Origin of the sequence: Pseudomonas abyssi, from assembly GCF_002307495.1 — a bacterium.
GTDB classification, from domain to species: domain Bacteria; phylum Pseudomonadota; class Gammaproteobacteria; order Pseudomonadales; family Pseudomonadaceae; genus Halopseudomonas; species Halopseudomonas abyssi.
In genome coordinates, this window is sequence record NZ_NTMR01000020.1 from 1 (window position 1) to 56,734 (window position 56,734).

General features: G+C 60.5%; 52 protein-coding genes, 4 tRNA genes and 1 pseudogene (1 of these 57 cut by a window edge). 27 read left to right on the forward strand and 30 right to left on the reverse strand.

Translation table 11 applies throughout. The features are described from left to right. The first annotated feature begins 199 nt into the window (after positions 1–199). The gene (locus tag CNQ84_RS14860; protein WP_083727840.1) at positions 200–418 is read left to right on the forward strand and encodes a MerR family transcriptional regulator; all 219 of its coding nucleotides are present in this window, start codon (positions 200–202) and stop codon (positions 416–418) included. Positions 419–944: 526 nt separating this feature from the next. On the opposite strand, the gene CNQ84_RS14865 is transcribed toward CNQ84_RS14860, so the two are convergent. The 6 genes from CNQ84_RS14865 to gacA all read right to left on the reverse strand — a co-directional run bounded on the left by CNQ84_RS14865 (position 945) and on the right by gacA (position 4,479). After that, positions 945–1,031, reverse strand: a tRNA-Leu gene (locus tag CNQ84_RS14865). A gap of 11 nt (positions 1,032–1,042) precedes the next feature. Beyond that, positions 1,043–1,116, reverse strand: a tRNA-Cys gene (locus CNQ84_RS14870). A gap of 49 nt (positions 1,117–1,165) precedes the next feature. Continuing rightward, positions 1,166–1,241: transfer RNA gene (locus tag CNQ84_RS14875), tRNA-Gly, on the reverse strand. Positions 1,242–1,405: 164 nt separating this feature from the next. After that, positions 1,406–1,975: a CDP-diacylglycerol--glycerol-3-phosphate 3-phosphatidyltransferase gene (pgsA, locus tag CNQ84_RS14880; protein WP_096005723.1), complete on the reverse strand. Its 570-nt coding sequence runs from the start codon at positions 1,973–1,975 to the stop codon at positions 1,406–1,408. Between the two features lie 30 nt (positions 1,976–2,005). Next, positions 2,006–3,820, reverse strand: a complete 1,815-nt coding sequence (gene uvrC / locus CNQ84_RS14885) for an excinuclease ABC subunit UvrC (protein WP_174704266.1) — start codon at positions 3,818–3,820, stop codon at positions 2,006–2,008. A 14-nt stretch (positions 3,821–3,834) separates the two neighbouring features. Then, positions 3,835–4,479, reverse strand: coding sequence for a response regulator transcription factor GacA (gacA, locus tag CNQ84_RS14890; RefSeq protein WP_065335747.1), 645 nt, complete (start codon positions 4,477–4,479; stop codon positions 3,835–3,837). A gap of 266 nt (positions 4,480–4,745) precedes the next feature. On the opposite strand from gacA, the gene CNQ84_RS14895 reads away from it, so the two are divergent. From CNQ84_RS14895 to CNQ84_RS14905, 3 genes are all read left to right on the forward strand, one after another. After that, positions 4,746–6,680, forward strand: a complete 1,935-nt coding sequence (locus CNQ84_RS14895) for a putative nucleotidyltransferase substrate binding domain-containing protein (RefSeq protein ID WP_096005635.1) — start codon at positions 4,746–4,748, stop codon at positions 6,678–6,680. Next, the gene (locus CNQ84_RS14900; RefSeq protein ID WP_245841432.1) at positions 6,677–7,387 is read left to right on the forward strand and encodes a 3'-5' exonuclease; all 711 of its coding nucleotides are present in this window, start codon (positions 6,677–6,679) and stop codon (positions 7,385–7,387) included. Before CNQ84_RS14895 ends, CNQ84_RS14900 begins: the two co-directional genes overlap by 4 nt. Before the next feature lie 258 nt (positions 7,388–7,645). Continuing rightward, positions 7,646–8,890: an OmpP1/FadL family transporter gene (locus CNQ84_RS14905; protein WP_096005636.1), complete on the forward strand. Its 1,245-nt coding sequence runs from the start codon at positions 7,646–7,648 to the stop codon at positions 8,888–8,890. 59 nt (positions 8,891–8,949) lie between these two features. On the opposite strand, the gene CNQ84_RS14910 is transcribed toward CNQ84_RS14905, so the two are convergent. Both CNQ84_RS14910 and CNQ84_RS14915 read right to left on the reverse strand, forming a co-directional pair. Next, positions 8,950–10,716, reverse strand: coding sequence for a sodium:solute symporter family protein (locus tag CNQ84_RS14910; RefSeq protein ID WP_096005637.1), 1,767 nt, complete (start codon positions 10,714–10,716; stop codon positions 8,950–8,952). Between the two features lie 16 nt (positions 10,717–10,732). Then, positions 10,733–10,999, reverse strand: a complete 267-nt coding sequence (locus tag CNQ84_RS14915; protein WP_083727833.1) for a DUF4212 domain-containing protein — start codon at positions 10,997–10,999, stop codon at positions 10,733–10,735. Positions 11,000–11,624: 625 nt separating this feature from the next. Here CNQ84_RS14915 and CNQ84_RS14920 point away from each other — a divergent pair. Further along, a complete protein-coding gene (locus CNQ84_RS14920; protein ID WP_096005725.1) occupies positions 11,625–13,091 on the forward strand; it encodes a spinster family MFS transporter in 1,467 nt (488 codons plus the stop codon). A 132-nt stretch (positions 13,092–13,223) separates the two neighbouring features. Beyond that, positions 13,224–13,901, forward strand: a complete 678-nt coding sequence (locus CNQ84_RS14925; protein WP_096005638.1) for a DUF4197 domain-containing protein — start codon at positions 13,224–13,226, stop codon at positions 13,899–13,901. A 3-nt stretch (positions 13,902–13,904) separates the two neighbouring features. On the opposite strand, the gene CNQ84_RS14930 is transcribed toward CNQ84_RS14925, so the two are convergent. Continuing rightward, positions 13,905–14,486: a CheB methylesterase domain-containing protein gene (locus tag CNQ84_RS14930; RefSeq protein WP_217350109.1), complete on the reverse strand. Its 582-nt coding sequence runs from the start codon at positions 14,484–14,486 to the stop codon at positions 13,905–13,907. 93 nt (positions 14,487–14,579) lie between these two features. Beyond that, on the reverse strand, positions 14,580–15,878 hold the full coding sequence (locus tag CNQ84_RS14935) for a serine hydrolase domain-containing protein (RefSeq protein ID WP_096005640.1): 1,299 nt from the start codon (positions 15,876–15,878) through the stop codon (positions 14,580–14,582). A 187-nt stretch (positions 15,879–16,065) separates the two neighbouring features. On the opposite strand from CNQ84_RS14935, the gene CNQ84_RS14940 reads away from it, so the two are divergent. The 9 genes and pseudogenes from CNQ84_RS14940 (at position 16,066) to CNQ84_RS14975 (ending at position 28,764) form a co-directional block, all read left to right on the forward strand. Beyond that, positions 16,066–17,709, forward strand: a complete 1,644-nt coding sequence (locus CNQ84_RS14940) for a VRR-NUC domain-containing protein (RefSeq protein ID WP_096005641.1) — start codon at positions 16,066–16,068, stop codon at positions 17,707–17,709. Continuing rightward, positions 17,706–19,988 (forward strand): ATP-dependent DNA helicase, encoded by a 2,283-nt coding sequence (locus tag CNQ84_RS14945; RefSeq protein WP_096005642.1) that lies wholly within the window; start codon positions 17,706–17,708, stop codon positions 19,986–19,988. Before CNQ84_RS14940 ends, CNQ84_RS14945 begins: the two co-directional genes overlap by 4 nt. Positions 19,989–20,075: 87 nt before the next feature. Then, positions 20,076–20,585 (forward strand): sigma-70 family RNA polymerase sigma factor, encoded by a 510-nt coding sequence (locus CNQ84_RS14950; RefSeq protein WP_096005643.1) that lies wholly within the window; start codon positions 20,076–20,078, stop codon positions 20,583–20,585. Between the two features lies 1 nt (position 20,586). Then, entirely contained in the window at positions 20,587–21,561 is a 975-nt protein-coding gene (locus CNQ84_RS14955) for a FecR domain-containing protein (RefSeq protein ID WP_096005644.1), read from the forward strand. A gap of 107 nt (positions 21,562–21,668) precedes the next feature. Beyond that, on the forward strand, positions 21,669–24,410 hold the full coding sequence (locus CNQ84_RS14960) for a TonB-dependent receptor (RefSeq protein ID WP_165771306.1): 2,742 nt from the start codon (positions 21,669–21,671) through the stop codon (positions 24,408–24,410). Continuing rightward, entirely contained in the window at positions 24,410–25,519 is a 1,110-nt protein-coding gene (locus tag CNQ84_RS14965; protein WP_096005646.1) for a cytochrome-c peroxidase, read from the forward strand. Before CNQ84_RS14960 ends, CNQ84_RS14965 begins: the two co-directional genes overlap by 1 nt. A 93-nt stretch (positions 25,520–25,612) precedes the next feature. Further along, a pseudogene (locus tag CNQ84_RS21140) lies at positions 25,613–26,674 on the forward strand (Cache 3/Cache 2 fusion domain-containing protein); the annotation flags it as partial. Between the two features lie 144 nt (positions 26,675–26,818). Continuing rightward, a complete protein-coding gene (locus CNQ84_RS21145; RefSeq protein WP_425439975.1) occupies positions 26,819–27,532 on the forward strand; it encodes a methyl-accepting chemotaxis protein in 714 nt (237 codons plus the stop codon). 146 nt (positions 27,533–27,678) lie between these two features. Then, entirely contained in the window at positions 27,679–28,764 is a 1,086-nt protein-coding gene (locus tag CNQ84_RS14975) for an AI-2E family transporter (RefSeq protein ID WP_096005648.1), read from the forward strand. A gap of 21 nt (positions 28,765–28,785) precedes the next feature. On the opposite strand, the gene CNQ84_RS14980 is transcribed toward CNQ84_RS14975, so the two are convergent. Together CNQ84_RS14980 and fabF are read right to left on the reverse strand one after the other, a co-directional pair. Beyond that, positions 28,786–30,402, reverse strand: a complete 1,617-nt coding sequence (locus tag CNQ84_RS14980) for a sensor domain-containing diguanylate cyclase (RefSeq protein ID WP_096005649.1) — start codon at positions 30,400–30,402, stop codon at positions 28,786–28,788. 217 nt (positions 30,403–30,619) lie between these two features. Continuing rightward, entirely contained in the window at positions 30,620–31,888 is a 1,269-nt protein-coding gene (fabF, locus tag CNQ84_RS14985) for a beta-ketoacyl-ACP synthase II (protein ID WP_096005650.1), read from the reverse strand. 109 nt (positions 31,889–31,997) lie between these two features. Here fabF and CNQ84_RS14990 point away from each other — a divergent pair, with 109 nt between their 5' ends. Both CNQ84_RS14990 and CNQ84_RS14995 read left to right on the forward strand, forming a co-directional pair. Continuing rightward, positions 31,998–32,486: a winged helix-turn-helix transcriptional regulator gene (locus CNQ84_RS14990; RefSeq protein ID WP_096005651.1), complete on the forward strand. Its 489-nt coding sequence runs from the start codon at positions 31,998–32,000 to the stop codon at positions 32,484–32,486. A 222-nt stretch (positions 32,487–32,708) separates the two neighbouring features. After that, positions 32,709–33,233, forward strand: a complete 525-nt coding sequence (locus CNQ84_RS14995) for a DUF3833 domain-containing protein (RefSeq protein ID WP_096005652.1) — start codon at positions 32,709–32,711, stop codon at positions 33,231–33,233. Between the two features lie 91 nt (positions 33,234–33,324). On the opposite strand, the gene CNQ84_RS15000 is transcribed toward CNQ84_RS14995, so the two are convergent. From CNQ84_RS15000 to CNQ84_RS15010, 3 genes are all read right to left on the reverse strand, one after another. Next, positions 33,325–34,335, reverse strand: coding sequence for an MBL fold metallo-hydrolase (locus CNQ84_RS15000; protein WP_165771307.1), 1,011 nt, complete (start codon positions 34,333–34,335; stop codon positions 33,325–33,327). A 71-nt stretch (positions 34,336–34,406) separates the two neighbouring features. Next, a complete protein-coding gene (locus CNQ84_RS15005) occupies positions 34,407–35,270 on the reverse strand; it encodes a phytanoyl-CoA dioxygenase family protein (protein WP_096005654.1) in 864 nt (287 codons plus the stop codon). Positions 35,271–35,456: 186 nt separating this feature from the next. Beyond that, entirely contained in the window at positions 35,457–36,338 is an 882-nt protein-coding gene (locus CNQ84_RS15010; RefSeq protein ID WP_096005655.1) for a LysR family transcriptional regulator, read from the reverse strand. 104 nt (positions 36,339–36,442) lie between these two features. On the opposite strand from CNQ84_RS15010, the gene CNQ84_RS15015 reads away from it, so the two are divergent. Beyond that, complete coding sequence (locus CNQ84_RS15015) at positions 36,443–37,345, forward strand: DMT family transporter (protein WP_096005656.1); 903 nt, start codon at positions 36,443–36,445, stop codon at positions 37,343–37,345. Positions 37,346–37,383: 38 nt separating this feature from the next. Here CNQ84_RS15015 and uraH read toward each other — a convergent pair whose 3' ends face one another. Beyond that, positions 37,384–37,794 carry a hydroxyisourate hydrolase gene (gene uraH, locus CNQ84_RS15020; protein WP_096005657.1) on the reverse strand — a complete coding sequence of 137 codons (411 nt, stop codon included), beginning with the start codon at positions 37,792–37,794 and terminating at the stop codon, positions 37,384–37,386. Positions 37,795–37,823: 29 nt separating this feature from the next. Next, positions 37,824–38,318, reverse strand: a complete 495-nt coding sequence (locus CNQ84_RS15025; protein WP_096005658.1) for a GlcG/HbpS family heme-binding protein — start codon at positions 38,316–38,318, stop codon at positions 37,824–37,826. A 141-nt stretch (positions 38,319–38,459) separates the two neighbouring features. On the opposite strand from CNQ84_RS15025, the gene CNQ84_RS15030 reads away from it, so the two are divergent. Together CNQ84_RS15030 and CNQ84_RS15035 are read left to right on the forward strand one after the other, a co-directional pair. Further along, on the forward strand, positions 38,460–39,131 hold the full coding sequence (locus CNQ84_RS15030; protein ID WP_096005659.1) for a heavy metal response regulator transcription factor: 672 nt from the start codon (positions 38,460–38,462) through the stop codon (positions 39,129–39,131). Continuing rightward, entirely contained in the window at positions 39,128–40,510 is a 1,383-nt protein-coding gene (locus tag CNQ84_RS15035; protein WP_096005660.1) for a heavy metal sensor histidine kinase, read from the forward strand. Before CNQ84_RS15030 ends, CNQ84_RS15035 begins: the two co-directional genes overlap by 4 nt. A 220-nt stretch (positions 40,511–40,730) precedes the next feature. On the opposite strand, the gene CNQ84_RS15040 is transcribed toward CNQ84_RS15035, so the two are convergent. From CNQ84_RS15040 to CNQ84_RS15055, 4 genes are all read right to left on the reverse strand, one after another. Next, entirely contained in the window at positions 40,731–41,807 is a 1,077-nt protein-coding gene (locus tag CNQ84_RS15040; protein WP_096005726.1) for an MBL fold metallo-hydrolase, read from the reverse strand. A gap of 125 nt (positions 41,808–41,932) precedes the next feature. After that, positions 41,933–42,190 carry a hypothetical protein gene (locus CNQ84_RS20810; RefSeq protein WP_133065908.1) on the reverse strand — a complete coding sequence of 86 codons (258 nt, stop codon included), beginning with the start codon at positions 42,188–42,190 and terminating at the stop codon, positions 41,933–41,935. A 50-nt stretch (positions 42,191–42,240) separates the two neighbouring features. After that, positions 42,241–42,471: a hypothetical protein gene (locus CNQ84_RS15050; RefSeq protein WP_065335933.1), complete on the reverse strand. Its 231-nt coding sequence runs from the start codon at positions 42,469–42,471 to the stop codon at positions 42,241–42,243. Between the two features lie 300 nt (positions 42,472–42,771). Then, positions 42,772–42,861 (reverse strand) — tRNA-Ser (locus tag CNQ84_RS15055). 199 nt (positions 42,862–43,060) lie between these two features. On the opposite strand from CNQ84_RS15055, the gene CNQ84_RS15060 reads away from it, so the two are divergent. From CNQ84_RS15060 to CNQ84_RS15080, 5 genes are all read left to right on the forward strand, one after another. Further along, positions 43,061–43,726: a Bax inhibitor-1/YccA family protein gene (locus tag CNQ84_RS15060; RefSeq protein ID WP_096005727.1), complete on the forward strand. Its 666-nt coding sequence runs from the start codon at positions 43,061–43,063 to the stop codon at positions 43,724–43,726. Positions 43,727–43,795: 69 nt separating this feature from the next. Continuing rightward, positions 43,796–44,185: a sulfurtransferase complex subunit TusD gene (tusD, locus tag CNQ84_RS15065; RefSeq protein ID WP_096005662.1), complete on the forward strand. Its 390-nt coding sequence runs from the start codon at positions 43,796–43,798 to the stop codon at positions 44,183–44,185. A 16-nt stretch (positions 44,186–44,201) separates the two neighbouring features. After that, positions 44,202–44,540 (forward strand): sulfurtransferase complex subunit TusC, encoded by a 339-nt coding sequence (gene tusC, locus CNQ84_RS15070; protein ID WP_245841437.1) that lies wholly within the window; start codon positions 44,202–44,204, stop codon positions 44,538–44,540. After that, a complete protein-coding gene (gene tusB / locus CNQ84_RS15075; RefSeq protein WP_235827238.1) occupies positions 44,537–44,848 on the forward strand; it encodes a sulfurtransferase complex subunit TusB in 312 nt (103 codons plus the stop codon). Before tusC ends, tusB begins: the two co-directional genes overlap by 4 nt. Before the next feature lie 8 nt (positions 44,849–44,856). Next, the gene (locus tag CNQ84_RS15080; protein WP_096005729.1) at positions 44,857–45,183 is read left to right on the forward strand and encodes a TusE/DsrC/DsvC family sulfur relay protein; all 327 of its coding nucleotides are present in this window, start codon (positions 44,857–44,859) and stop codon (positions 45,181–45,183) included. A 7-nt stretch (positions 45,184–45,190) separates the two neighbouring features. On the opposite strand, the gene CNQ84_RS15085 is transcribed toward CNQ84_RS15080, so the two are convergent. After that, positions 45,191–47,140 carry a CASTOR/POLLUX-related putative ion channel gene (locus tag CNQ84_RS15085; RefSeq protein ID WP_096005664.1) on the reverse strand — a complete coding sequence of 650 codons (1,950 nt, stop codon included), beginning with the start codon at positions 47,138–47,140 and terminating at the stop codon, positions 45,191–45,193. A 90-nt stretch (positions 47,141–47,230) separates the two neighbouring features. Here CNQ84_RS15085 and cls point away from each other — a divergent pair, with 90 nt between their 5' ends. Together cls and CNQ84_RS15095 are read left to right on the forward strand one after the other, a co-directional pair. Then, positions 47,231–48,673 carry a cardiolipin synthase gene (gene cls / locus CNQ84_RS15090; protein ID WP_096005665.1) on the forward strand — a complete coding sequence of 481 codons (1,443 nt, stop codon included), beginning with the start codon at positions 47,231–47,233 and terminating at the stop codon, positions 48,671–48,673. 115 nt (positions 48,674–48,788) lie between these two features. Then, on the forward strand, positions 48,789–49,160 hold the full coding sequence (locus CNQ84_RS15095) for a DUF6746 family protein (RefSeq protein WP_096005666.1): 372 nt from the start codon (positions 48,789–48,791) through the stop codon (positions 49,158–49,160). Between the two features lie 97 nt (positions 49,161–49,257). Here the strand turns inward: CNQ84_RS15095 and CNQ84_RS15100 are convergent, their stop codons facing one another. From CNQ84_RS15100 to CNQ84_RS15135, 8 genes are all read right to left on the reverse strand, one after another. Continuing rightward, the gene (locus CNQ84_RS15100) at positions 49,258–50,784 is read right to left on the reverse strand and encodes a phospholipase D family protein (protein WP_096005667.1); all 1,527 of its coding nucleotides are present in this window, start codon (positions 50,782–50,784) and stop codon (positions 49,258–49,260) included. Between the two features lie 57 nt (positions 50,785–50,841). Beyond that, entirely contained in the window at positions 50,842–53,451 is a 2,610-nt protein-coding gene (locus CNQ84_RS15105; RefSeq protein WP_096005668.1) for an ankyrin repeat domain-containing protein, read from the reverse strand. A gap of 15 nt (positions 53,452–53,466) precedes the next feature. After that, complete coding sequence (locus tag CNQ84_RS20605) at positions 53,467–54,168, reverse strand: TonB family protein (RefSeq protein ID WP_174704264.1); 702 nt, start codon at positions 54,166–54,168, stop codon at positions 53,467–53,469. Continuing rightward, on the reverse strand, positions 54,168–54,602 hold the full coding sequence (gene exbD / locus CNQ84_RS15115; RefSeq protein WP_096005670.1) for a TonB system transport protein ExbD: 435 nt from the start codon (positions 54,600–54,602) through the stop codon (positions 54,168–54,170). Before exbD ends, CNQ84_RS20605 begins: the two co-directional genes overlap by 1 nt. Before the next feature lies 1 nt (position 54,603). Next, positions 54,604–55,524, reverse strand: coding sequence for a MotA/TolQ/ExbB proton channel family protein (locus CNQ84_RS15120; RefSeq protein WP_096005671.1), 921 nt, complete (start codon positions 55,522–55,524; stop codon positions 54,604–54,606). Positions 55,525–55,576: 52 nt separating this feature from the next. After that, the gene (locus CNQ84_RS15125; RefSeq protein WP_096005672.1) at positions 55,577–55,882 is read right to left on the reverse strand and encodes a winged helix-turn-helix domain-containing protein; all 306 of its coding nucleotides are present in this window, start codon (positions 55,880–55,882) and stop codon (positions 55,577–55,579) included. Next, positions 55,882–56,427, reverse strand: a complete 546-nt coding sequence (locus CNQ84_RS15130) for a hypothetical protein (protein ID WP_065335750.1) — start codon at positions 56,425–56,427, stop codon at positions 55,882–55,884. Before CNQ84_RS15130 ends, CNQ84_RS15125 begins: the two co-directional genes overlap by 1 nt. 106 nt (positions 56,428–56,533) lie before the next feature. Continuing rightward, positions 56,534–56,734 carry the 3' portion of a GGDEF domain-containing protein gene (locus tag CNQ84_RS15135; protein ID WP_096005673.1) on the reverse strand. 960 nt of this gene lie beyond the right edge of the window, so only the last 201 of its 1,161 coding nucleotides appear in the window; its start codon lies beyond the right edge, outside the window — the gene reads right to left on this strand; the stop codon is at positions 56,534–56,536.

Consider the following 56,734-nt stretch of genomic DNA (forward strand, 5'->3'; position numbering starts at 1 on the left):
CTCAGTTTTTGCGGCCGCCCTTACTGAATGAGGTAGTGAGTATAGGAATCCTATACTGTTGCAAAATTTAAAAAGTCAATTATGGATTACAAAAAAATACAATTCATGGCTTTGCGCAATTATGGCTGGCGATTAACGTATATATTGACAACTGAGAGAGGGTTGTCGGCATGTCAATTTATCAAATAAAGGTTAATAGATGAGTACTGCTGTTTTAAGTCGTAATGAAGATTCTTGTGTTTACATTAGCGCTAAAGAGGCATCTATGCGGTTGGGTGTTTCTCAGAACACACTGAGGCACTGGCGGTATACGGGGCTACGTGATGATCTGTTGCCGTATAAATCGCGTATTGATCGCCGAGTTGTTTACAAAGAAGATGACGTAGAGAACTTCAAGAAGCACTATTTGTTCCAGTAATTTTTTGTTCACTGCCCGCTGGGCAGCTTAGTTCTCTTCCCCCCTTGGGAAGCTTGGCTCACTGTTTGAGCTCAAACTCGCACTACCCCGCCCCTGAGCTTGTGCTACACAACTGTTTCGGCAGATAGAGGTAGCACAATGACACTCGCCCCATCAGAGCTGAACGAACACGCTCGACAAGAGATCCAGGCTTACTCACGTGGCGAACAGTCTGCTGAAGCTACTGGATACAATCTCAGGAACCGCAAGCTGACACTGCCAGGCGAACCCAACCGGCGAGCTGGTGACGTGATACCTGAACCTTCAGACGAGGTCGTTCAGGCAGAGCTCAAGGCGCTGGATGAGCACAGAGAAAGGTATGGTCTTCCGCGTCCAGGCTTGGACTGAATAGCTGCGGTCAGCTGGGAAAAGATTCCAGGAGCTGCTGAAAATCAGGTCGAAAGTTTCCAAAAAGTTTCCAAGCAGCTTGGCGGCGCGATGAGAAAAAAATTTTTCGCCGTAACTTACTGATTTTGATGGAGAAATTTGGTGCCCGGAGCCGGGGTCGAACCGGCACGGATTGCAATCCGAGGGATTTTAAGTCCCTTGCGTCTACCAATTTCGCCATCCGGGCGAAAGTAAAGATGGAGGCCGAGGTCGGAATCGAACCGGCGTACACGGATTTGCAATCCGCTGCATGACCACTCTGCCACCCGGCCTCTAAAGGGCGACTACTCTGTTGTGGATGACGTCAACAGAATATAAAACTGGAGCGGGAAACGAGACTCGAACTCGCGACCCCGACCTTGGCAAGGTCGTGCTCTACCAACTGAGCTATTCCCGCGTAAAACTAGTATTACCTGACCCTAAGGTCGAGCTCTACTTAATAGAGCTTTTCTTGCTTGAGCCGAGCGACACTTGAATGCGCCGTATTGAGCGGTCATCGCATCGGACGGCGCTCATTCTATCCTTCTGCGCCGACCTGTCAAGTCATTGATTCAAAAAAACTTATTTGGCGGAATTTTGATCACTGTCGGGACGCAGGTGCGGCCAGGCGGCAATCAGGTAGACCACCATGGACCAGAGCGTCAGCACGGCAGACAAGGCCAACAGTACATAGCCCAGCATCACCCACAACGTGAACTCAGGCGGGTTGGCGAGCAGGACCACCAGTGCCACCATCTGCAGCGCGGTTTTGTATTTGCCGAGCTGCGATACGGCGACCTGGGCTCGTGCGCCCATCTCGGCCATCCACTCGCGCAGTGCGGAGATGACGATTTCGCGACCGATGATGATGGCGGCTGGCGCGGTGATCCAGAAGTTGGCGTGATGCTGTACCAGCAGCACCAGCGCAATCACCACCATCAGCTTGTCGGCTACCGGGTCGAGAAAGGCGCCAAAAGGTGTGCTCTGCTGCAGCTTGCGGGCCAGGTACCCGTCGAGCCAGTCGGTCACGCTTGCCAGCGTGAACACCACCGCAGCCGCCATGTAGCTCCAGTGGAACGGCATGTAGAACAGCAGGATGAAAATCGGAATCAGGGCAACCCGGATGAGGGTCAGGATATTTGGGATGTTCATGGTCTCGGCCATTGTTAGCAACAGAGCATTCTAATCGCTATGCAGGGCGGCATAAATCTGTTCTGCAAGTTTTTTACTGATACCCGGTGCTTTGGCGATTTCTGCGGCGCTGGCCCGCTTCAGCTCCTGCAGGCCACCAAAATGGCGCAGCAGTTCACGGCGGCGCTTGGGTCCAACACCGGCAATGCCCTCGAGGCTGGAACTGGTGCGTGCCTTGCCGCGCCGTTGGCGATGTCCGGTGATGGCAAAGCGGTGCGCTTCATCACGTATATGCTGGATCAAATGCAAGGCAGGCGAATGGCCGGGCAGCACCAGCTCATTGTGCGGGTCGTTGAGGTACAGGGTTTCCATGCCAGCCTTGCGGGTGACGCCCTTGGCTACGCCTAGCAGCGTCAGGTCATGAATGGCCAGCTCCTGCAGAACCTCGATCGCCATGTTCATCTGGCCTTTGCCGCCGTCAACCAAGAGTACATCGGGCATCTTGCCCTCCCCCTCTTTCAGACGGCTGAAGCGGCGGTGCAGTGCCTGACGCATGGCGGCGTAATCGTCGCCGGCCGTAACGCCCTCGATGTTGAAGCGGCGATAGTCGCTTTTCAGCGGCCCTTCCGGCCCAAACACCACGCAGGAGGCGACGGTCGCTTCACCACTGGAGTGACTGATGTCGTAGCACTCCAGGCGAGTGGGCAGCTCGTCCAGCTGCAATGCCTGCTGCAACGCCTCGAAGCGCTGATGAACATGTTGACGATTGCTCAACAGGCTGGTCAGAGACTGCTCGGCGTTACCCGCAGCCAGGTCAAGCCAGCGTTTTCGGTTGCCGCGCACTCGGCTGGTAATGCTGAGGTTGTACCCGCGCGCTTGAGCAAGGGCTTCGGCGATGACGGCGAAATCGGGGTGCTCGGCATTGACGATCAGCTCGGGGGGCAGCTCGCGTTCGGCGGTACCCAGATAGTATTGCGGCAGGAAGGCTGCCAGTACCTCGCCGGGCTGTTGCTCAATGGGCACTCGGGGAAAGTGGTTTTTGCTGCCTAGCACCCTGCCATTGCGGACCATGACGACATGCACACAGGCGCCGCCGGGCGCCACCGCCGCGGCGATGATATCCACGTTGCCCTGCTCGGTGTCCATGCTTTGCTGGTCCTGCACCCGTCGCAGCAGGGCAATCTGGTCGCGTAACTCGGCGGCCCGTTCAAAGTCCAGGTTCATGGACGCCTGTTCCATGGCGCTGGTCAGCTCCGTGTTCAGGGCGTTGCTGCGCCCTTCCAGAAACATGACCGAATGGCGCACGTCTTCCGCATACTCGTCGGCGTCTACCAGGCCGACACAGGGAGCCTTGCAGCGCTTGATCTGGTACTGCAGGCAAGGCCGGGTGCGGTTACGGTAATAGCTGTCTTCACACTGGCGCACCAGAAAGGTCTTTTGCAGCAGGCTGAGGCTTTCGCGAATCGCACCGGCACTTGGATAGGGGCCGAAGTAGCGCCCCTTGGCGCGCTTGGTTCCGCGGTGTAAACCCAGGCGCGGAAAGTCGTCATTACTGGACAAAAATACGTAGGGGTACGATTTGTCGTCGCGCAGCAGGATGTTATACGGCGGCCGGTTGGCCTTGATCAGACTTTGTTCCAGCAGCAGCGCCTCGGTCTCGTTGGCGGTGATGGTGGTGTCAATCTGCTGGATGCGGCTGACCAGCGCCTCGGTCTTGGGGCTCAGGCCGGTTTTGCGGAAGTAGCTGGACAGGCGCTTTTTTAGGTTGCTTGCCTTGCCGACGTACAGCAAGGCACCGTCGGCATCGAACATGCGATAGACCCCGGGCTTGCTGCTGGCCGAGGCGAGAAAGGCTTTGCTGTCCAGGGGCGTTGACTGACTCACTGCTGGCTGGCGTCGACCATGCCGTGCCGTACCGCCAGCAAGGTCAGCTCGACATCACTGGTGATGCCCAGTTTCTCGAAAATGCGGTAGCGATAGGTGTTGACGGTTTTCGGGCTGAGACACAACTTATCGGAGATGCTCTGCACTTTTTCGCAACCGACGATCATCAAAGCGATCTGGATTTCGCGCTCGGAAAGGCAGTCGAACGGCGAGTCGCCGCCTGGGTTGAAACGTTTCAGTGCCAGCTGTTGGGCGACGTTGGGGCTGATGTAGCGTTGTCCGGCGTGAACCTGGCGAATGGCTGACACCATTTCATCAAGAGCAGCACCCTTGGTGACGTAACCCGCAGCGCCGGCTTGCATCAGGCGGGTGGGGAACGGCTCTTCATCACAGACCGTGACGGCGATGACCTTGAGGTTGCGATCATGCTGGACCAGTTTGCGGGTGGCCTCCAGACCGCCAATGCCGGGCATGCGCACGTCCATCAGGACGACGTCAGGCTTGAGCTCGCGCGCCCGGGTCACGGCGTTTTCACCGCAATCGGCCTCGCCCACCACGGACAGGCCAGGGACATCGCCCAGCATACGACTGATGCCCATGCGAACCAGGTCATGGTCATCAACCACCAGCACTTTGATCAAGCACTACCCCTTGAACACACCGAACATTGTTATTCCTCCCCAACGGGAGGCGGCATCCCAGCACGCTGCCTTTCTTCTATACTCAAATCGGCCCGGTCAATTGCTCAACGTGCCGTTTGCGTCACAATACCAAAACGGCCTGCCAGATGAAATGACTTGTCTGTGCCTGACGCGCCAACTCGTTGGCCGACCGGGGGCGACATAGGTCGAATAGTGGGTTATGTGGTTGCGGCAGACAATCCCCGGAAAACAACAGCTGTAGCGCCATGAACAAAGACGACAAATTCGCCGAGGCGGGCAAAACCGCCGTGATGCAGAACGTTCAGGGGCTGATCGGCTTCCTGCAGAGCTACCCGCCTTTCAACCTGATGGAACCCGCGCACCTCGCCTGGCTGGTTGAGCAGGCTCAGCTGCGCTTCTTTGCCGCGGGCGAGCCCATCCTGCAGCCGCAGGATGGCCCGGTTCAGCGCTTTTTTATCGTCAAGCAAGGGCTGATTCGCGGCGAGCGGGTGGTCGCCGATGCCGACCGGCCGGATACCACGTTCGAGATTGGCACCGGAGAGTGCTTTCCGCTGGCTGCCCTGCTGGGCGAGCGTGCTACCCGCACCCTGCACCGCGCAGCGCAGGACAGCTTCTGCCTGACCATTGAGCGCGACGCCTTTGTCACCCTGTTCAGCCGGTCCCTGCCGTTTCGTGATTTTGCCTTGCGCGGGGTCAGCAGCCTGCTGGACCAGGTCAATCAGCAGGCGCAAAAGCAGGCCAGCGAGACCCTCGGTGCCCATTACTCGCTGGATGCCAGGCTCGACGAGCTGGTTGGCCACTCGCCCGTGCACTGCCTTCCGGACACCCCGATACGCAGCGCCGTGCGGCAGATGCATGAGGCGAGTATCGGCAGTATTGTGATCACCGATGAGGCGCTGGCGCCGCTGGGTATCTTTACCCTGCGTGACCTGCGGGCGTTGATTGCCAGCGACGAGGTTGATCTGACCCGTCCGCTCAGCAGCGTGATGACGCCGGACCCCGCCGCCCTGCCCTCCAGCGCCAGCGCCTTTGATGCGGCCATCGCCATGACGCGGCGCCATATCGCCCATATTTGTCTGGTCGATGATGGTCGCCTGACGGGCGTGGTGTCGGAGCGAGATCTGTTTTCCCTGCAGCGGGTAAACCTGGTGCACCTGGCACGCACCCTGCGGCAGGCCGAGAGCGTGGAGCGCCTGGCTGCGCTGCGCAGCCACATTCATCAACTGGTCGACAGCATGCTGGCCCACGGTGCATCGTCCGGGCAGATCACTCGTATCATTACCCTGTTCAATGATCATACGGTGTGCCGCGTGATCGAGTTATCTATTGCCGAGCACGGTGATCCGGGCGTGCCCTTCAGTTGGCTGTGTTTTGGTAGCGAAGGGCGCCAGGAGCAGACGCTGCACACGGACCAGGACAACGGCATGATGTTCTCTGCCGCCTCCCCCGAGCAAGCCGAGGAGCGACGCACCCTGCTGCTGCCGCTGGCCGACAAGATCAACCAGGCGTTGGCGCAATGTGGTTTTACCCTGTGCAAGGGCAATATCATGGCCAGCAACCCGGAGCTATGCCTGTCGGCAAGAGAATGGCAGGCGCGCTTTGACCGCATCATTGCCAGCACGACGCCCGCCAACCTGCTCAAGTCAGCAATCTACTTTGACTTTCGGGTGGTCTGGGGCGACCGGCGGGCAGCCGACCAGGTGTTCTCGGGCGTGCTGCGCAAGATCGGCAGCAATACGCTGTTTCAGCAGCAGATGGCGCAGAATGCGCTGCAGCATCGCCCGCCGATTGGCCGGCTGCGCGATTTTGTGGTTGCGCGCAGTGGCGCTGAAAAGGACACGCTGGATATCAAGGTACAAGGTCTGGGGCCCTTCGTTGATGGTGCCCGACTGCTCGCCTTGGCCAATGGCATCGCCGTGAGCAATACGCTGGAGCGCTTGCAGCAGTTGCGTCAACGCGGTGTGCTTGATCCGTTGGATGCCGACGCCTATATCGAGGGCTATCAGTTCATCCAGTTGGTACGCATGCAGCAGCATCAGCAGCAGGAGCGTGAGCAGCGCCCCTTCAGCAATCGACTGGACCCGGATAGCCTGAACCAGCTGGATCGGCGCATCCTGCGCGAGTCCTTTCGCCAGGCCAAGCGTCTGCAGGGTAGTCTGGCACTGAGGTACAACCTGTGAACCCGTTGAGCTGGCTGGGCACCCGGCGTCAGGCGATGGACAGCGAGCAGCAGGCTCGCCTGGCGCGCTTACCGACGCCCCAGGCGCTGGATGACACCTTGCTGGAGCGCTGTCGTCTCGTCGTGGTGGACCTGGAAACCAGCGGCCTCAACGTCAATCGCGACCGGATCCTGTCCGTGGGTGCCGTGGTGGTTGAGAACGGCAGCATTGATCTGGGCAGCCAGTATGAGTGCACGTTGTTCCAGGAAAATCACCGAGTGACCGAGTCGGTGCTGATCCACGGTATCGCGCCGAGTGAGGTTGCCCGCGGCGTAGCACCGGCTGATGCGCTACTGGACTTCATGGCCTTTGCCGACAATGGCGTGTTTGTTGCCTTCCATGCGGCCTTTGATCAGCGCATGTTGCAGCGCGGGCTGCGGCAGACGCTGAACACCCGTTTACGGCATGTCTTCCTTGACGTGGCGGAGTTGGCTCCGATGCTGTACCCGGAGGTAACTGGCAGGAAAACGCTGGATGACTGGCAAGATTATTTTCAGCTGCGCAACAGCCAACGCCATCACGCAGCCGCCGATGCCTTGGCGACGGCGGAGATCCTGCTGATTCTGCTTAGCCGAGCTCGCGCCCAGGGCATCGCGACCTTGGCGGAGCTGAACAGCCGTCTGCGGCATTGGCGACGTCTGCGCCAGGCGAGGATCGGCAGTCTGTAGTTGAGCTCAAAATCGCCGGAGATTAGAGCTTTTGCTCTATTTTTGTTGGTTTATTTCCCCAAACTGTACTGGATGATCGGCGCAGATGCTGTTAGCTTGCGCTCTCGTTTCATCATGGTCGAGTCATTGCCTCTTTTTGTATCAAACTGCGGCGCTGATCAAGTCCGACCTCCCTGACAGCTTCAGTGCAACCTATTCCATGAAGCGACTGTCGACTGCATGAGACGTTTTCCCAAGACAGACACCCCGGAGCATTCCATGAACAGACACGCCTGGCTGAAGTCATCCGTTGCCTTGGCCGTCACCCTCGCCGCTTCTGGCGTCAACGCCAACGGCCTAAGCATCAACGAGCAAAGCGCTAGCGGTATGGGGACTGGATTTGCAGGACGCTCATCCTCCGCCGAGGACGCCAGCACCTTGTTTGGCAACCCCGCCGGTATGTCCAGGCTGGACAGAACTGAAATTAGCGGTGGTTTTGCCACCATCTTCGCTTCCACCGACATCGACAATGCGCAAGGTGCTATCCCCGGTAGCAACGACGGTGACATGGTGCCGAACGCGGTAGTACCTTTTGGCTACCTCGTGACGCCGCTGAACGATCGCTGGCACGCCGGCATCGGCATGTATGCGCCCTTTGGTGTGATCAGCGATTATGAAGACGCGTTTCAAGGCCGTGCGCACGGCCTATACAGCAAGGTACAGGTTGTCACGCTGCAGCCTACCCTGAGCTACCAGATCAACGACCGCGTGTCGGTCGGGTTTGGCCCCACCATCAACCGCATCAGCGGCAAGCTGACCAGCCAGCCCTTGGCGGCGCTGGGCAGTAACGCCGAGGTCAATATCAAGGGCGATGACACCGGCTATGGCTTCAATGCCGGTGTGCTGGTGCAGGTCACTGACCAGGTTCGCTGGGGCCTGACCTATCATTCGGCGATCGACTTCGGCCTTGAGGGCCGCACCCGCTTCAGTGGTTTCGGTAGCTTCCCGGGGCTGGACGGCAGCTACGATGCTGCGCTGGACATCACCATGCCCGAATCCGTCGATACCTCGGTGACCTGGGAAATGGATGACCGCTGGACGCTGTATGCCGGTGGCACCTGGACGCGCTGGAGCCGTCTGGATGGTATCGAGGTAGAGAACAGCGGCCTGTTGGCGCCCTATCAGCCGAGCTTTGGCACGGTTGAGGAGGACATGCAGTGGGATGACGTGATCTCCTGGGCGGTTGGTGCGGCCTATCAGCTGAACCCGCAATGGGTGCTGCGTGCAGGCTTTACCGTTGACCCGTCGCCGACCAATGACACCCACCGTACCGTGCGTATCCCGGTATCGGACCGCAAGGTCTTCTCTCTGGGCGCAGGCTGGGATGTTACGCCGGATCTGACACTGGACTTTGCCTACTCTTACCTGCGCGAATCCGAAGGGGAAGTCGGTTATGCCGACTACTCGGCTGACTTCCGCAATTCAGCCCACGGTCTGGCTACCCAGGCAACCTGGCGCTTCTGATCTGGTGCTGCAATAAAAAACGCCCCGCATATGCGGGGCGTTTTTATTTGGGCAGGTGCTTAGTGATCTACTGCTGCACCGGCGCCACGCGGGATACGAATATCCTCAATCAGGTGCTGGATCTTCTCCGGCGGCGCTTTGGTAACGGAAGCTACCAGAATCGCGGCGATGAAGTTGAAGATCATACCCAGGGTGCCAATACCTTCCGGCGAGATACCAAACCACCAGTCATCAGCCGTTGCTGCCGGGTTGATGAACTTGTAGTAGACGATGTAACCGAAGGTGAAGGTCAGGCCCACGACCATCCCGGCGATCGCCCCTTCCTTGTTCATCTTCTTGGAGAAGATCCCCATGACGATGACCGGGAAGAACGAGGCCGCCGCCAAGCCAAAGGCAAAGGCGACCACCTGCGCCACGAAAGCGGGTGGGTAAATCCCGAACAAACCGGCAATGGCAATGGCGACGCCCGCAGCCACCCGCGCCGCCAGCAGCTCCTGTTTCTCGGTGATATTCGGTGCCATGTTGCTCTTCAGCAGGTCATGGGAGACCGATGTCGAGATAACCAGTAGCAAGCCAGCTGCGGTCGACAAGGCGGCAGCCAGGCCACCGGCGGCGATCAAGGCGACTACCCAGCCCGGCAGTTGGGCAATTTCCGGGTTTGCCAGAACCATGATGTCGCGGTCAACGTACAGCTCGGTGGCGGCTGCGGTCGGCTCATTGCTCAGCAGACGTTCGCCATTGGCACCACGCTCATCAGTGAACTTGGGCGCACCGACAAAGGGAGTACCAGGGCCGTACTGGATGACGCCGTCATTGTTCTTGTCCTGCCAAGCGATCAGGCCCGCGTTTTCCCAAGTAGTCAGCCAGGCAGGTACTTCCTGATAGGCGGTGTTGGGCACCGAGGTCAGCAGGTTGGTGCGTGCAAAGGCGGCTACCGCCGGCGCTGTGGTGTACAGAATCGCGATGAACAGCAGCGCATAACCTGCTGATTTACGTGCATCTCGTACAGTCGGCGTGGTGAAGAAGCGAACAATAACGTGCGGCAGACCGGCGGTGCCGACCATCAGGGCCATGGTGATGAAGAACACGTCGATGGTGGACTTGGACCCGTCGGTATAGGCGCCAAAGCCCAGTTCCGCCCCCAACCCGTTCAGTCGTTCCAGCACGGACTGACCTGTGCCTATTACCTCGCTACCAAAGCCCAGTTGCGGAATCGGGTTGCCGGTAATCAGGATGGAGATGTAGATGGCCGGAACCATGTAGGCGAAGATCATCACGCAGTACTGCGCCACCTGGGTGTAGGTGATGCCCTTCATGCCGCCGAGTACGGCGTAGAAGAACACGATGGCCATGCCGATGACCACGCCGGTGTTGATGTCCACTTCCAGGTAACGTGAGAACACGATGCCGACACCGCGCATCTGGCCCGCTACGTAGGTAAAGGAAATGAAGATCACGCAGATCACCGCCACCACCCGGGCAGTCTGTGAGTAGTAACGCTCACCGACAAACTCCGGCACAGTGAACTTGCCGAATTTGCGCAGGTACGGAGCCAGGCACATTGCCAGCAGCACGTAGCCGCCGGTCCAGCCCATCAGATAGACAGAGCCATCGTAGCCGGTGAAGGAGATGATACCGGCCATGGAGATGAAGGATGCGGCAGACATCCAGTCAGCACCAGTGGCCATGCCGTTGGCGATCGGGTGAACGCCTTTGCTGGCCACGTAATACTCGCTGGTGCTACCAGCTCGCGACCAGATGGCGATACCGATGTACAGGGCAAACGTCGCCCCGACGAACAGATAGATCAGAGTTTGGGTATCCATCGCTGGACTCCTGTTCTTATTCTTCGTGGAAGTCGTATTTGCGATCGAGCTGATTCATCTTCCAGACGTACACGAAGATGAGCACCACGAAGGCATAGATGGAGCCCTGCTGGGCGAACCAGAACCCCAACGGGAATCCGAAGAAGGTGATGGCATTGAGTTGGTCGACAAACAGCACACCGGCACCGAATGAGACCACAAACCAGACGACCAGCAGCATCATCATGAGTTTGAGGTTTTCACGCCAGTAGCCGCGCGCCGCCTCTTCTTTTGACATGGACATTAGCGTCTCCATTGTTGTTGTTATTACGCTGATAACGGTAGCACCGCGAATGGGGGCTGAAGAGTAAGACTTTGGTAGAACGCGGCGCTTGTACTGTCGTTCAATGCCTTTAAATAACATCAATAAATAAAAGTAAGATTTTGTTTTTTATGCTTTTTTATCGCGATGGCAGGTTTGCTCTGACGGCTCATTAGACTAAGGACGTACACCGCTTTGCAGCAGGCCATAGTGGCGTGAAGAAAACGCCAGGCCCATGATTTAGCCAGCAGGTGTACACCGCAACGGCATAGTCACAAGCAACGCCACCTTGACGTTGACTCCCTCCCCCCTTGAATGACCTGGGAGCCGCAGTTGTGCGCAGCATTTTGCTGATACCGTGCTATTTGCAAGATGGATTAGGAGCTGCCGGCAAACCGAGCCAGGTGGCTTGCAGGCCACGCGGTGCCACTGCTGCGCTGTAATGTTACAGAAGCTGGTCGTTTGGCAGGCCGGACAAGGCTCAACAATTGGGGCGACACCCTGTTCAAGATGTCGATATGCTGACGGGGATAGTGGGCGAACCATAGCCAAGCCTCACTACAGCCCGCATCGACTTATAACAATGTACTCAGCACGGGGGATGTTCATGAAAGCCAGCATTGGCGCAGCAAGCGGAGTCCAGGGCCACTTGGCCGGCTACGGCTCCAAGGCCTACCGCAATTATGTACTTTTGGCGTTAACCCTCATCTACATCCTGAATTTCGTCGACCGCGCGCTGCTCGCGGTGGTCGGCCCCGATCTGGTGCCGGATCTCGGCATTACCGACACACAGTTTGGGCTGCTGACCGGTTTTGGCTTCGCCCTGCTCTACACGGCCGTGGGTATTCCGCTAGCTCGTTTTGCTGATGTCGGCCATCGTGTCTGGATTATGACCGTCTGCGTGGCGCTGTGGTCGCTGATGACCGCAGCCTGCGGTCTGGCGACGGAAGTGACCATTGGTTCGCTAACCATAGGCGCGTTCTGGATTCTGCTGATATGCCGGGTTGGTGTCGGTATTGGCGAGGCGGGCTGTACGCCGCCGGCCAACTCGCTGATCGCGGACTACTTCATTCCGCGGGAACGCTCCCAGGCACTGGGCTTCTACGCCATGGGCGTGACACTCGGCACCATGGTCGCCAACCTGGTTGGCGGCTGGGTTACCGACATGTTCGACTGGCGCACCGCGTTTTTCGTCGTCGGTTTACCGGGCTTGCTGGTTGCCCTTGTCTTCAAATTGACGGTCAAGGAGCCGCCGCGCGGCTACACCGATCCGCCGGAAACCGAGAAAAAGGAACGAGCCAATCTGAGTGAGGCTATCCAGGAGCTGATGGGCAAGCCTGCGTTCTGGCTGATGACAGCGGGTGCCACCATTGCCGCATTTTGTGGCTACGGTATCTCCTCGTTCCAGTCGCTGTTTCTGGTCCGCACTTATGAAATTACTGCCGGTCAGGCGGCTATCTGGATCAACACGCCGGTGGCGCTGTCTGCGGCCATTGGTACCTTCGCTACCGGTTGGCTGGCGACCCGCATTTACCAGAAGCATCCGGGCGCGATCGCCTGGGTACCGGCGGCAGGCCTGGCCTTGTCGGTGCCGTTCTACATCTTCGCGTTCACCACTAACAACTTGCTTTACGCCGCCATCGGCCTGGTTATCGGCGGCTTTGTAAAGTACGGCTATCTGGCAGCGCAATACACCATTGGCCAGGGTGTGGTCAGCATGCGGGTGCGCGCCATGGCCACGGCCGTGATGCTGCTGCTGGTCAACCTGCTTGGCTACGGCTTCGGCCCGCTGTTTATTGGCGCCGTCTCCGACATTTTCTTCAAGTCGGGCATTGCCGAGCTTGGGGTCGCGGCGGGCGAACTGACGCGCAACCAATGCCATCCTGCGGTGGTCGGTCAGTTGAGTGAGAACCTGCAGGAGGTGTGTGGGCAAGTCTATGCGCAAAGCCTGCAGACCTCCATGGTGATCATGGCCTGCCTGTACCTCGCCAGCGCGCTGTGCTTCCTGTTGACCTGGCGCCGCCTCGGCAACGACATGGTGGACAGGCAGGGGGATAAGCCGGTTACGGCTTGAGTGGGGAGAAATCGACGTCAGATCAGACGGGTCGCCTGATCTGACGCCACACCCTCACTGTGATTCTGCTCGGCTGCCTTGCCCTGCATGGTCTAGAGTCTAGGAAAGCCCATCACGAGCCTGGAGCTCTCCATGAAACGCGCTGCCCTGATGCTCTGCACTGTTCTGCTGTCGTTTAACGTAGCCGCCCTTTCACTCTCGGACCTGACTCAGCAGGACACCGCGACGGGGCTGAAAGATGCCCTGAGCCAAGGGGCCAGGGTCGCCGTCCGCGAGCTGGGGCAGCCCGGTGGTTTCAGCGATAACCCGGATGTGCGCATCGAGTTGCCCGGCAAACTGGGCAGCGCAGCCCGGACGCTGAAAATGATGGGCATGGGCAGTCAGATTACCGCCCTGGAGAACAGCATGAATCAGGCAGCCGAGGCCGCGGTCCCGCAGGCTGAGACGATCCTGATCAACGCCATCAGCTCAATGAGTCTGTCCGACGCCAAGGGTATTCTGACCGGCGGTGAGGACGCGGCGACGCGCTATCTTGAGAGCACCAGCCGAGACGACATACGCGCGCTGTTTCTGCCCGCCGTCAAACAGGCCACCGACCAAGTGGGGGTTGCCCAGCAATACAACGCGCTTGCTACGCAGGCCGCCGGTTTCGGCGTGGTGGACTCCAGCGCCAGCAGCGTCGAAAGCTACGTCACCGAGCAGGCGCTGGATGGTCTGTTTGAAATGATTGCCCGGCAAGAGGCGACCATTCGCAGCGATCCGGCAGCCGCAGCGAGCAGCCTGGCGCAGAAGGTTTTTGACGCGCTTTGAGCCTTATACCCGGTTGCCGCGTCCCACCTGTTTCAGGTGCGAGACCAGCCGCGCGGCCACCTCATCCAGTGGCAGTACCTCTACGACGCCGCCCAGCCGAATGGCTTCCTTGGGCATGCCAAAGACCACGCAGCTGGCTTCATCCTGGGCTATGGTCAGGGCGCCGTGTTGTTGCATGGTCAGCATGCCCTGCCCGCCATCCTTGCCCATACCCGTCAGCAGTACACCCGTCGCGCTGGCACCGCAGGTGTGCGCCACCGAATCAAACATGACATCGACCGCTGGCTTGTGCCTGTTCACAGGCTCGGCATCGGATAGCTTGCAGACCAGATCGGCACCGTAGCGCTCGACCAGCAAGTGCTTGTCACCCGGCGCCACATAGGCGTGACCAGGCAGTATCCGCTCTCCGCCCTTGACCTCCTGCACGCGCAGCCGAGACAGCCGGTCCAACCTGGCTGCATAGGAGGTGGTGAAGCCCGGTGGCATATGTTGGGTCATGACGATACCAGGCATCCCCACCGGCAGCGATTCAAGTACCACTCTGATGGCTTCAGTGCCTCCGGTGGATGCGCCGATGGCAATCACATGCTCGGTGCCCTGATAGCTTACCTGGTCGGTGACAATGGGGCTGCCGGCTGCTTTGGGAGCGGGGCAGCTCGGGCGCTGCCCGCTTGAGGATTAGTGCGAGAGGTGTCTGGCTAGCGCTTCCAGCGCGGCGCGGGTCATTTCGTAGGTGAAGTCGTTGCTGGCAATCGGGTGGGAGGCGGTACGCACGACGGTCAGCTCGGCGGCCGGGTTGATATGAATCAGTTGCCCGTGTACGCCCATGGCCTCATACACGCCGTCGGGGTTGTGACTGATCCACCATTGGTTGTGATAGGAATACCCTTCCATGCCGCGCCGGCCAAAGTCGGCAAAGGCTGTCTTGTCGGCACCACCACGAATGTCGTCAATGATCGCCTCGGGGATGATTTGCTCACCGTTCCAGCGTCCGCCGCGGCGCAGCATCTCGGCAAAGCGCGCCAGGTCGCGCAGGGTCGCGTTCAGACCTGCGCCAGCCCACTCGGTACCCGTCGGGTCCAGCAGCATCAGCGCATCCTCCTCGGCCCCGAGCTTGCTCCAGATTCGCTCGCCAATCAGGCTGGCGACATCCTGACCGCTGGTGCGACGAATCAACCAGCCCAGCACCTCGGTATGCACGGTGCGATAGGCAAAGTAGCGGCCGTGCTCACGCGCTGCGCCGATGCTGGGCAAGTATCCGTACAGGCTGGTCGGGCCGCGCCAGTCGGGTGACTGGGTGATGCCGGCAGACAGGCCATAATGAATAACGTCGGAGGTGCCGTCGGCGTAGACCTCGGAGTAGTTGATATCAGCCGTCATATCCAGCACTTGCTGCACGTTGGCGCCGCGCCAGCCGGAATCTGCCAGCTCGGGGATAATGTCGGTGACCTGCGCCTGGGCATCCAGCGTGCCCTCGGCGACCAGCAGCGCCGCAATCAGCCCGGTAAAGGATTTGCTGACCGACCACAGCATGTGTGGGCTCAGCGGGTCTGGCTGGTTGGGGTATTGCTCGAAAATGATCTTGCCGCGGTGCAGGATGATGCAGGCGTCGGTATAGCTGCGCTGCAAAAACTCGGCAAAGTCGATGGCACTGCCGTCACGCAGCTGAACTGGCAGCGCTTCGATAGCCGCGCTCTGATCTTCACCTGCCGCCAACACGCTGACCGCAGCAGCGCCGCGCCGTACTTGCCGGGATGGAATCAGCTCGCGCATATGCTGGAAGGCCCAGCGTAGCTTAGGGTACTGCACCAGATAGTCGCCACGCGTTACCTGCTTCTCCGGCGCTGGCGGAAAGCCGCGCATATAACCCAGCCGCTCATAGCGCACGCTGTCGGGCGCCGGCAAATCGGGGGCGTTATCGGCCGCTGCGTGCAGGCGGCGGGTGGCGCGTGGTTGAAAGCCGTGTATCAGAGTCATTGGCTGTCCTGTTCTTGTTGTTGTGCAATCCCACACGGTAGGGGCTGCTGCCCGGGGCGGCAAGCATGCTGCGCTGAACACTCTGTTGCATCATTCAGCGTTTGGCATCCGCTGGTCCGCCCGGCTTGAATTAGCAGCTTCAGGTGCGCACAATGCTGGACATTCAACCAGTATCCATTGTTTCGTGATGCCTGAACTGCTCGCCACCGACTTCTACTACCTGCGCAACTTCGAGTTCGTCCTGGACTGGGTTGATGCGCGCTATGCCGACTTGCTGAGCGTAGATGAGCACGCCTTCGTGCGGGCGTTCACAGCGCAGCCCGAAGCGTCGCGCGCGTTGCTGGTGCGTTTGATCATGCGCAAGGGTGACCACTTCCGCGCTAGTCGTCTGGCCTACGAGGAAGTCGGCGATATCGAGCGGGCTGCCCAGCCCCTGCTTGAACAGGGCTGGCTGGTAACAGATCAGGCCATCGAGATCGACACCCTCGCCCGTCTGCTGCTCAAAGGCGAGCTGGCCGGCCTTGATCTGGGTATCAGCCAGGCGAGCAAACTCGGCAAGCAGGCATTGCTGGAGGCGATTATCGCGCAAGGGCCAAACTCAAGGCCCTGGAGTGAGTGGCCCGGCATTCCGTCTGACGTTTTGTACAGTCTGACCATCAGCCCACTGTGCGAGCGCCTGCGGCTACTGTTTTTTGGCAACCTGGCGCAGGACTGGAGCGAGTTTGTGTTGGCCGAGCTGGGCGTCCAGCAATACGAACAGGTGCCCTTTTGTACTGAGTCACGCAGTTTTCACCGCGCCGCAGATGTTGATGATTACATTTATCTTGGACGCTGCCGCGATCAGCTGGAAGCCGGGGTTGATGTGGCCGAGGTGCTGGCCTTGTGCGCTGACTTTGCCAGCGAAAACCCCTGGATTGAGCGTCGTCACCAGCGCCTGCGCTTTCAGCTTGGGCAGCAGCTCGAGCGCGAGCAGCGGCTGGAAGAGGCGCTGACGCTGTATCTCCAGTGCCAGCACAGCGAGGCGCGTCAACGTGCCGTGCGGCTGCACGAGCGGCTGGATCAGCCGGAGCAGGCGTACGCGCTGGCCAGCAGCGCATTGGCTGCGCCGCACAGCGCTGCTGAACAACAACTGCTTGAGCGGGCGCTGAAGCGCCTGGGGCGCAAGTTGTCGCAGCCGACGCCAGCCGCCGTGCCGGAGGCGGACACACCGACTCGTCTGCTGACGCTTCCCGGCCCGGACCCTTTGGGCGTGGAGCACGCTATTGCTGAGCACCTGGCGCAACCTGAGGCCCCGGTGTTTTACGTCGAGAACGGCCTGATCTGCAGCCTGTTTGGGCTGCTCTGCTGGGACGCCCTGTTCGCGCCCCTGCCCGGTGCCTTCTTTCACCCCTTCCAGAGCGGGCCTGCGGATCTGCATGACGCCGAGTTCGCCAGCCGCCGGTCATCACTGTTCGCCGACGCGCTGGCTGCCATTGATGACGGCCGCTACGTGGAGATCATCAGGCAGCGCTGGCAGAGCAAGCACGGCCTGCAGTCGCCATTCGTGTTCTGGGGCCTGCTTGATGAAGCATTGCTTGACCTTGCATTGCAGTGCATTCCGGCGCAACACCTAAAACGGTGGTGCGAACGCATGCTCAAGGATATTCGTGCCAACCGCGCCGGCATGCCCGATCTGATCCAGTTCTGGCCTGGCGAGCGACGCTACCGCATGGTCGAGGTCAAGGGGCCTGGTGACCGGCTGCAGGACAATCAGCGCCGCTGGCTAGCGTTCTGCGCCGAGCACCGCATGCCGGTTGAAGTGGTGCATGTGCAGTGGGAGCCGATTGCGTGAATTATCAGGTGGCCGTGCGCGCGCTGTGCGAGTTTACCGCCAAGCAGGGTGATCTGGATTTGCGCTTTACCCCGGCGCCCACGGCGCAGGAAGGTATCGCCGGGCACCAGACAGTGGTGTCACGCCGTGGCGCCGGTTATGTCAGCGAGCTGACGCTGGCGGGCAGCTACCCTGGGCTGTTGGTGATTGGCCGTGCCGACGGTTATGACCCGGAGCTGAACCTGCTGGAAGAGATCAAGACCCACCGCGGCGATATCAGCCGCATCCCCGACAATCACCGGGTGCTGCATTGGGCGCAAGCCAAGGTGTACGGCTGGCTGCTGTGTGCCGAACTGCAGCTGGAAGAGATCAACCTGGCGGTGGTCTACTTCAACGTGGTTACCCAGAAGGAAACCAGCTTTCGCGAGACCTTTGCCGCGGATGAACTACGGCAGTTTTTTGCCCGTCAATGCGACCGGTTCATCGCCTGGGCACGGCAGGAAACCCACCACCGTGGCGCACGCGATCAGCAGCTGCAGCAGTTAACCTTCCCTTATCCGAGCTTTCGCAGCGGCCAGCGGCAACTGGCCAAAGCGGTCTACCGCGCCGCACGCGACGGCAAGACCTTGATGACCCAGGCCACCACCGGTATCGGCAAGACGCTCGGCACCCTGTTCCCGCAGCTCAAGGCGATGCCTGATCAGCAGATAGACCGCCTGTTCTTCCTCACCGCCAAGACCCCGGGGCGACAGCTGGCACTGGATGCGCTGCAGAGTCTGCGCAAGCACAGCGAAACGCCGCTGTCATTACGGGTGCTTGAGCATATCGCCCGTGACAAGGCCTGTGAGCACCCCGACAAGGCCTGCCACGGCGAATCCTGCCCGCTGGCCCAAGGCTTCTACGACCGGTTGCCCGCCGCCCGGGCCGAGGCCGTCGCCGAGCAGTGGCTGGACCAGGCGGCGGTGCGCCGCATCGCGCTCAAGCACAGCGTCTGCCCTTATTACCTGAGTCAGGAACTGTGCCGCTGGAGCGATCTGGTGGTGGGCGATTACAACTACTACTTCGACATGAGCGCCCTGCTCTACGGCCTGACTGTGCTCAACGACTGGCGGGTAACCGTGCTGGTGGATGAGGCGCACAACCTGATTGATCGCGCGCGCGGCATGTACACCGCCGAGCTGGACCAGGGCGTGTTCAACACCTTGCGCAAGCAGGCGCCGGCAACGCTGAAAGCCCCGCTCGACCGGGTCGCCCGCCACTGGAACGCGCTGCATCGTGACCAGAGCGAGGACTACCAGATCTATCCGGCGATCGCGGACCTGTTCATTCTCAGCCTGCAAAAAGCCGTCAGCGCCATCACCGAACATCTGACCGACCAGCCGGACGGCAATGCCAACGCGCTGATCCTGTTTTACTTTGATGCCATGCTGTTCTGCCGTCTGGCAGAGGCCTACGGCCCGCATTCGCTGTTCGACATCACGCGCCACCCGGGGACCGGACGCCGCACCCTGTCCACCCTGTGTCTGCGCAATATCGTGCCCGCCCCTTTTTTGCAGCAGCGCTTCACCACTGCACACAGCACTACGCTGTTTTCTGCAACGCTGAGCCCGGCTCACTACTATCGTGACTTGCTTGGGCTGCCCGAGGACAGTCAGTGGCTGGAGGTTGAGTCACCCTTTCATGCCGACCAGTTGAACGTTTCGATTGTTCGCAACCTGTCAACGCGCTACCAGCACCGCAGCGCCAGTTTGCAGCCCATCAGCGAATTGATGGCCGAGCAGTTTGCCCGGGAACCCGGCAACTATCTGGCATTCTTCAGCAGCTATGCCTATCTGGAACAAGTGCTGGAGCGCTTTCAGCGCAGCTTCCCCGACATCCCGGTGTGGGCTCAGTCGCGCAGCATGAATGAGGGCGAGCGTAGCGCCTTTCTTGCCCGTTTCAGCGAGCATGGCCGCGGTGTCGGTTTTGCCGTGCTGGGCGGTGCTTTTGGGGAAGGAATCGACCTGCCCGGGCGCCGCCTGATCGGCGCGTTTATCGCCACACTGGGGTTGCCGCAGATCAATCCGGTGAACGAAGAAATGCGCGAGCGACTCGAGGTGATGTTCAGTGACAGCGCCGGCAGCGGCTATGAATATGCCTACCTGTATCCGGGGCTGCAAAAGGTGGTACAGGCCGCCGGGCGAGTGATACGGACAACCGACGATCAAGGCGTGGTCTACTTGCTGGATGACCGCTTTGGCCAGCGCACGGTGCGCGAGCTGTTACCCCGCTGGTGGGCGATCAGCTCACGACTCAGGTGATATTGGGCGGTAGCTGCATGGTTGTAATGAGAATAAATATCATTTAAATTCTGCGCCATCTATTGGCCACCGTCTGAATGATCTGCGATGCCTGCGCACGACTCCTCATCTGATCGCTACCTGAGCGACCTGTATACCGACAATCGGGGCTGGTTGCAGCGCTGGTTGCAGCGCAAATCAGGCTGTTCGGAGCGCGCGGCGGATTTGATGCAGGACACCTTTGTACGCTTTATCACCCGCCCCAACCCCGAGCCGCCGCGTGATGCCCAGGCAACCCTGATGGCGATCGCCAAGAACCTGCTGGTTGACCACTGGCGCCGGGCTCGGCTTGAGCAAGCGTACCTGGATGCGTTGGCCAGTCGCCCCGAGGCGGTTGCACCCGGGCCGGAAGAACGCCATCTGATTATCGAGACGTTGCTCCAGGTAGAGCGCTTGCTGGACGGCTTGCCCGCAGTAGCCAAGCAGGCCTTTCTGATGTCGCAGCTGGACGGCATGAAACAGGCCGAGATTGCCAGTGCCCTCAGCATCTCGATCAGCAGTGTTAAGCGCTATCTGACCCAGGCCCTGACCCAATGCTACTTTGCCGAGCTGTCCTGACATGCACACCGCCCGCCTCTCCCAAGACGTCATCAACCAGGCTGTCATGCACCTGCTGGCCTATCGCGAAGCTACAGACCCCGAGCGCTATCGCGCTACTGTGATCGCTCAGTGGTGCGGCAGTCACCCGGATAACCAGCGCGCCTGGCAGCGCATTGATGATATCAGCGCGCGCCTGCAGCCACTGCGCGGCCAGCCGGTTACTGCACTGGCGCAGAGTCTTGATGCACCGGGTTTGTCTCGCCGCGATCTGCTACGCGGCGGTGGTGCCCTGGTGCTGGTGGCTGCGGTTGGCAGCCTCGCTGTGCAGCAGCGGCCCTGGCAGCGCTGGCAGGCAGATGCCCGCACCGGCAGCGCCGAGACCGTCAGCCTGCGTCTGTATAACGGCACTGAGGTGTTGTTGAACGCGCGGACCACAGTGCGTCAGGATGTATATCAGGGGCGTCTGCGGCTTTGGTTGCTGGAGGGTGAGATCTTGCTCACCAGCCACCGCTTTGCCGCCCGCGATGGCAACATGATGCCGCTAGAGGTGATCACTCGTGAAGGCATCATTACACCCATCGGCACGCGATTTAGCGTGCAGCAACAGGCCGGGCAGACGCGTGTTGCGGTGCATGAGGGCGAGGTCAAAGTTGGCGGCGCGCCCGTGGCTTTCCATTTGCTGGCCGGTGAGGCAGCGGTGCTTCAGGCGGATGGCTATCGGCTGGAGCCCGTTGTGGCTGGCGAGGATGCCTGGCGCCATGGCCTGATTGTGGCTAATCGCATGCCGCTGGGCCAATTTGTCGCTCGTCTCAACCATTATCACGCGGGCCTGATCCAGTGTACTGCTGCTGTTGCCGCGCTGGAGGTATCCGGCACCTACCCGCTGGACCGCCTGGATGAAGTGCTCGCCGCGTTGCAGGCGACTCTCTCGCTGGACGTAAAGCGCATTGGGCGCGTCTGGATTCGACTTAGTCCGCGGACCGCCAGCGCCTGATTTGTCTCCCCACTCCTGCAGCCCTCAAAATTGTTAATCTCTGCTGAGCTGATTTTAATTCTCATTCGTTAAGGAGAATGAAACTCATAAATCAGTCGAGGATCGACATGCCAGCACTGCCTCTCTACACCACTCAAACGCCACCGGTGCGCAAACTGCTGTTGGCCACGGTCATTGGCGTGGCGATCGGCTCGCCGCAAGGGGTAACAGCCCAGGATGCGGGCACAGCATCAGTACAGGCCGCGCAGAGTGGCCGCTTTACCCTCAACGTGCCGGCCGGCGATATGGCCAGCGCGCTGAATGCGGTCGGAGAGCAGACCGGCGTGCTGCTCTCATTCAACGCAGCGCAGGTTGCCAACTACCGTTCAAGCGGCCTGCAGGGTGAGTTCAGTGTGCAGCAAGCACTGACTGCGCTGCTTGTGGGTAGCCCGCTGCGCGTCATCACTCAGTCAGAGGGTGTATTCCTGATCCGCACCGCGGAAGAGACCGCCGCCAAGCCCGTTGCGCTGCCACAACTGCTGGTGCAAAGCGATTCACTCAACCCGGACGTGAAGGTGCTGCAGGGGGGCGAACTGCGTGATGGGCTGCGCTCGGACCTGGCAGAAAGTGTCAGCGTGCTGCCGTCGGTGCGGGTCGACAACACTGCCAGCTCCAGCCTGCGCCAAGGTGACCTGAAACCGGCCGAATTTTCTATTCGCGGTGCTGCGGCCTATCAGAACAAGATCGAGCTGGACGGTGCGTCTATCGACAATCTGCTGGACCCTGCAACCAAGGAGAGCGCCTCCAATTACACACAGGTGGCTGGACACTCTCAGGGGCTGTTTATCGATACCGACTTTCTTCAGCGTATCGAAGTGGTTGACGTCAACGCCTCTGCCGCCGACGGCGGCTTCAGCGGCGGTATCGTGCGGGCGCAAACCCAGGCCTACAATGGTCGCGACAGCCTGACCATTAGCCATCGTCGCACGCAGGATTCATGGACCGAGTTCCACATTGACCCGTCGCAGGAAGGTGAATTCAGCGATGGCGCTGCGCAAATGCCCACAGGGGTGCCTGGCCAGTTCCAGCCCAACTTCAAGAAAAGCCAGACCAGTATCAGTGGTACCACTCGCATTGGTGATGTTGGCATCTTTGCCGGTATCAGCGAAAAGCGCTCGCGAGTTCAACAGCTGCAGTATGTAGACATCGACCTGAATCACTTCTTTGAGACCGGGCGCATCTTCTGCCCAAGTGAGGAGCGTGAACTGGAGACGCACTCGCGCTACGGCGTGGTGCGCATGGATCTGCTTGAGCGGGACTACGACCTCAATGCCTCACTGGCTTACAGTGACTACAGCGAGGACAGCTTCCTGATCAACTACCGCGATTCAGACTTCGACAGTCAGCACAACGGCCTGAACCTGAGTGTTAATTTTGCTCAGGACTTGGGGCCACGCCGTATGGAACTGAACATGCGAGCGGGTGTTACCGCCGACCAGCGAGACTACGAAGAAAACATTCTGAACCAGTACGGCAACACCTCCATTTACGACGCTGGTATGGTCGGTGGCTACGGCGAGTTGCAGAATAACCAAAGAACCCTTGGGAGCACCCTGAAATTTACCCAGCCTCTCGGCCAGACCATCACCTGGCAGTACGGTGGAGAGTTCAATTGGATCGGTTACAAACAAGACCGAGGCAATGATTTTATCTTCAATCGTTATCAGCTCGACTTTACCCAGCCGCTACCCGCACCCATCAGCCCTGGCTCCTGGTCGCCAACCGATCAGTACCTGCACCGCAACGTGGTCTACCATGCGGGCGAACTCAGCTTCACCAACTTGAATGCAGCGCTGTTCAGTGAACTGACCGGCGAGTATGGCCAGTTTGGTTGGCGTGCAGGTTTACGCGCCGAGCGCGATGGTTGGTTGGGCAATACCAACTTCGCGCCACGTTTGCTGCTTGAGTATTTTCTCGATGAACAACGCGACTATCGCATCAGCGCTGGTGCCAACCGGTACTACGGTAAATCATTCCTCTCCTATCGACTGCGCGAGAAAGAACGCAGCATGATGACGATTCGTGAGCGCAGCAGCCCTACTGCTGATTTCGTAGTGGTAGAGCCGGACCAGCAATGGAGCTACACCGACCTTAACACCCCCTACGATGATGAATACAGTTTAGGCATCAGCGGGCCCTTGTGGGCTGGCAAGGCCGGACTGCAATTGGTCCATCGTCGAGGTCGTGAGCAGGTGCGAAGCAGCTACGATAGCTCAACTGGCATCTACAATTTCACCAACGACGGCGGCAGCGAAACCAATCAGATTGACCTGATCTGGCAATCCGAACCGCTGAACTGGCGCAATACGCGCTGGAGCCTGCTGACCACCGCTTCCTGGATGGACAAGAGTACCGACTCAACCTATATCGATGGAAGCGGTGGCTACCTTTCCAGCACTGACCCGGACACCGAAGTAATCTTCGAAGGTAACCGCATCAATCGCAGCGAGTTGCCAGGCAGCGACCTTGCCACACCTATCACCGCCAACATCGACTTGATTACCCAAGCCATAGGTGGTCGGCTCTATGTACGCAACAGCCTGACCTACACCGATGGTTATGAGTACCTGCGCGGCCTGGGACGTGATGCAACGAGCGGGCTGCAACAATATGAAATCGAAGATCAAGGCAGCACCCTGAGCTGGGATGTCAGCCTTGAGTACCAACTGCTCAAGGGCGACTCATCGCCTTATGTGCGGGTTGATGTCGCCAACCTGACCAACAGCAGTAACGTCATTCGCTCCGAGGCGGGGGTACAACTGTTTGCCGTTGGCCGTCAGTACTGGCTGGAGCTTGGGTACCGGTTCTGATGCGTTGGTATCTTGTACTGCTGCTGTGGGTCGGTGAAGTCATCGCCGACCCCGCGCTGATCGAGCGCTATCGACAGGCGCGGGAGCACTGGCCACCAGCCACCCTGGATGACGGCGTGCAGGCGCAGCCACTGGCTGCCCTGCCAGCAGCCCCACCCTGCCCGGCCAGCAACCCCTGCAGCGAAGCCAGTCGCGTGCTGGGTAAGCAGCTGTTCTTTGAGCGGCGCTTGTCTGGCTCTGGCCAACTGGCATGCGCTAGCTGCCACGACCCGGATCTGGGCTGGGCCGATGGCCGCCGGCAGGCTATCGGCCATAATCGTCAGGTGGGCAACATGAACAGCCCCACGGTAGTCAACAGCGGCTATCTGCAACGGTTGTTCTGGGACGGCCGCGCCGACAGCCTGGAGCAGCAGGCCATGGCCAGCTGGCTCAACCCGGTAGAAATGGCCGGCGACCCTGCTGTAGCCATCGCTACGCTAGAGCGCATTCCCGGCTACGCTGAGCTGTTCGCCCAAGCCTACGGTGATGCAACCATCAGCAGCGAACGTATCGTCAACGCCATCGCCAGCTTCAGCCGCTCGCTGACGTTGACCAATACTCGCTTTGATCTGTTCATGCGCGGCGACACAGACGCGTTGGATGAGCGGGAAATTCGAGGTCTGCACCTGTTTCGCACCAAGGCGCGCTGCATGAATTGTCATAACGGCTCCCTACTTAGCGATCAGTCATTTCACCACCTGGGCACCTCGTTTCACACTGTCGGGAACTTCAAGGGGCGCTACCAAGTTACCGGTGACGTGTCAGAGGTTGGTGCCTTTCGCACCCCACCCCTGCGCGGTGTTGGCAAGACGGCCCCTTACCTTCACACGGGCATGGCGACCGATCTGGACATGCTGCTATCGCTGTACAACATGGGTTGGTGGCAGAACGCGGAAATTCCAGACAGCGGGGACAGCACGCCTCAAGCGCAGCTTTCACCGCACATTCGTCCACTGCAGCTTGAGGCCGACGATCTGGCGGATCTCAAGGCCTTTTTGCTGTCGCTGACAGGCAGCATGCCCCATATAGCCGTGCCCGCTGAGCTGCCTGAGGCGCTATCGGTCGAGTGACGCTTTGGTGGGCCCACGCAAGAAATATTTAAGCGCGAATAAAACCGGTCGATACCTTGATTTAGGTCAATACATACATCGGGGCTGCACCATATGTCTCTGCAGAAGAAGTTTGTCGCCACCCTAGCGGCACTGCTGATCGGCTTCATCGTCATTGGCGTGGTAATCAGCTCAATTAACCAGAGCCGCCTTATTCACCGGCAAGCAAACACCGAATCAACGTCTCTGCGTAACGAGGTCACACGCCTGTTGAAGGTGACCGACGCGATCATGGGCGAGCGAGTGAAAAGCAGCATGGCGCTGCTGATGGAGCGCGGCATGGCACTGGGCGAGCCGCGTCTGGGACCGACCGTTGCCGTAGGCAACGAGCGCGCCCCCCAGTTGTTGCTTGGCGGCACGGCGCAAGCCAACGATTTTTCCTTGGTAGACGACCTGACCAAGGTCATGGGCGGTACAGCGACGCTGTTCTCCCGTCAGGGAGACGATTATGTGCGGATATCGACCAATGTCATGCGCGATGGACAACGTGCCATCGGCACCAGGCTGGACCCGGCCGGTAACGCGATAAAAGCAATTCAGGCAGGGCGAGCGTTCTACGGTCAGGTCGATATCCTCGGACAGCCCTATCTGACTGGTTATGAGCCCATCAAGGACAGCAGCGGGCAAACCAGGGGAATTTGGTATGTCGGCTATTCGGCCAACCTTGAGGTGCTGGCAGAAGCCATATCCGGCGCGCGCATTCTGGATCAGGGCTTTGTTGCTCTGCGCGATCCGACTGGCAAGGTTCGCATGCACTCCGCACACCTGACCGACGAACAGGTGCTGGCGGCGCTGGATAACAACAGTGACTGGCACGTCGAGACGGCCAGTTTCTCGCCCTGGGGCTATGACATCCTACTCGGCTACTCGAAGGATGAAGTCAATGGCCTGATCTTCAGCAACTCGCTGTCGGTCGCTGCGCTGATCACACTGGCCGGCATCATCCTGGCAATCGGCATCAGCTTGTTGATGAAAACCATCGTTGGGCGCCCACTGCAGGCCACGCTGCGGGCGGTCGAAGACATTGCCGACGGCAAGGGGGACTTAACGGTCCGCTTCAATGCGACAGGCCGTGACGAGTTCGCTATTCTGGCCGGCGCCTTTGATCGGCTGCTGGATCGCATTCAGCACACCATTCGCGAGGCGCTGGAGTCGTCCGACACCATTCTCCGACAGGCGGATCAGTTGGCGCGTATCGCCGAGCAGTCGGCCAGTTCCGTCAGTGTTCAGAATCGGGAAACCGAAATGGTGGTCACGGCCATGCACGAGATGAGCCTGACCGCCCAGAGCGTGGCGCAAAGCGCTGCTGCAGGCGAATCCGCTGCGAGCCAGGCTAGCCGTGAGGCCGAAGACGGCAGAGGTACCATGAACAACACAGTCGGCAGCATTCAGCAACAGGCCGACGAGATTGCTGCCTCCATGGAGGTGATGCAGGAGCTGGCATCGGCCAGCAGCGACATAGGCTTGGTGCTGGAGGTGATTGTCGGCATTGCCGAGCAGACCAACCTGCTGGCGCTCAACGCCGCGATTGAAGCGGCACGTGCCGGAGAGCAAGGTCGCGGGTTCGCTGTGGTTGCCGACGAGGTACGTTCGTTGGCCCAGCGCACCCAGGATTCGACCCAGCAGATTCGCAGCATGATCGAGCGCGTACAAAGCGGCGTGGACCGCTCCTCCGGCATGCTGGAAAACAATCGCGCGTTGGCTGCACGCAACGCAGAGGTGGCCGAAGCGACTGGGCGCGCTTTCAGTGATGTGATGAACGCCGTTACCCAGATCAGTCAGGTCAATACCGAAATCGCCAGCGCCGCCGAGCAGCAGAGCCAGGTGTCCGAGGAGATAAACCGCAATGTGGTGCGTATCAGCGACGAGGCGCGCAAGAACAGCGAGCAGGTCGAGCAAACCCGTGTTGCCAGCCAGGACCTGACTCAACTCGCCGAAAAGCTACGCACCCTGCTGGCCTACTACAAGGTTTGAGCTAATCGGTACGCCCTGCCCGGTCGGCGTGGGCCTGGTGAGGCGGTGGTCCGCGCAGTTGAAGGTGTGGCTAGTCGCAATCAGTGCTTCCAAACCAGCGGGCTTTTCTGCTCCAATCAGGCTTTTCCATGGCAGGAGCCGAGCCCATGCAGGCCAAACTCGAACAACGTTCTTTTCTGTTGTTACTGATCGTCGTCACCTTGCTGTTTCTCTATTTGCTCAAACCCTTCTTCGGTGCGGTGTTCTGGGCCTGCGTGATCGGTCTGCTGTTTCATCCCCTGCACCAGCGTCTGGTCAAGCGCTGGCATGGCCATGAGAACATCGCGGCGCTGGCCACCCTTACGGTCTGCATGGCGCTGTGTATCCTGCCGGCGGTGTTTGTGATCACCTCGTTCGTCCAAGAGGGCCATGCGCTCTATGAGCGGGTGCAAAGCGGCCAGTTTGACCCGGCCGCGATCATGGACAAGCTGCGCCATAGCTTCCCGGTGGTCGAGAACGTGTTCAGCCGCCTGAACATTGACCTGGAGCGCATCAAGACGCTGGCAACCGATGCAGCCGTCACCTCCAGCCGCTTCCTCGCCCAGAATGCAGTGCAGCTGGGTCAGGGTACCTTGAGCTTTTTTGCCAGCCTGGCGCTGATGATCTATCTGGCCTTCTTCCTGCTGCGTGACGGTCCTCAACTGGTACAGCTGCTGGTGCGTGCTCTGCCGCTGGGTGATGAGCGCGAGTACCAGCTGTTTGGCAAGTTTGCCGAAGTGACCCGCGCGACGGTCAAGGGCAACCTGGTTGTGGCGGCGGTGCAAGGTGGTCTGGGTGGCCTGATTTTCTGGGCGTTGGGCATTCCCGGTGCCCTGCTGTGGGGCGTTGTCATGATGCTGTTGTCGCTGATTCCGGTGGTCGGTGCCAGCCTGATCTGGGGGCCTGTGGCTATTTATCTGCTGGCCATCGGACACTGGACCCAGGGCATCATCCTGATTGCCTTTGGTGCCTTGGTTATCGGCCTGGTGGATAACATCCTGCGCCCGCTGCTGGTTGGTCGTGATACCAAGCTGCCGGATTATCTGGTTCTGCTCTCCACCCTTGGCGGCTTCGCATTGTTCGGTATCAACGGCTTTGTTATCGGGCCGCTGATTGCAGCGCTGTTCATCGCGTTCTGGCAGATCTTTGCCGAGGAATTCAATCCGACCCCGCAGCCGGTAGACGCGCAAACACCCGCGGAGCAAGGCGAGTAGCCTGCTCCGGTGCTCGGGCAGTCATCGGGCGATCGGGTCAGGCACCCACTTGATTATCCGGTTGCGCCCCTGGGCCTTGGCTTGGTAGAGCGCGCGGTCGGCCAGATTGAACCAGTGGTCGACATCGTGCAGGCCATCGAAGAAGTCGCAGTAGCCGATACTGACAGTGATGCTGATCTCCATGCCGTCGTTCAGCGCAATGAGGGTGTTTTCCAGGGTTCGGCGAAAGCGCTCCAGCACATCGACTGCGTCAGTCTCGTTGGTTTGGGCGAGCAGCACCGCGAATTCCTCGCCACCCACCCGGGCGTGCACGTCCGAGCGGCGCACGGCGTCGCTCAGGGTGTCTGCAAAGACCCGTAGGACCTTGTCGCCGGCCTGATGGCCGTATTTGTCGTTGACCGATTTGAAGAAGTCGACATCCATCACGGCAAGTGCAATGTGCTGTTCGTAACGCACAGCCTGCCCGTCGAAGCGCAGCGGGATACCCAGGAAATTGTGAATGGGCGGGTGGCCCTGGGGTTGGCCGCGGCTGGCCGGGTGCATGTTGACCGTCTCGGTACAGACGATGGTGTTGTGGGTCACCACGTGGCCGAACAGGTTGTTGAGCGAATGAAAGCGCAGTGACTGGCCCTCGTCTCGATGCGAGTTGTACCAGTCACGGCTCGCCTCGTCCCAGCTGATGTTGGATATGCTGGGCACTTCTAGGTACTGCGCGCCGTCATCGCCGGTACACAGAATGCCGATGAAGCCGAGTCGGCTGTCGGTAATTTCCAGCAGTGGATCAAACAGTCGGTCGCAGGCCGCGACCAGGCTTTGATCAACCAGAAACGCCTGCTGTACCTCGGCGGCGAGCGACATCAGCTCCTGCTGTCTGGCGTCCGACTGCTTCAGTTGGCGATGCAGCGTGGTATCGCGAATGCTGCCAGTGATACGGGCGAACTCGCTTTGCTCCGTGCGCGGCAGCGAGGCGGCGGCCAGCACCACCCAGTGGTATTGCTCGTCTGCAGCCTTGATGCGGAACTCCAGTTCGTGCAACTCGCTGACCGCACGAGGGGTGGCACACGCTGCCGCAGCCGCCCGCACTCGCGGGCGGTCGGCAGCATGAATGCGTTTAAGACAGGTGTCGAATGGCAACTCACAGGTCCGGTTGCCAATGCCCAGCCAGGTGGCGGCGCGCATGCACAACGTGATGCTTGGCGCTCCCGGATTCCACTCCCACACGCCAACGCAGGCCGTCTCCAATGCCGTCACCAGGCGGTGTTCCGCTTGGTTATCCGCGCGCTCGTAGAGTTTAAGTGGCGTCACATCCTGCAGGTACAGTTTCACCCTGTCAGCCTGCGGCCTGCCGCCCTCGAAGGAAATCAAAACCCAGCGTTGCCTGACCAGAACGGTCAATTGCCGGCGCTGCGAGCTTGTTTGACCAAGGCGCAAAAAGAGTTCACTCAGTCGGCGCTCGGACAGCGGCGAGGCGATGGCCGACAGCCCTTCTGCAGCGCACGCGGCTGCGGCAAGTTCCGGCCCCAGCCCCCGTTGCAGCATGCCATCACTTTCGACAATCTGATGCGGGTACGCAAGCCGCACCACAACGGCGGCGCCCAAGCTGTCGTCTTCACTGACAATCACACTTCCCTCTGCCATCGCGGCCACCTTTTCCTTGCGCACATGAACCAGTCGCAAGCACTGACTAAGTCCGCATGCGCTCTGGCGCTCAGATCGATCCGCAATCAAGGCGTGGTTTCGAAGGCATGTCGGGAACCACAACACAGGGTGCGGGTAGGCCTGAATGCCCCGAAGCACGGCTTGCTCCTACACGCGTGAGGCTCGCAGAGGGCGTGTGGAGTTGATCAGTGCCACCTTAACGCCAGCGTTTAAACAATACGCTGGCGTTGACCCCGCCAAAACCGAACCCGTTCGACAATGCGTACTCCATTGGCATGGCCCGCGCGCTGCCGCGCACCAGATCCAGCCCGGCGGCGGCCTCGTCCGGGTTGTCCAGATTCAGGGTGGCTGGGGCTAACTGGTCGCGCAGCGACAGCACGGTGAAGATCGCCTCGATTCCGCCCGCCGCACCCAACAGGTGGCCTGTTGCGGACTTGGTGGAACTGATCGCCGGAGCTGCGCCCTCACCGAACAACGCCTTGATGGCTGCCAGTTCACCCAGATCACCGACCGGTGTCGACGTGGCGTGAGCGTTTAAGTATTGCACCTGATCCGAGCTGACCCCAGCCTGCTTGAGCGCCTGCTCCATCGCCCGACGTGCGCCGCTGCCATCTTCCGGCCCTGCGGTCATGTGATACGCGTCGGCACTGGTGCCGTAGCCCACCAGTTCCGCAATGGGGGTTGCGCCGCGTGCCAGTGCATGGTCCAGCGACTCGATCACCAGTAGCCCGGCGCCCTCACCCATGACGAACCCGTCACGAGCTTGATCGAAGGGGCGTGAGGCTTTTTCCGGGGCATCGCTGTGGCTGCCGGACAATGCTCGCGCCGCGGCAAAGCCGCCCAGACTGACGCGATGAATACACGCCTCGGCGCCGCCGGCAATGGCAATGTCTGCTTCCCCTGCGCGAATCATCCGCGCCGCATCGCCAATGGCCTGCACGCCGGCAGCGCAGGCGGTAACCGGCGCTCCCAGCGGGCCCTTGAAACCATGCAGGATGGAAATATGTCCAGCCGCCATGTTGCAGAGAAAAGCAGGAATAGTGAACGGTGACAGACGGCGCGGCCCTCTGCTGTCGGTGGTGCGGACGGCCTCCACCATGGCCGGAAAGCCACCGGTGCCTGAAGCGATGATGGTCGCGGTACGCTCCTGGCCTTCATTGTCCTGCGGTGCCCAGCCGGCCTGGTTGAGTGCCTCCTGCGCGGCGGCAACGGCAAACAGGATAAAGCGGTCCATCTTGCGCTGCTCTTTTGCCGGCAGGTAACGGTCTGGATCAAACCCGCCTTCAGGATCCTGCTCAACACCCGGTACCTGGCCACCAATGCGAACAGCCAGGTCACCGATCAGTTCCTCCGGCAGCGAGCGGATGCCGGACTGGCCTGCTATCAGGCGCTGCCAGACGGTATCCACACCGGTTCCCAGCGGCGAGACCGCTCCCATGCCAGTGACCACAATGCGCTTGTTCATCAGAGTCCTGCTCCTTAGTTTCGAGAAAGTCCAACGGCAGATAGACGTTACTATCATAATAAAAGTAACATTTTGATCCAGCTCAGAATGCAGATCGACGGAACAGACCATGCAACGCACCAAGCTCAGCAACGCCGAATGCCCCATCGCCCGTAGCCTGGATGAGGTAGGTGAGTGGTGGAGCATGTTGCTGATGCGCGACGCGTTACAGGGTCTTAGACGGTTCGACGAGTTCTCGCAAAGTCTGGGCATAGCGCCGAACATGCTGACCCGCAGGCTGACGGCACTGGTCGAAGCCGGCATGCTTGAACGCGTGCCCTACAGCCAGCGCCCCTTGCGCTACGAGTATGTTCCGACCGCCAAGGGTGAGGACTTCGCGACGGTACTGATGGCATTTGTCGACTGGGGAAATCGCCATTACGCCACCGGGGGCGAAAGCGTTCAGGTGGTGGAGCGACAGAGCGGCAAACGTCTGCAACTGACATTTACTGACCCGGACGACGGCCGTACCCTTGCGCCTGCGCACTGCACGGTACAACCCGGCCCAGCTGCCAGTGCCGCCATGCGTGCGCGCCTAGGACGCATCAGAACGCGTTAACGCTGGCGATGTTCAGGCAGCCTGTCGGCTTTTGCATCTATCTGCCAGCAACCTCGCTATTGCCTATCCTTCGTCCGGTCGTCTGCCTGATGGCTCGGATACTGTAAAACCTATACCCTAGTTGTACGTTATATTGTGCTTGTACAGTATTTTAGCCCGATAGGTGCCATGCGTACCGGTCGCGGCGTTTGCAGCAATTGAATTCCCGAAACGAGGTGATATATGAAGCGGCTATTGGTGCTTTTCTGCTGTGTCTGGCTGGCCAGTTGTGGCAGCGTCAAGGTTGATGACTATGCTTCCGAGCAACCGAAGCTGGATCTGCTTGCCTTCTTCGACCGGCCCGTCCAGGCCTGGGGCATGTTTCAGGACCGCAGCGGCAAGGTCATCAAGCGCTTTCACGTCGACATCAACAGTTACCGTGAGGGGGATCGTCTGATTCTTGATGAGCGCTTTGTCTACAGCGATGGCACGACCCAGCGGCGCGTCTGGACGTTGACGCCTGACGGCGAGGATCGCTGGCTGGGGACTGCGGACGACGTGATTGGCACGGCGGTTGGTGAACTGGCGGGCAATGCGCTGCGCTGGCGCTATGAGCTCAACCTGCCGGTGGATGACACCAGCTATGTCGTGACCTTTGACGACTGGATGTACCTGATGGACGAAGACACCTTGATCAATCGCTCCAGCATGCTCAAGTTTGGTGTCGAGTTGGGTCAGGTCACTCTGTTCTTCCGCCGACAGCCCTGAGCGGGCCAAGGGGGCGAGTGCTCAAGCACGCATTTGTTGCTTGAGCTCCCGCGCAGAGCGCGTGTGGTACGTCCTAGGAGCCTGAGCAAGCTCAGGTGCGAGCGCGATACCACTCCACCCCGTTGGCGTCGCGCTCCATCTCTACCCTGCCCTCGGCGATCAAGCAGTTGAGATTGGCGCGACTTTCGCCGGTGGCCAGGGACAGCACGATACCGTCGCCCATGCCGATGGGTCGGCCAAACAGACACTCGAAGACATCGACGCTGCGATGCGACTCTTGCAACTGGTCTTGCAGCTTGCCCAGCAACTGCTGTTGCGTGTCGACCAGATCATTGATGCGCGCATGCAAGCCCACGAAGCACTCGTTATGCGACGGCAGCACCAGTACGCTATCGTTGACCAGGTCGCGAATGCGCAGCATTGAGGTCATCCATTCGCCCAAGGGGTTGCCCTCCGGGTCGCGCGCCAGCACGGACACGTTGGAGGAAATCAGCGGCAGCACCTGATCGCCGGAGATGAACAGCGCCAGTTCTGCACAGTACAGACAGGCGTGTTCGGCGGTGTGCCCCTGGCCGACGATGACCTCCCAGCGATGATCTCCTACCACAATGACATCGCCGTCGCTGATTCGCCTGAAGATCTCAGGCAACGGGTGTACCAGGCTGGTGATGCCGCCATAGCTGTTGCGGAAGGACGCCAGCGCGGATTCGTTCCACCCCGCACGGCGATAGAACTCCAGCTCCGAGTCGGGTGCCTCTCGGCCCTGCAGCCGCGAGGCGTTACAGGCGTGATACTCGGTGTGGGGCATCCACAGCTCACAGCCAAACCGCTCTGCCAGCCAACCGGCCAGTCCGGCGTGGTCCGCGTGGCGGTGGGTACAAATCACGCGGGTAACTGGCAGGCCGCCAAGCATCGTGTCAAACAGGTGCTCCCAGGTAGCCATCGCGTGCTTGGTCCAGACACCGGTGTCTACGACCGTCCAGCCGTCACGATCACGCAACGCCCAGAGGTTTACATGGTCCAGCCGAAACGGCAGCGGCATGCGAATCCACAGTACGCCGGGCTGGATTTCCAGCGCAGATCCCAACGCAGGTGTCGTCAACGGGTATATCAAGCCTTCAGTTGCCATAATTGTGAGCGCTTATTTAAATAGGTTTTATAACTGGCTGATAATCAGGATGTTTCATCGAGCAGGCGGCGCGGGTGCATGCCGTTGACCATGCCCATGAATGGTGGATGAATCGAGTAGCCCAGCATCCGCTGCATATGCGCGCTGCACTCGCTGGCACGCGCCAGCGGGACTGACAGACTGAAGTTTTCCTGCTGCCGTACCCAGGGTTCGCAATACTGCGCCGTCACCGCCAGACGCGATGCTGTGCTGCGATTTGCCCCGCCGCCATGCCATAACGTGCCGAGAAACAGCACCATTGACCCCTTGGGCATGATCACCGGGATGGATTGTGCGCAGTCTTCTGGCGTCGGCGCGTGACCGTCCCAGGTATGGCTGCGCGGAATGACCACGGTCGCGCCGTTATCGGCCGTAAAGTCGTCCATCGCAATGATGGTTGCAGCGCCGTAATGCGGGCGCGGACGCGGCACGGGGTAAAAAGCATCATCATGATGCAGCGGCTGCGAACGCTCGCCGGGCAGAATGTTGATCACCTGCAGCTGCGAGAGCAGATAGTTCGGCGCCAGCACCCGATCGAGCAACCCCAGCACCAGCGGGTGCTCCACCAGCGGGTTGCAGGCCAGGGTCTTGGATATGACCGCGTAAATGCGCTGGGTTAAGGTGCCTTCAAATCCGTTCCGACCGCAGCTGTCGGGCAGCAGCTCGCGCAGCTCGGCACTGATGCGATCAATCTGCTCCTCGGGCACGATACGCTGCAGAATCACATAGCCATCGCGCAGCAAACCGTCGTGCAGGCGATCCAGCTCGGCGCTGTCGACGGCCTCCTGCGTGCCTGCGGTCGATTGATAGGTCTTGGCGTAACCGCTTTTCAGATAGTCGCTGCCGCCTGATAACACGCGCTGACTCATGCTCGCCCTCTCTTGTCTTTATCGGCCGGCACTCGAGGAGGCACGGCGGACCTGAACGATGAGATCGCAGCGCACACCCGTAGGGGCGCTGCCACGCCCTATTGTAGAGCTGTCCAGGCTGCTGAAAACCGCCGGAGTACCGGCGATCCTGCCAATTACCGGACTGAACGGCGCACTGTTTACAGCCTATTCAGCCAGTAAATGATCGATCAGCGCGTGGGCAAACGGAGCAATAGGTGTCTTGCGGCTGGTGCAGATCTTCAGGTCGCGTTGCGCCCAGTCATCCTCCACTTCAATGATTGATACAGGCTGGCGGCCCGACAGTTTTACCGCTTCACGGGGTACCAGGCCGATACCTACACCGGCAGCCACCATGCGGCACACCGCCTCAAAACTGTTGACCTGCACCCGCACGTTCAGATGCGAGCCCATGCTGGAGGCCGTGTTCATGGTGAAGGTATGGATGGCAGAGCCGGTGTGTAGCATGACAAAGGGCTCACTGATGACCTGCGCGAAGCGCAGCGACTGCGCGCCGGCCAGGCGGTGGTCCGGAGCGGTAATCAGCACCAGACGGTCCGCACGATAAGCGAGCAAGTCCACCTCGGAATAGTCGTCATAGCCGGCAATGATGCCGATCTCGACATCGCCACGGGCAACTGCGGCGAGAATATCCGAGCTGGTGTGCTCCTCCAGATTCACGCTCACCTGGGGGTGCCTGGCCAGGAAGGACGCGAGGTCATTCGGCAGATAGCTGTGAATCGCATGGGTATTGGCCCACAGCCGCACATGGCCCTGCACCCCTTCGGCAAAAGGCGCCAGGTCCGAGTGCATCTGTTCCAGACGGGCAAACACCTGGCGCGCGTGACGCAGAAAGATTTCACCGGCCCGGGTCAGCTCCACACCGCGGGCCCGGCGACGCAGCAAGCAGGTGCCTAACGAGGTCTCGAGCAGCTTGATGCGATGGCTGGCTGATGACGGCGCGAGAAAGGCCCGCTCCGCGCCGTGGGTCAGGCTCTGGCATTCGGCAATGGCGATGAAAAGACGCAAATCGGTCAGGCTGTATTTCATATGAATTCGGAAAATACGAACGCTGGTTTAGGGAAAGCGCAATTCTACAGGAGCCTTCAGTGACATAGCATCCAAACTATTGAACACAATTCGTAGAGCGCTCCATGACCCGCACGCCACTCACGCCCCGCCAGATCGGCATGCTGCTTGCCGTCCTGGCAGCATTCGGTTTTTCCTTCAAGGCGATTTTCGTCAAGCTCGCCTACCTCAGTGCGCCCGTTGATGCAATCACCCTGCTCTCCTTGCGCATGCTGTTTTCCCTGCCGCTGTTTTTGCTCAGCGGCTACGCCTATCTGCGTAGCGGGCCGGCACTTACTCTCAAGGATTGGGCGCTGCTGGTTTTTCTGGGGCTGACCGGTTACTACGGCGCATCGATTCTGGACTTTGCCGGTCTGCAGTACATTTCTGCCGGTCTGGAGCGGGTGATTCTGTTTACCTACCCGACCATCACCATCCTCATTGGCTTGCTGTTTCTCGACAAAAAGGCCAGCCCGCAGCTGATTGCTGCGCTGCTGCTCTGCTACGCGGGGGTCAGTCTGGTGTTTGTCAGCGATCATCAACTGGCCGGAGACAGCGCAGCGCCCTGGCTTGGCGCTGCGCTGGTATTCGCATCGGCCGTTTCGTATGCCTGCTACACCGCCTTTGCGGAGGTATCCATTGGCAAGCTGGGGGCGGCGCGCTTCTCGATTCTGGCGCTGATCGTGTCGATTTTGGCCGCTCAGCTGCATTTTTTGGTCACCAACCCAATCAGTGACCTGATTCAGCCTTTGCCGATTTACGCGTATTGCGCGGCGATGGCGCTGTTTTCGACTGTGCTGCCGATCTTCTTCCAGTCCGGCGCCATCCAGCGCATTGGCGCCGGACCGACCGTACTGGTGGGTATGCTTGGCCCGGTGATGACCATCTTCTTCAGCTGGTTGCTGCTGGCCGAGCCGCTGACTTGGGTACAGCTGGCGGGCACCGCGCTGGTCATCGCAGGAATCTATCTGATTCGCCGGCAATCATGATACGCGGCACCGGCAACATCCCGGTGCCGCAGCCCCAATCAGTTACCTCTATACGTCGAGAAGCCGTAGGGGCTGAGCAGCAGCGGGATGTGGTAATGGGGTACGGAGGCATCGACCTCGAAAATCACCGGTACTTCCGGGAAGAAGGTTTTGGCTTGCTGCTGGGCAAACCAGTCGCCGGTCTTGAAGGTCACCCGGTAGGTGCCGTCAGTCAAATGCTGGCCCTCCGGGTACAGCCCGGTGATACGCCCCTGCTCATTGGTGACGCCCTCGCTGAGCGACTGCCACTGGGTACCTTGCAGGCGCTCCAGCGTCACCATCACATCCGGCGACGGCAGACCGTTCTCCAGATTCAGCACATGAACGCTAAGCGGGTTATCGGCGGCGGCAGCCAGCGTGCTCATGGTGGCCAGAAGTGCGGCCCCGACAGTGTTGATCATGGGGTTCATCAAGTCTCTCCTGATAGGTGGCAAGCGCGTTAGTGCGCGGTAAATACACTGTTGATTGCGCTCTGGGCGCAGGCCTGGTCGGTTTCTCCGCCGCCGGCGCCAGCGACGCCCAGTGCGCCGATAACGACGTCATCCACCACCACCGGAACGCCACCACCCAACAGCAGCAGTTCGTCCAGCGTCGTCAGATTGGCTGCATCCGGGTTGCTCCGGGCGCGCTCGGCCAGCAGCAAGGTCGGCGTCTTGGTCGAAAGCGCGGTGAACGCTTTACGTTGGGCTGCTACGGTGTTGTGTGGGCCGACATTGTCATCGCGCTGCAGGCTGACCAGCTGGCCGGCACGGTCAACCACCGCGACAACGGCCGTCCGTTGACGGGCGTGACAGTCAGCCAGGGTGGCGTCAGCCAACTGGTTTGCCAGCGACAGCGTCAGATCGGCGCGACTGGCGACACCCTCTGCTCCGGCATGCGCTGCCGCGGCAGCCAGGCCAGCGACCAGCGCGACGACGAGTTTGGATCGGTGCATTGCGAGATCTCCTTGGTTGCTCAAGCACGGTGCCATGCTGCCGCTGTGGGGCTGTCGCCAGCATTGCCGGCAGATCACGCTTTTGTAATGGGCATCCCGCGCGCTTGGCTCTACTCTGTGCACCTGTATGAGGAGGACACGATGCGCATTCTGGTGGCAGAAGATGAACCCAAAGCAGCCGAGTATCTGCAGCGCGGCTTAAGCGAATCCGGCTTTCAGGTCGAAACCGCACTGCATGGCCTGGACGCTCGCCATCTGATTGAAGAGGCGCATTTCGACCTGGTCATACTCGATGTCATGCTGCCCGGCATGGACGGCTGGCAACTGCTGCGCCTGATTCGCAGCCGCGGCGATACGCCGGTGCTGTTCCTTACCGCTCGAGACAGCGTCGAGGACCGGGTCAAGGGCCTTGAGCTGGGAGCTGATGACTATCTGATCAAGCCCTTCTCGTACGCTGAGTTGCTGGCGCGCGTGCGCAGCCTGCTGCGGCGTGCGCCAATGCGTGAGACGGAGTTCTATCGACTGGCAGACCTGCAGGTCGATGTGTTGCGCCGCCAGGTCCATCGCGCTGGTCAGCGCATTCACTTGACCAACAGAGAGTTCGCCCTGCTGCATCTACTGATCAGCCACCCGGGTGAAGTCATGTCGCGCAGCCGCATCGCGTCCGAGGTCTGGAACATCAATTTTGAGAGCGATACCAACGTGGTTGATGTCGCCATCCGCAGGCTGCGGGCCAAGCTGGACGACCCTTTCCCGCTGAAACTGGTGCATACCGTGCGTGGCATGGGCTACAAACTGGACGACGTGCCGTGAGCCGCTGGCGTCGCTCACTCAGCCTGCGCCTGGCGTTGGCCTTCGCCCTGGTCAGCCTGCTGTTACTCGGAGGCATCGGCCTGTATCTGTATCGCTCGTTGCAGCAGGAAATCGCCTGGCGCGACGATCAGACGCTGCTCGGTCGGCTCGATCGCATGGAGGCGCTGCTACGCGATACGCCGGATATACCGCAATTGCGAGAACGCCCCGAGCTGTATGCCAATATGCTCGGTAACACCGAGCATTTCCTCTGGGTGCTTAACAGCGCAGGCGAGGTTCTGATCAGTATCAACCCTCGCTCCCTGCCTTTGCCCAGTCTGCGAGCCACGGCTCAACCGCGCTTTGATGAGCGGTCAGGTGCACTACCCTATCGGCTGGTCGCACAACAGAGCTTCATCCATGGGGACAGCCTGACGCTGGTCGCCGGGCATCTGCTGAGCGAGCGCAACAACATGCTGGCGGCCTACCGCAACAACCTGTTGATGGCTCTGCTCTGCGGCAGCCTACTGAGTTTTCTGCTGGCTGCGCTGATCAGCCAGCGCGGGCTGCGCCCCTTGCGCAAACTGGCCACGCAGGCGATGGAGCTGGATGCCGGTCGGCTGCACACCCGGCTCGACGCAGGCAGTCCCTACGCCGAGCTCGACGGGCTTGAGCAGAACCTCAACCAGGCGCTCGCCCGTATCGATGACGGCTATCAGCAACTGGTGCGTTTTTCGGCCGATCTGGCGCACGAGATGCGTACCCCGCTGAATAATTTGATGGGACAGACTCAGCTGGTCCTGAGCAAAACGCGCACCATCGAGGAGTACGAACGGGTACTGGACTCCAACCTGGAAGAATTTGAACGCCTGGCGCGGATGATCGATAGCCTGCTTTTTCTGGCGCGGAGTGAGCAGGCAACACCAGCGTTGAATTGCCGGCCCGTCGATCTGGTCGAACTGACGGATCGCCTGAACGAGTACTTCGAGGGCATGGCCGACGAGCAGCAAGTGACGCTGGTCAACCAGTGCGCGGGTACGCTATACGCGGACCAGGAGATGCTCACCCGGGCACTCGCCAACCTGATAGCCAACGCTATCCGCTACGCAGACGCTGGCAGCGCCATCACGATCAGCAGCGTCCATAGCGCTGAGCACTGCGTTGTCGCGGTGTACAACCAGGGCCCATGCATCGAGCAGCCGCACCTGGAGCATGTATTCGAGCGCTTCTATCGTGCCGATCCATCTCGCAGCGCGCCGGGCAGCACCGGCGGTCTGGGACTTGCCATTGTGCAGGCGATCATGCGTCAGCATGCCGGCCACGCCAGGGTGTGCAACGAGGGGAACGGCGTGCGTTTTGAGCTGGTGTTCCCTGGCACGGACAAGATGACAACAGCGTAATCTGCGGGTCATGTTGACGACGGTGCCACCGCCCTATTGTGGCGCAGGTAACGCGGCGACCGTCGCCGTGCCCTCACCTGGAGCCAATGCAACGATGAAATACCTGATTGCCGCGACCCTGTCCGCCCTGTTTATGACCACCCTGCCCGCTCAGGCCGAAGACGGCAGCGAGCGGCTGCGTCAGCTGAACGCCAAGCATCTGGAAGGCAAGTAAGACAGACTAAGGACGTGCCGCGCCTATCTTGGTCATCCGCCACCAGGCGCGGCCAGTATGCGGCGCTGCCAGCTGCAGGTGTTCGCCCATCTGTGGCGTGGTCAGCGCCACCCCTTGCTGCTTGGCCAGGTCAGTGATTTGCTCGAACGGGTCTTCCCAGGTGTGCATGGACAGGTCAAAGGTGCCGTTGTGAATCGGATACAACCACTTGGCCTTGAGGTCGAGAAACGCCTGCAGGGTCTGCTGCGGCAACATATGCACGTATTGCCAGCGCGGGTTGTACGCGCCTGTTTCCATAAACGCCACATCAAACGGCCCGAGGCGCTCGCCAATCTCGCGAAACCCGTCGAAGTACCCGGTGTCGCCACTGAAGAACAGCTTGCAGTCCGCGGCCTGCAGCACCCAGGAGCACCACAGGGTGCGGTTACCATCAGAAAATCCGCGCCCGGAAAAATGCTGCGCCGGCGTGGCAGTGGCTCGAACCCCTGCAATGGTCACCTCACTCCACCAGTCCAGCTCGCGGACCTTACCCGGCGGCACTCCCCAGCGTATCAGGGTCGCACCGACGCCTAGCGGCGTGATGAAGTGCTCAACCTTATGTTGCAGCTTACGGATGGCGGCATGGTCCAGGTGGTCGTAGTGATTGTGCGAGAGCACCACAACCTTGATCGGCGGCAGCTCTTCTATGCTGATTGGCGGCGCGTGAAAGCGCTTGGGCCCGAACCACTGCACCGGCGAGGCACGCTGACTGAATACCGGATCGGTCAACCAGAAATCGCCATTCAACTTGAGCAGCAGACTCGAGTGCCCCAGACGCCAAACGCTGTTGTCAGGTGCGGCCAGCAGGTCAGCTTGAGTCAAAGGCTGCACCGGGATGGGCCGGTCCGGCACAGTCCCGGCGGGCTTGTTGAAGATGAAATCGCGCCACACCGCCAGCCCCTGACGCAGTGTCATCGGCTCACGCGACACCTCGTTGCGAAAACGCTGATGACGAAACTGGGCGGACTCCGGGTACTCCGGCAACGCCGGGCGCAGCGTGCCGCTCACAGCCGCGCGCACGGCAGCACCGAGCGATACCAGCATTGCGCCCAGCCGAGCGGGCCGCCAGTCGTTGTAGCGGCGGGACGTCTGGTCTGAGTCGACTTTGCAGTGTTGCTGCTTGGGCATCTGTCCGTCTCTTTGGTCATGCAGGAGAATCCCGCCACAGGTTACTGAATGGGGACGGGACAAAGCGCTTTCCCGGTTATAGCCCTGCTGACCATAATCGGCAGGCCGAGCAGCTTGGCGCGCAGCCCTTCAGCCAGGTGAGCCAGCCCGGCCTTGGTGACAGCGTATGCGGTCAGATGCTTCGGCAGGCCAGGCATGGCACCTTTGTAGGAAATGGTCACCGGAGCTCCGGCGCTCAGCTCTCCGAGATTTCTACTGCCGTCTGACATTGGGCAAATGCAGCGATCAAGCAGCTGCACTCAGGGTCGTGCTCGAACAGCTACGCGGCAATTGACGCGCATGGGCGGCGTCAGATATGCAGCTCGACTCGCTTAACGCCGAGGCTGCGCAGCTCTGCAACAGCATCGTCCAGTAGAGAGAACGACAGTACGTCGTCATTCTCATCAACCAAGAAGAATCCGCGGCCGGCACCTTTCTTGAAAAAAATGATCCACTCCTGAGTGGCCGCCGGATTGGCCATCAGATAGGTGTCAAACAACAGGCCTTCCGCCTGTTTTGCCTGTACATCGCTTCTTTTCATCTAGGTCACCGCATTAGTTCAGGCTCAGCCCCAAGCTCGGCTGCCGAAATAAAGTACATTACCCTGAAAACGGCGAACCAGGCCGCGCCGTTGCAGGCTGTAATCCGGCAAGCAGACGCTGTTACTCGCATGGACCATGCTCGCGAGTCTCGCGGCTGTTTAGGCTAGATGCTGCTCCCAACGAGAGTGTCCCGCCCCCTGCAGCAGGTGGCTGATGGGCGCAAGAGCCGGATTATCCGCGGCACTGTGTCTGTGCGGACACAAACAAAAAACCCGGCGCAAGGCCGGGTTTTGTTTATATGGCGGAGGGACAGGGATTCGAACCCTGGGAAGGCTTTCACCTTCGCCGGTTTTCAAGACCGGTGCATTCAACCGCTCTGCCATCCCTCCACGGGCGGCAATAGTACCGGAAATCCCTGTTGAGTCAATGGGGTACGGCATCGAGATGCGAATGGGCCGGCAAGCTGTGGCTGTACACACGAATGGAAATACTTCATTCCCGCGCGCTGCTTGATTTGCCGGCATCAACCCGTATTATCGGTCAGTATCCGAAGGATCCCGATTTTCAATACAGGAGCGGTGCATGAATATGCAGGAACACAACACTACCCTTCAACACGCTGGCGTCAGCGAGGCGGAAGTCAGCAAGCTGTTCCGCAATACCTACTCGCTGCTGGCTCTGACTCTGGCATTCAGCGCTGTCGTCGCCTTTGTGTCGATGAGTCTGAACCTGCCCTACCCCGGCATCATCATTACCCTGGTTGGCTTTTATGGTCTGCTGTTTCTGACCACCAAGCTGCGTAACTCAGGCTGGGGGCTGGTCAGTACCTTCGCTTTCACCGGTTTCCTGGGTTACACCCTGGGGCCCATCCTCAATGCATACCTGTCGCTGCCTAACGGCGGTCAACTGGTCGCCATGGCGCTGGGCATGACGGCTCTGGTGTTCTTTGGCCTCTCGGCTTACGCCATTCTGAGCCGCAAGGACTTCAGCTTCCTGTCCGGCTTTATCATGGCGGGCTGTATCGTGCTGATGTGCGCTGTCGTAGCGAGCTTTTTCATCCAGATGAGCGGCTTGCAGCTGGCCATTTCTGCCGGTTTTGTGCTCTTCTCCTCTGCGGTGATCCTGTACCAGACCAGCGCGATCATCCATGGTGGTGAGGACAACTACATCATGGCGACCATTACGCTGTTCGTATCGATCTACAACCTGTTCCTCAGCCTGCTGCAATTGCTGGGTATCTTCAGCGACGACTGATCGGCAGCGCTGCGTTATACTCAATGGCCCGCCTTTTGGCGGGCCATTTTCGTTTGTGAGCTCGACACCATGAAGTTTGCCATTGCCTTGCTGGCCGGCCCGCAGGACCCGGCAGCCCGCAGTGCCCTCAAATTTGCCGAGGCGGTGCTGGCTGGCGGTCACCAGATCAGCCGGCTGTTCTTTTACCGCGATGCGGTTCATCTTGCCTCCACTCTGGGCGTGCAGCCCCAGGACGAATGTGACCTGGCCCAGCGCTGGCGTGCCTTTATCCAGGATAATCAGCTGGACGCCGTGGTGTGTATCGCCGCAGCGTTGCGCCGTGGGGTGCTGAACGAGGCCGAGGCCGACCGCTGGGAGCGTCCGGTGGCGAATACCGGCGAGCCTTGGGCCTTGTCAGGGCTGGGACAATGGGTCGATGCGTTGCAAACCGCAGACCGGGCGGTGACCTTTGGTACCTGAACTGAAAAGTCTACTGGTGATCAGCCGTCAGCCACCATCGGCCCTGGCCGCGCGTGAAGCGCTGGATCTGGCGCTGGCCGCAGCGGCGTTTGGCGTGCCGGTGAGTATGCTGTTCATGGATGCCGGTGTGCTGCAATTGTTGCCGGGACAGGAATCGGCGCTGATCGAGCAAAAACCGCTGGCGGCCAATCTGCAGGCCTTGCCCATGTTCGGGGTCGAAGATGTCTATGTTTGCCACCACTCACTGGCAGAGCGTGGCTTGCAGCCAGGTCGTTTTCTGCTGACTGCCAAGGCGGTCGACAGCGCCGAGATCGCGAGTCTGCTGGACCATCATGACCAGGTGGTTACCCTATGAGCTCAACTATGCTGCACATCTTGCGTCATGCGCCGCAGGACGACACGCACTTTGCCAGTAGCCTTCGCGTCATGGGGCCGCATCAGGGGCTGCTGTTGATCGAGGATGCCGTATACGCACTGTTGCCGCGCACCAGCTCGGCCAATGCGATGCAGCTGTTGCCCGGCAGTGTGGGGCTTTACGCTCTGGAAAGTGACGTGCAGGCTCGTGGGCTGCCCATTGACGACCTGCCGCGACGGGTGATGCTGATCGACTATGCGCAGATGGTCGAGCTATGCATCAGCCACGACAAGGTGCTGAGCTGGTGAGCCAATCCATGCAAGTCGATGGACGCGATATCGCTCTCGACAAGGAAGGTTTTCTGCAGTCGCTGGATGACTGGTCTGAAGCCGTTGCGGCCGAACTGGCCCGGCGCGAGGGTATCGAACTGACGGCGGCGCACATGGAGGTCATTCTGCTGCTGCGCCGTTTCTACCACACCTATCAGCTCTCCCCCGCCATGCGCCCACTGGTCAAGTTCGTCGGCCAGGAGCTGGGCAAGGGAAAAGGCAACAGCATGTATTTGCTCAGCCTGTTCCCCGGCAGTCCGGCCAAGTTGGGCAGCAAGTTTGCTGGGCTGCCCAAGCCGGACAACTGCCTGTAGTCGGCGGTCAGTCGCTTTCCAGCGTCGCCAACACCACCAGTTGATCGCCATCAGCCAGGCGCAGGGGCTTGTCGCGCGGCGGGTTGAGCTGCAGGCGGCGACCTTCTGCGTCGGCCTTGGCTCGGTAGATGCCCAATGCCGTGTCACCCTGAAGAGCCACCACGGCCTCCAGGTCGGCGAAGGTGGTGACGCTCTGCATCGGGTAATCCTGCAAGTCACGGAACAGCAATTCGGGGCCACCGGTCGTCAGCAGGTATTCAAACATCAAACCCAGTTCACGGCGCTGAGCAATCTGCGCCATCAAATGGCTGAGGATGGTCGGGCCGACGATGGTCTCGCCGCGCTTGCGCACCACCAGCGCTTCGTTGGCCGGATCGCTCAGCTCCAGCAGCAGCTGCGGCCGCTGAGTGCGGTCACGCAGCAGTTCGTCAACGATCAGGTAGCCGACCATGGCGCGGGCGTCCGCCTCCTCGCCCGACTCCAGGCGGTCTGAGGATATCAGCAGGATCGAATCGAAACGCTGTTCGATCAACCCACGCAGTGCCCCCTCCACCATGTAATCGGCCTGGCTGTGGTGACATTCCACCCGCGCGGTATCCGGGCTGTAGGCCTGGATGGCGGCAACGCGCTCGGCTGGATCCAGCACCGATACCATGTGAACGTCGAAGCGAAAGTTGCGGTAGCCGGCCAGCTCATGGATCAACGCGGGGACGCGGCGGCTCCAGCCAAGGATAAGCAGGCGTCGCATCCCGCCTGCCTGGCGTTGCGGCGCGCTCGCCGGGCGCTGCAACGGTTTCAGCGGCGTACTGGCCTCCGCCACCGGTTCGGCGTGCGCATAATCGCGGGCCAGCATCACGACTTTATCGCCAGCCTGAATGACCTCCTCGCTGGGCGCATTGAGCCAGGTGCGCCAGCTGCCGCCATCGGGACGCATCAGACCGCAGACAATCGCTTCCGGCGCGCGGCTGCCAATGTCCGCCAGGCTCATGCCAACGCAGTTGTCGGTGGAACGGATATAGAACTCGTTGCCGTCGTATACCGTGAGAACTTCGCCAAACAGCTCCGGCAGACCGGGGTGAATGATCGACTGGGCAAACAGGCGACTGACCAGCGCATCACTCGCCAGCACCTCCAGAGGGCCGGAATAGGCGCGCTGCATGACGGTCAGCTTGCGTCGGTCATCGACCTCGGCGACGACGTAGGGCGGCGTGATACCGCGCTGCTGGGCCTGGGCCTGCAGTGTTAACAACGCCTTGATGGTTTCCACGTCGCTGCTGACCAGCCCGCCAGCAGTCTGCATGCGACCCGGGATCAGCACCACGGCCGCCTGCAGGCAGGCGGCCCGATCCAGGTCTTCAGGCTGCAGGGCGGTACCGGAGCGCAGGATGATGTTGCTCATATTGCGGCGGATCAGCGGAATGGCGCGAAGCTCATGGACATGTTCGGCGGTGACTTCCTCGGCCAGGATCACCAGCCGCAGTCGCTTGGTCAGGCGAGCCTTGAGCAGGCGCTGGATGCCGCCGTTAACGTCGAGAATTTCCTGTACCAGCGGGATAGTGCGGTTGGTCCAGCCAAGAATGACGATGTGGTCGGTTACGGTGACCGGTGTCAGACCCTGCTCCAGCTTGACCATCATGGCAATCAGCCAACGGGTCATGATGGCTACCAGCGCGCCAAGAAATACCACGTAGCCGCTCAGGGTCAGCACGGTGGAGACGATGCGTCGCCAGGTGCCCTCATCATCGCCGAGGTAGCCCGGATCGGTCAGGCGAAGAAAGGCCCACCAGACCGAGTCGGCCAGATCGCCCTCACCACTGCTGGGGTACACCAGCCAGCCGCCGACCAGCGAGATCAGGGCGATAAAGGCGGCGACTACCAGCAACTGATAATGGGCGCCCTTGATGAACTGGCGCTCGACCAGATAACGCAGCCGGTCGACAAAGGAGAATGGCAACATGGAGTCTGGGTCTCGCTGGCAATTTCTTAACGGTGGGTTTTCCTGCTAGATTGCGTCTTCGACCCAGCCAGCGTCTATCTGTTCACTGCCATGGATTATATCGAGCACATTCTGGGCATCGCCCTGATCGTACTTTACTGGCTTTTTACCGCCGCGGTTACCCTGCGCGTGCTTGGTAAACGTACGCCAGTCAGCGTCACGCTGTCGTGGCTGCTGGTTATCTACATCCTGCCGGTGGTGGGCGCCGCCTTGTATCTGATGCTGGGCGAACTCAACCTCGGCCGTCAGCGTGCACGCCGCGCCGAAGAGATGGTCAAACCCTTCCTGAGCAGCATCGCTGAAGACTTTCAGGGGCCGCGGGGATCGCTGCCCGGAGGCTCGCTGGTCCAGGGTATCCACCAGATGTTGCAGCAGCGCCTGGGCATGGGGGCGCTGGGCTATGAGCAGATGACCCTGCTGGACAATCCAGACGCTATTTTCAGCCGCCTGTGTGAGGATGTTGCCAAAGCTCAGCACAGTATTCACCTGGAAACCTATATCTGGTTTCCCGGCGGGCGTGTCGACACCCTGTCCGAGGCGCTGATGGCTGCTGCGGCGCGTGGCGTCAAGGTCTCGCTGCTGATTGATCATGCCGGCAGCCGTGCGTTTTTCCGCTCGCCTTGGCGCAAACGCCTGATTGATGCCGGTATCGAGGTCGTGCCCGCCCTGCCCGTCCGGCTGTGGCGTGCGCTGGTGCAGCGGATCGACCTGCGCCTGCATCGCAAACTGGTGGTCATTGACGGACGTATTGCCTACAGCGGTTCGATGAATATCGCCGACCCGCGTTTTTTCAAGACAGAGGCCAAGGTTGGCGAGTGGGTGGATATCATGCTGCGCCTGGAAGGGCCGGCGGCACACGGCCTGGACAAGGTCTTTGCCTGGGACTGGGAGGTAGAAACCGGCCTGCGTCGCCTGGCGCCCGCCCCCGTCAGCCCGCCAGCCTGCTACAAGTGGCTGTCGGTCTTGCCCTCAGGCCCCGGAACCGGTGAAGACCTGATCGGGCAGGCGGTGTTGTCCAGCATCTACCGGGCCAACGACAGCATTACCATCAGCACGCCCTACTTTGTGCCGTCGGAAGCCATCTTCGACGCCCTCTGCCAGGCCGCTCGACGCGGCGTGCGCGTCAAGGTGCTTATTCCGCAGCGCAACGACTCACGCATGGTGAGCTGGGCCAGTCGCGCCTACTTCGAGCGGCTCTTGCAGTCGGGCGGTGAGATCTACCTCTTCGCTGGCGGCTTGCTGCATACCAAGGCGATGCTAATGGATGATCAGCTGGCTCTGGTGGGCAGTGTAAACCTGGATATCCGCAGTCTGCAGCTCAACTTCGAGTTGACCCTGACCCTGTTTTCCCCCGAAGCCTGCGCCAGTATCCGTCGCCTGCTGGACGGTTACCTGCAAGACAGTACGCCGCTGGAGCTGGAGCGCTGGAAGCAGCGCTCTCGGGCCGCTCGCGTGCTGGAGCGCGGAATGTTTTTCTTGAGTCCGTTGCTCTGACCCGGGACCTGCCGGCAGCGGGTAGTGCCACTTGTCATTACAAAAAGAAAGGACTTGCAATCGATGTTGTGATGGCTAAACTCAAATGAGTTTGATTATCACTTGCGAGATTGCAATGAAAGTGTACCTGGTCCCCGTCAGTCTCACCGTCAGCATGATGAGCCCCGCTGTGCTGGCAACCCAACACCCTGCTCCGCAGCAAGCCCACGCGCGGCAAAGCGCAGTGGTGCAGCTGCAGGAGCACAGCCGGTCGCTCGCTCAGTTGCTGCAGCAGCCGGTAGACGTGCAGGCCCTGAGTCAGCTTGAAGAGCTGAGCTACCAGCTCGAAGGCGACCTCCTGGCTCTGGGCAGCGCCTGGTCACGGGTGGCCGAGCCGCTGGAGTCGCTGCACCAGGCGGTGGAACTGGGCGATCCGGACGCCGCCCAGCGCCATGCCCGGGGCTATCTTGAAGCCATGTCCAACTGGCAGACCGGTCGCCTGGATTGAGCGCCTGGGCCGGCCCCGGCGTGCGGCGTTGACGGCTGCTTTGGCGGCCCTGCCCTGCAGATGGCTACTGAGCCGAAACGGCAACCGCAGCGCGCCGTTAAAGCTGGCTGGCGATGGGCAGCCAGCCCAGCGTCCAGCTCATGAAACGGCGGAAACGGCTGGCGTCAGGTTCGGCGTCCCAGGTTTCACCCTCTGCCTGCCAGCGCACCTCCCCCTGTTCGTTCAGGCTAAGCTCAAAAGCGTAGTCTTCTGACGTCCAGCGCTGAAACAGATCAACCATCTCCTGGGCCAGCTCTTCGTTTTCAATCAGAACGCCGACTTCGGTGTTGAGCTTGATCGAGCGCGGGTCCAGGTTGACCGAACCGATAAACGCCGATTTACGATCAAATACGAAGGTCTTGGCGTGCAGGCTGGCCAGGGACTCACCAAGGAACGGGCTGGCCCTTTCCTGCTGGCCCGCAATGGGGCGTAGCTCCCACATGTTTACCCCACCTTCGAGTAGCGGCACCCGTGAGCGCGCGTAGCCGCTGTGCACCGCCAGTACGTCGGTGGTGGCCAGCGAATTGGTCAGAACGGAGATATCCACCCCACGCTCGCGCAACTTGAGCAGCAAGCGCTCACCTGGCTCGCGCGGTACAAAATACGCAGAGGTCAGCAGCAGTTCCTCTTCGGTCTGGAGGATGGGCTCGGCCAGCGCGCGTCCCAAAAAAGCGACCTGATTACCGTCACCGTGCGGATCTGACTTGGACGGATCATCATAGAACCAGGTGGCCTTGCCCCAGTGCCAGTTCAAGGTGGAGCCGCCCATTTGGCTGAGGAAGCGCGAACGCTCGACGGCGCGCACGTAGGGGTTGCTTGCCGCCGCGCGGCTGCTTGAGCCCAGGCGAGCGCGTAGCGCCGCCAGATCATCGGCATCTGCCGCATCAGCCATGACATTGATCGGAATCGCGATACCGCTGTTCCAGAAGTTGTCAAAGCTGTCCGAGGCATCATTACTGATCGGCCCTATGCCGATAACATCGACATCCTGAAAGTCGACATCGGTGAGCGCAAAATACTCGTCCCCGATATTGCGACCACCAGTGATCAGCGCCTGGTTGTCCGCCACAATCAGCTTGTTGTGCATGCGGTAGTTGATGCGCCCAAACTCGCCCAGCTTGCTGAACAGCTTCAGCCACTCGCTGCGCAGGCTTAGCGGGTTGTACAGGCGCACCTCGATATTGGGGTGAATATCGACCGTGGACACCCTGACATCTTCCAGCCCGGCGCCGACGTCATCAATCAGCAAGCGGACTCGCACGCCGCGATCGGCCGCCTTGAGCAGGTGCTCGGTAATCAGCCCCCCGGTTACGTCGGTGTTATAGATGTAGTACTGGATATCCAGGCTTTGCTCGGCCATGTCGATCAGCCGAACGCGCGCGGCCAAGGCATCGGCGCCATTGTGCAGGAGAATAAAGCCCGACTCCCCTCCACTTTCTGATTGCCTGCTACTGACATAACGACTCAGCGTCGTGTTGTCATCGCTCGGCAGGTGGTAGCTCGGCAGCTCGCTATGGCTGTGGCCTGCAGTGGCACAGCCAACAATGAGTGTGATCAAGCCGATCAGAAGCAGAGGTCGCAACATGTGTATGTCCTTATCGAACGCCCGGTAGCTTGGCTACCGGGTCATGGCTTGGCCTGGCTACTCCGTGTACTGGTCTGTGACCACCAGTTGATAGCTGACCCGACGCACGCCTCGATTGTCGATCACAACGTATCCACTTTGTGCAGGCTTCAGCCCTTGAGTATAGGCAGCACTGTAGAGCGCACGCCATGCAGACTCCACACTGTGCTGCGTGCGATCAAAGTCTAGACTGAGTACCTGCTGCTCGGGTACCTGGCGTGTCTGGTAGCCCGCTTGCGGTACCGGTGTTCCGTCGACCGGAAAGGCGACGGTAAAGTTCAGTTGCTCTGGCGAATTGCTGGCCAGGTCATCGAACACCAGATTCAGCGGGCCGGCGACGCCGACCTGGCCGCGACGCTGTGCGGTGATGGCAACATTCACCGCCATCGACCCCACCTCGTCGAGCAGTTCGTTCGGGTGCAGGCGTGCAGCCCTGCCGAAGAGCACGCTGGCCGGACGCGTCAGCAGGCGAACCGGATAAACCTGCCCATCTTCCCGTACCTGCAGCTCTTCGCCAGCACGAATATCCACCGCCTTTTGCGCGCTGACCGGCAATGGCGCATAGGTCGAGGCACAGAGTTCAGAGGCTTTGAAGCTGTCGCGCTGGCTGGCGGACAGTTGCTGGTTGGCCGCGACGGCCCGGCAGATCTGCTGATCGTATCCGCGCCAGGCCTGGCGCAGGGCGCCCGCCTCGGTCAGCGTGCGGATGCTGCCCTCTCCGGCGTTGGCCGCTGCCAGCAAGAGTGCAGTCTGCCGGCCCTGGGCAGCCTCACGCCGATCAGGGCCGCCCACGCCAACACCCGGTGCGGCTTTTGTTTCAGCATGCACATTGGCGCCAGCGGCCAGCAGACGACGCATACTTTCGATCTGGTTCTGCTCGGCAGCCACCATCAAGGGCGTTTTACCCCAGGCATTACCGGCGTTGGGGTCAAAGCCGCGCTGAAGCAATAGGCTCACGGCTTCGGGGTTGGCAACCGCCGCCATCAGGGCGGTATCGCCGTCCGGCCCCTGGCCGCGCGCAGGCCCCAGCACCTCGGTCTCGTAATCCACAAAATCACTGACGACGTTCAGCGGTGCGCCATTGAGCAGCACGCTGTGCAGGGTGGCAAACTGGCGCCCCTGCTCCAGGGCACCTGGTTCGGGCGCAAACGCATAACGCGGCTGGTAACGGGCAAAGGGCGCGGGCACGTCCTCCGGCAGCTGCTCAGGCAACTGCAGGTTCTCCATGCTGCGAGCAAAAGTTTCGTGCAACAGCAGGCTGGCAGCCAGCTGTGCTTCCTCAGTGCTCAGGCCCTGATCGGCAAACATCTGGTTCAGTTCCTGCTGGGCCGGTACAAGCATGGGCATCATGCGCCGGTAGCGCTGCTTGTTGCCCAGGTTACGCTCTGACCAGGCAAAAAAAGCATCCATCGCGGCATCATGACGCTGCCGGATGGCAGCTGCACGGCCGCTGCGAGTGTATTCATCCACCCCCAGCAATGGCAGGTTCAACAAGGTCCACTGATACTCTTTCCAGCGCTGGTGCAAGTCGCGTCGATCCTGCTGCGAGTAGCCCGGCAACGGGTCGCCAGCCAGACTGCTCAGCTCTGCATCCAGCAGCGCAAAGCTCGGCAGGCCACGCAGGGTGTCGGTGCGCGGCGGCGTCAGATAGCTTTGCATCAGGCACAGCGGCTGCAGCTCAGTGCCAAGGGCGTATACCCCGGCGTAGGCGGACTCGCCGCGCGCTGCCGGGGAGTAGAAGCCCCAGGTTTCGTTGACCAGCGCCAGCAGTTCACCCTGGTAGCGGAACAGGTCGATGCTGGCATAGTCGCTGGTTTGCGAAGAGGAGGCGTTGGCGCGACCGCCGTAGTTCGGCTGCTTGGCAACCCAGGCTGGCAGGGTGCGATGGTCCATGACCACACGATCATCAATACGCAGGCCGCGTGCGCGCTGCTGATACCCGGCGTAGAGGCCGGCGTTGTAGAGCTCGACCCGGTAGCGATGGCCGTTGGCTGATACCTCATTGTCCGCAGAGCGATTGCCGGCCAACAGCTCGGCACCGGCCAACTGATTGATATCGGGGTCACCCTTGGCAGCCAAAGCGTTGTTGAGCGCGGTCGCGATCGGGCCACAGAAACCGGGGCGCTGTTCATCAGCTACCCGAAACTCCGCATAACTTGCCCAGCCATGACGCTGGGATCGCGCAGCAGTTTGTGGTTCGGGCCACCGACGGATCTGCTCTATACGCTCGCGATAGAGCCCTTGCAGGCAACGCTGAGCGTCAGGGTTGTCTAACAGTGTGCTGTCGGAGGCATTGCCAAGCCCGCAATAGCCGCCACGCGCAAGCAGCCACTGGCGCTGACTGGCAGCCAGGGCCAGTGCCCCGGGCAGATCCAGCTGGTCCAGCCGCTGGTGCAGCAGATCCGCAAGAGTGCGATCCTGGGCAGCCAGCGCATCATTGGCGCACACCTGGCGGTGTACTTCCGGCAAGGCGCCGCTGCAGTCGAAACTGGCCCGGCCCGGTGTCGGCAAGGCGGACAGGCGCGGCGTGAGGTCGGGTTTGGGTTTTGGGCCCGGAGGTGGATTACTGGCGCAGGCGCCAAGCAACGCAGTCAGAGCGATCAATGCACCGCGTGATGGGTTCAACATGCGTTCACTCCCTGATCAATCAATGAAAATGGCTGTGCCGTAGATGGTGTACCGCCCTGCTCCGCCACCCGGTGGCGGCGGGAACGGACCGGCCTGACGAATCGCCTGCTCGGCCGCCCGATCCAGCACGGTGTCGCCGCACGGGTCAATCTCGAAGGCAATCATCTGGCCGCGCTCATCCACCGTGATCTCATAGGGGATGTAGCATTGCCGCTTGAAGTCCTCCGGATCACCCCGATAGCCGGGCGGTGGTTTGTAGACGGAGCCAGCGGGCCGCCGCAGTTGCGCCGTGACCCTGCCCTTGACGGTGTCGGCATAACCCGAGGGTGCCATCCGGCCCCGGCTGCTGGCCTGCGCTGCTGGCGGTGGGCTTGGCGGCGCAGCCCATTGCTGGTTAGCGCCAAAGCTGTGAACCGGCGGCCCACTCGGCTTGGGCGGGCTTGTCGGTGGCGTTGGCCGCGGCGCAGGCTGAGGCTTGGGCGGCTCGGGCAGCGGCTCTGGCTCTGGCTCAGGTTCGGGCTCCGGTTCTGGCGGCGGCGGTGGCGGTGGTGGCGGGACATACAGGTCCACCGCAATCGCATCCGGCCTGCTTGGCAACGGCTGATGACGGAACTGCGCGCCCATCAGCCAGGCCAGCAACGCCAGGTGCAGGCCGATCGACACCGCCGCGACCAGCAGGCGAACAGGCCAGCGGCTGCGGTTTGCGTTTGTGTCCATCAGGGCTCCAGTTCTTCCGAGGCGACCAGGCTGATCTGGCTGTAGCCGGCTTTCTGCAGGGTATTCATTACCTGCATCAGCGTGCCGTATTCGACGGCCTTGTCGCCGCGCAGGAACAGCCGGGTGCGCACATCGTTGCCGGTGATGCCGTGCACGCCGGCGGCCAGTTGCTCAAGGCTCAACGCCTGTTCCTGAACAAAGAGCTTGCCGTCGGCCTGCACGCTGACATACACCGGCTCCCCCGGCGGTGGGTTGGGCGCTGCCGCATTGCTTGGCAGGTCAACCGGCACATCCACCGTCGCCAGCGGCGCTGCCACCATGAAAATGATCAGTAGCACCAGCATCACATCCACAAAGGGCGTGATATTCATCTCGGCGTTTTCCTGATAGTTGTGCCGTTTGACCAGCGGCCCCGAGTTCAGCTGAATGCCCATATCAGCGCCCTTCGTCCAGTTGACGGGAAACGCTGGCGATCATCTCTGCCGAGAAATTGTCCAGCGCGCCGACAAAGCCATTAATATCGCGGGCAAACTTGTTGAAGATCATCACCGCTGGAATCGCCGCAAACAGGCCAAGAGCGGTCGCCAGCAAGGCTTCGGCGATACCGGGTGCCACCACAGCCAGGCTGGCTGATTTCAGCGTGGCGATGCTGGCGAAACTGTTGAGAATCCCCCAGACGGTGCCAAATAGGCCGATAAAGGGTGCGGTCGCGCCGATGGTGGCAAGCACCCCCATCATGGTGCCCATGCGTGCCAGATCGCGCTCTTGCACGATGCCTGCGGTCAGGGCAATGCGTTGCAGCAGTCGGTTGATGCGGTCTGGTTCGTGATTGTCGGCGTTGACGTTGCGGTAGTGACGCAGCTCACTCTGAGCGACCTGCCACATGCGGCCCATTGCGCTGTGTTCCAGCTGGTCGCCCAACTGTTCGGGCTGACCGGCACGGAATGCTTTGAGAAAACGCGCGTTGCGGCGCCGCGCGCGGCCAAATACAAAGACCTTCTCCAGCAGCACCGCCCAGGTCAGCAGTGAGCAAAATACCAAGAGGATCATCACCGACTTCACCAGCGGATCGGCCTGCAGGTACATTTCCTTTACGCCGAAGCTGGTATGCGGGGCGTCGACGTCAGCCGCCGTCGGCGCCGTATTCAGCGCGGGCGCGCCCTGCGTTACCGCAGCCGTCTGGGCTGCTGGCGACTGTGCTTGCACCGCTGTCTGCGTCTGGGCGCTGTCGCTCTCGGCCTGTGCCAACACCAGCCCCGCCGAGGTGCCCCCAGCACCCAGCAGAACCAGTAATGAAAGGGCGCGCAAACGCTGTTGCCAACGGCTGGCGGAGTGAGAGAAGGACCGAATGTGCATGGAAACTCCGATTATTGTGTTTGTTGTTTGATCTGTAGCATGCGTTGGCTGTCTAGCCGTCGATGTTCTGTGGCGTCAGAATGGCGTGCAGTTCGGCCACGTATTGGCCAAAGGCCTCACGCCCGCCCGCTGTCAGGCAAACCCGCGTACGCGGTTTCTTGCCGACAAAATCTTTTTTGATCTGTACGTAGTTAGCCCCCTCCAGGGTGCCAAGATGCGCGCCAAGGTTGCCGTCGGTGGTGTCGACAATGCTGCGCAGGGATACAAAATCCAGCCACTGCCGAGAACCGAGCGTATTCAGCGCGGCCATGATCTTCAGGCGTACCGGTTGATGAATCAGATCGTTGGGAGATTGCATCAGCACCTCCGCAACCAGCAGCCTGCGACGATCAGCGTGCCGCCCCAGCTGAACGCCAGCCACCACCAGTAGTGGGTATCGGCAAACCAGTAGGCGCAGCAGCACAACAGTGCCAGAGCCGCGCCAAGCACGATGTAGCGTGGACGCGACTGGGCGCCGCGGATGACGTAGAGGGTGGCGACAAACAAGGGAACGATCATGCCGCCCTGGCGCGGCGTAATTGGCCAGAACAGCACATGCAAGATGACATCGAACAGCAGAATGGACAGGATTATTAACAGGTAGCGCGGGGCAATGCCGGGGGCGTCGCTACTGCGGCACGCCATGCGGGTGCCCAGAACGACGCCGCTAAGGGCAATCGCCCCCCAAATCAGTAACAGGTGCGACTGTAGCAAGGCGCTCAGGATGCACCCGGCCATATTGAGACTGCCCCAGAGCATGAGCTGCTGGGCCTCAAAGCGATAGTCCTGAAAGCCGGCAACACGAGCCTGCACGTTGCTGATTTCGCGCAGCGCCTGGGCGGCCTCGTCCCGAGAAGGTGGCATAGCAATATCCGTGATCTTTGTTTTTATCGTTGCAAAGCACTCTATTTGACAGAGTAGACAAAAACAAGATGCGTATCAGAAAAAACTGTCTGGTCTTTTTGCGCCGTCAGCTCGATTCGACAACGCCCGGCGCCCAGGCCTCTACTCGGTTGCGGCCATTCTCCTTGGCGCGGTACAGCGCCTGATCCGCGCGCTCGACCAGGGTATGCAATGGCGCCTGCTCGTTCGGCGCAATCAAGGTATACCCGATGGAGACGGTGGCGCTTAGGCTGTCCTCTCCCGCGCCAACATCGGTGGACTGCCATTG

Excerpts from the sequence above, each read along its gene's own strand:
- CNQ84_RS14860 (WP_083727840.1), top strand. The coding sequence starts at position 200 with ATGAGTACTGCTGTTTTAAGTCGTAATGAAGATTCTTGTGTTTACATT.
- CNQ84_RS15130 (WP_065335750.1), bottom strand. The coding sequence starts at position 56,427 with ATGCCACCTTCTCGGGACGAGGCCGCCCAGGCGCTGCGCGAAATCAGC.
- CNQ84_RS15015 (WP_096005656.1), top strand. The coding sequence starts at position 36,443 with ATGACCCGCACGCCACTCACGCCCCGCCAGATCGGCATGCTGCTTGCC.
- CNQ84_RS15030 (WP_096005659.1), top strand. The coding sequence starts at position 38,460 with ATGCGCATTCTGGTGGCAGAAGATGAACCCAAAGCAGCCGAGTATCTG.
- CNQ84_RS15125 (WP_096005672.1), bottom strand. The coding sequence starts at position 55,882 with ATGCAATCTCCCAACGATCTGATTCATCAACCGGTACGCCTGAAGATC.
- CNQ84_RS15005 (WP_096005654.1), bottom strand. The coding sequence starts at position 35,270 with ATGAGTCAGCGCGTGTTATCAGGCGGCAGCGACTATCTGAAAAGCGGT.
- CNQ84_RS14920 (WP_096005725.1), top strand. The coding sequence starts at position 11,625 with ATGAAAGCCAGCATTGGCGCAGCAAGCGGAGTCCAGGGCCACTTGGCC.
- CNQ84_RS14910 (WP_096005637.1), bottom strand. The coding sequence starts at position 10,716 with ATGGATACCCAAACTCTGATCTATCTGTTCGTCGGGGCGACGTTTGCC.
- CNQ84_RS14960 (WP_165771306.1), top strand. The coding sequence starts at position 21,669 with ATGCCAGCACTGCCTCTCTACACCACTCAAACGCCACCGGTGCGCAAA.
- CNQ84_RS14915 (WP_083727833.1), bottom strand. The coding sequence starts at position 10,999 with ATGTCCATGTCAAAAGAAGAGGCGGCGCGCGGCTACTGGCGTGAAAAC.
- CNQ84_RS15080 (WP_096005729.1), top strand. The coding sequence starts at position 44,857 with ATGCAAGTCGATGGACGCGATATCGCTCTCGACAAGGAAGGTTTTCTG.
- CNQ84_RS21145 (WP_425439975.1), top strand. The coding sequence starts at position 26,819 with ATGCACGAGATGAGCCTGACCGCCCAGAGCGTGGCGCAAAGCGCTGCT.
- cls (WP_096005665.1), top strand. The coding sequence starts at position 47,231 with ATGGATTATATCGAGCACATTCTGGGCATCGCCCTGATCGTACTTTAC.
- CNQ84_RS14965 (WP_096005646.1), top strand. The coding sequence starts at position 24,410 with ATGCGTTGGTATCTTGTACTGCTGCTGTGGGTCGGTGAAGTCATCGCC.
- CNQ84_RS20605 (WP_174704264.1), bottom strand. The coding sequence starts at position 54,168 with ATGGACACAAACGCAAACCGCAGCCGCTGGCCTGTTCGCCTGCTGGTC.
- tusD (WP_096005662.1), top strand. The coding sequence starts at position 43,796 with ATGAAGTTTGCCATTGCCTTGCTGGCCGGCCCGCAGGACCCGGCAGCC.
- CNQ84_RS15050 (WP_065335933.1), bottom strand. The coding sequence starts at position 42,471 with ATGAAAAGAAGCGATGTACAGGCAAAACAGGCGGAAGGCCTGTTGTTT.
- CNQ84_RS14995 (WP_096005652.1), top strand. The coding sequence starts at position 32,709 with ATGAAGCGGCTATTGGTGCTTTTCTGCTGTGTCTGGCTGGCCAGTTGT.
- CNQ84_RS14940 (WP_096005641.1), top strand. The coding sequence starts at position 16,066 with ATGCCTGAACTGCTCGCCACCGACTTCTACTACCTGCGCAACTTCGAG.
- CNQ84_RS15010 (WP_096005655.1), bottom strand. The coding sequence starts at position 36,338 with ATGAAATACAGCCTGACCGATTTGCGTCTTTTCATCGCCATTGCCGAA.
- CNQ84_RS15100 (WP_096005667.1), bottom strand. The coding sequence starts at position 50,784 with ATGTTGCGACCTCTGCTTCTGATCGGCTTGATCACACTCATTGTTGGC.
- tusB (WP_235827238.1), top strand. The coding sequence starts at position 44,537 with ATGAGCTCAACTATGCTGCACATCTTGCGTCATGCGCCGCAGGACGAC.
- CNQ84_RS14975 (WP_096005648.1), top strand. The coding sequence starts at position 27,679 with ATGCAGGCCAAACTCGAACAACGTTCTTTTCTGTTGTTACTGATCGTC.
- CNQ84_RS14905 (WP_096005636.1), top strand. The coding sequence starts at position 7,646 with ATGAACAGACACGCCTGGCTGAAGTCATCCGTTGCCTTGGCCGTCACC.
- CNQ84_RS14955 (WP_096005644.1), top strand. The coding sequence starts at position 20,587 with ATGCACACCGCCCGCCTCTCCCAAGACGTCATCAACCAGGCTGTCATG.
- exbD (WP_096005670.1), bottom strand. The coding sequence starts at position 54,602 with ATGGGCATTCAGCTGAACTCGGGGCCGCTGGTCAAACGGCACAACTAT.
- CNQ84_RS14990 (WP_096005651.1), top strand. The coding sequence starts at position 31,998 with ATGCAACGCACCAAGCTCAGCAACGCCGAATGCCCCATCGCCCGTAGC.
- CNQ84_RS15025 (WP_096005658.1), bottom strand. The coding sequence starts at position 38,318 with ATGCACCGATCCAAACTCGTCGTCGCGCTGGTCGCTGGCCTGGCTGCC.
- CNQ84_RS14925 (WP_096005638.1), top strand. The coding sequence starts at position 13,224 with ATGAAACGCGCTGCCCTGATGCTCTGCACTGTTCTGCTGTCGTTTAAC.
- pgsA (WP_096005723.1), bottom strand. The coding sequence starts at position 1,975 with ATGAACATCCCAAATATCCTGACCCTCATCCGGGTTGCCCTGATTCCG.
- CNQ84_RS15105 (WP_096005668.1), bottom strand. The coding sequence starts at position 53,451 with ATGTTGAACCCATCACGCGGTGCATTGATCGCTCTGACTGCGTTGCTT.
- CNQ84_RS15095 (WP_096005666.1), top strand. The coding sequence starts at position 48,789 with ATGAAAGTGTACCTGGTCCCCGTCAGTCTCACCGTCAGCATGATGAGC.
- CNQ84_RS15120 (WP_096005671.1), bottom strand. The coding sequence starts at position 55,524 with ATGCACATTCGGTCCTTCTCTCACTCCGCCAGCCGTTGGCAACAGCGT.
- CNQ84_RS14980 (WP_096005649.1), bottom strand. The coding sequence starts at position 30,402 with ATGGCAGAGGGAAGTGTGATTGTCAGTGAAGACGACAGCTTGGGCGCC.
- fabF (WP_096005650.1), bottom strand. The coding sequence starts at position 31,888 with ATGAACAAGCGCATTGTGGTCACTGGCATGGGAGCGGTCTCGCCGCTG.
- CNQ84_RS15085 (WP_096005664.1), bottom strand. The coding sequence starts at position 47,140 with ATGTTGCCATTCTCCTTTGTCGACCGGCTGCGTTATCTGGTCGAGCGC.
- CNQ84_RS14950 (WP_096005643.1), top strand. The coding sequence starts at position 20,076 with ATGCCTGCGCACGACTCCTCATCTGATCGCTACCTGAGCGACCTGTAT.
- CNQ84_RS14895 (WP_096005635.1), top strand. The coding sequence starts at position 4,746 with ATGAACAAAGACGACAAATTCGCCGAGGCGGGCAAAACCGCCGTGATG.
- CNQ84_RS15040 (WP_096005726.1), bottom strand. The coding sequence starts at position 41,807 with ATGCTGGTATCGCTCGGTGCTGCCGTGCGCGCGGCTGTGAGCGGCACG.
- CNQ84_RS15060 (WP_096005727.1), top strand. The coding sequence starts at position 43,061 with ATGCAGGAACACAACACTACCCTTCAACACGCTGGCGTCAGCGAGGCG.
- CNQ84_RS14935 (WP_096005640.1), bottom strand. The coding sequence starts at position 15,878 with ATGACTCTGATACACGGCTTTCAACCACGCGCCACCCGCCGCCTGCAC.
- uraH (WP_096005657.1), bottom strand. The coding sequence starts at position 37,794 with ATGAACCCCATGATCAACACTGTCGGGGCCGCACTTCTGGCCACCATG.